A 56918-nucleotide genomic window follows, 5' to 3' on the forward strand; every position below is an offset into this window, starting at 1 on the left:
CGTGAAATTTTGTTCACGAGAACGTTTGCTTCGCGCTACCATGGAAACAGGCCCGCCGTGGGGCAGGCCACAAATGCAATCAGGGAGAATGCGCAATTGGGGACTGAAACTGCCACCGCCGAAGGCAGCGCCTTGAGCCGGTTTCCGGTGGAAACGCTGTATCAGGCTGCCCGCATGTACTACCTGGAAGACGTGAACCAGGCCCGGATTGCTGAAGTCATGAAGGTTTCACGCCCCACCGTCAGCAGGCTCCTGCAGGAGGCGCGGCGCGTAGGCATGGTCAAAATTGAGGTGATTCACCCCTCCATGGCGGTGACGGACTCGCTGGCCGCGGAGCTGGCCGAAGCCCTCGGCTTGGAAAAGGTTTATCTTGCGGATGCCGACCAGTCAGGCCGCCTGGGTGCGGGTCTTGCACCGTTGGTGGGCGAGGCCATGCGGGACATGGAGCTGGCCCCCGGTGACATTTTGCTGGCTTCCTCCGGCCGCACCATCTATGAGCTGGCAGGGGCGCCGCTGCCCGCACTGCCCGGCGTGATAGTTGTCCCCACCGTGGGCGGACAAACTGAACCGGAGCCGTGGTACCAGACGAACGAGATTGCACGCTCCATCGCGGAACAGACAGGTGCCCGACCGGCCTTCCTGTGGACCCAGGCGCTGCCGTCACCGGAAATGTTTGCGCTGCTCCAGCATGACCCCGACTTCCAGCGGATCCAGCGGCTGTGGGAAACGGCGAAGGGTGCCTTGCTGGGCATCGGCGCCCCTCCGACCACCCGAAGCTCCATCTCCCGCTTCATCCCCAAGGACAACGATTCGCTATCACGGGCAGCGGGGGACATCTGCCTGAACTTCTTTGACGCCGACGGGGCGGAAATACACTTCCCGGGCAGCGAAAACATGATTGCCACACCGCCGGCCCTGCTGCGTTCCATTCCCTGCTCCGTGGGGATTGCGGTGGGTACGGACAAGGCTCGAAGCATTATCGGAGGGGCAAAATCGAAGTACTTCCGGCGCCTGGTGACGGATGTCCGGACGGCAAAGGCCATTCTGGAAGTCGTGCAAGTGGCAGCAGTCTAGAAAGAGTGCCGTCCGGTACCGAAATCAACCAGGAGTCAGGCGCCTTCGCGCTGGATGTGCGCCAGTGCATGCATATGCCCGCTTGTCGCGGGATACAGTCGGCAGTAGTTCTCGAACAGGGTGTTGTACAGGCCTGCTGTTGTCAGGTCCGGTTCCACCGCGCGGCCCATGCGCGTCCAATCGGTGTCCGGCGGGACCGCTCCGGTGGCGATGGCAGCCATCAGCGCGTCCCCGTAACTTGCGCCGATGGTCTGTTCCGGAATGATTTGGGGCAGTCCAAGGATATCGCTGACGAGTTGCGTCCACAGCGTTCCCTGTGTCCCTCCGCCTACGGCCAGGATCCGGTGAATCGGCTGGCCAGAACTTTTGAAAAGGTCCAGGCTCTGGCGCAGGCCGAAGGCGATGCCTTCCAGCGCAGCCCGGACCAGATGGCCGCGGCCGTGCCGCAGGGTCAGCCCAATGATGGTTCCACGGGCGTCGCGGTCAAGGATCGGCGAACGTTCGCCGGCAAAGTAGGGCAGCATCAGCAGCCCGGCGGCGCCGGGCCCGGCCGCCCGGGCCTCTTCCATTAGCGTTTCCATCGGGACGTCGCCAAAGAGGTGCGCCAGCCAGGTGATGAGGCTTCCGGAGGTTGCCATGCCGCCGGCCAGGGTGAGTGTGCCCTGCTCCACACCGGCCGTGGTCCACAGCTGGGGGTGCGCGTGGAAGTCGCCCAGCACTTGCATGAAGAACATGGTGGAGCCATACATCAGCATGAGGTCGCCGGGTTGGCGGACCCCGGCGCTGAAGCCCTCGGCCCACGCATCGACTGTCCCGGCGCACACCGGAGTGCCTTCCGGGAGTCCCGTCAATGTGGCAGCGCCGGCGGTGACCGTGCCAACGATGTCGGTGGACCATGCGAGCCGCGGCACGGGAATATGGCGGCTGATTGATGCCGCACGCTCCGGAATCCAGTCCTGCCGGTGGATGTCATACAGGGGATCGAACTGGCTTGCCGTGTGATGGTCCAGGACGTATTCGCCCGTGAGCTTGGCCGTCAGGAAGGAACTGGCGCTGAACCAGTGGCGGGTGGCCGCGAAGATTTCCGGCTCTTCATCGGCAACCCAGCGAAGCTTCGGCCCTACTGCCTGGGATGAGAGGGCTTTGCCGCCGATGGAGTAGATCGCTTCTTTGCCGATTTCCCTGTTCAGGTCATGGATCTGCTGTTCGGCGCGTGTATCGACGCCATAGAGGATGGCCGGGCGAAGCGGGGTGAAGTCAGCGTCGGTGACAATCAGGCACGGGCCCATTCCGCTGACGGAGACTCCGGCAACCGCGGCTGGATCCTGCCTGGTGAACAGTTGACTGCACAGTTCAATGACCTCGGCCCACCACGTACTTTCCGCATCGAATTCCGCCCAGCCCGGCCGGGGGAGGGACACTTGGTGAGCGATGGTGGCCGTGTCCACAATCGAGCCGTCCGCGTTTGCCAGGATGGCCTTGCTGCTTCCGGTGCCTACATCGATGCCGAGGAACATGGAGTGACCGCCTAAATAGTGGGGGCATGGGCTGGCTCCCCCACGGGCCGCCATCAATGCCGAATGTCTCCATTATGTGTTGCATCGGCGCCGGTGGCACCCCCGGGCCATGGTCAGTGTCCGCGGTGGTCCTGGATTGTCATTCTCGGCCCAAATGACGGTTTGCGGAAACCGCTCAATTGCAGCATCCGCACCACACGCTGCCGGTGCCCGCGCCATGGCTCAAGCAACTCCAGCATGCCGGTGTCGTCCACAGCCTTTCCGGCCAGCGCCCACCCGACATAGGCGGCCAGGTGGTAGTCGCCCACGGCCACCTGGTCGGCGTCGCCATGCGTGCGCTGGGTGACTTCCGCGGCAGTCCAGGCGCCCACTCCGGGGATGCCCTGCATTTTCGCTGCGGCTTGCACTGCCGTGAGCCGGCCCAAACGTTCCAGGCCCGACGCCGAACGCAGCACCCGCATGACGGTTGCCGAACGCTGCGGCCCGACCCCTGCCTTGTGCCACTCCCAGGAGGGGATGGCCGCCCATTGCTGCGGGGTTGGGGCCACCACCAGGTCTCCCGGGACCTCCGCATCGGTCCCCGCTCCGGGCGCCGTGCTGCCAAATTTTCGAAGCAGCGTGGCGTACCCCCGCTGGGCCTCAATTGCGGTGACCTTTTGTTCCAAAATGGCGGGCACCAGCGCGTCAACCACACGCCCGGTGGCGGGCAGGCGCAGCGCCGGGTGCCGCCGTCGTGCTTCCCTGACGCGCCCGGGAAGGGTTGCGGTGAACTCCGGCGTATCGAAGTGGGACCAGTCGTCGTGGGCTCCCAGCAACGCAGGCGAGGCGGCCAGTGCGTGCTCGGCGCCGGGCCCCCACGTGCGGATGTGCAGTTCGGTGCCGTGCTGGGTGATGCGCAGGGTGGCCGGGCCGGAGGGTGTGTTGAATGCCAGCCAGGCCGTGCCGGGAGCCAGCCGGATCGTGGCGTCGCCGGGTCCGCGGCCGAGGATGCCCAGCGTCCGGTGCAGGTCGTAGGGCCCGCCGGCGTTCCAGACCATCGCTGGTTCGGTGGCTGCTGCGGTCGTCATGGTTCCATGGTCGCACGGTGCGTGCCGCGTCGGAGCATGCCGGTGGGCACCTCTCCCCATGGAACTGTGCAGCGGCGGCGCGTACGCTCTAAAAAAGGGTATTTCAACGCGGCGGGGGCAACAGTGTCAGGATTCATCGGGTCGGACCCGGAAGAGCTTCGCAGTCTTGCCAAGCACATGGACGGCGGTGCCGATCAGCTGGACGGGCTGCGCGAGCAGTTGGGCGGCCGCTTTCAAAGCGTCCGATGGGACGGTGCGGACGCGCAGCGGGCGAAGGGGGAATTTCGCACGGTCCACGCACGGAAAATCGCGCAGGCTGCCGTCATGCTGCGGGACACGGCCAAGCTCGTGCGCAAGGACGCTCAGGAGCAAACGAGCATAAGTTCCGAGGGCGGTTCAGGGACGGGCCACTCCGGCTTGGAGATTGCGCATGCGCTCCCGTTGTTTATTGACGCCGACGATCTGCCGGGAGCTCCGGGGCCGGAGGGCGGGCCCGGGGCCAAGCCGTTTGACTTCGAGATCGCGAAGGCGCTCCCGTTGATTATTGACGCCGACGGGCTGCCCGAATTGCCGGACGAGACGGGTGGGCGCTTTACGCCTCCGATAGCGCGGGCCATTCCATTGGAGATACCCTTCCCGGGACCCGTGGCGGAGGCCCTGCCGGACCGGATCAACGTCGAGGACGCACCGGATTTCCGGGAGCCTGCCCACACATTGCCGGACCGGGTGAACATTGACGACGTTCCGGGACTCCGGGAAAAGCTCGAGGATCTGGGCCAGCCCCCCGTGTACGAGGCTTATTCCGGGCCGGAGTCCAAATAGCCGGGATCGGTACCCTGCCCGCCTGAGATGTCCAGCGCCGTCTGCGCCAGGATTTCCCGGCAGGCCAGGATGGCAGGACGACGGCGGCTGGCCCGCCGGGCTGCCGTGAACACCGTCCGCCGGGGGAGCCCGGGCAGCTCGGTCAGTGTGAGCGCCGGTTCCCGCCCGGTCCACATCAAGTCAGGCAGCAGTGCCACGGCGTTGCCGGATTCGATGAGGCGGACCTGGGCCTGAAGGTCGGCAGTCTCAAAGCGGACGTCAGGTTCAAAGCCGGCCTGCCTGCACGCCTGCTCGGCCCAATGCCGGGAGGCTGCGCCGCGCGGCTCCATGACCCACGGCAGCCCGGCTGTGTCCTCGATGTGGGTGATGGGTTCGGTGCGCATCCTGGCCACTGTCCCGGCGGAGCCTGGAAAAGGTGCGGCCAGCCGTATTGCATCGGTTGTCAGCACCACCTTGTCCAGCTCCGGATGCCGGGGTGCGGCGTGGCCGGGATATTGCTCGGCCACCACCATGTCGAAATCACGTGCCCACGTCTCATACAGTGCCGTCTCCGGTTCGCGCTGTGTCATTTCAATGCGCACCTCGGGATAGCGCTGCGACATCGCCGTGAGCAGTTCCGGCAGCAGGGCCAGGGCAGCCGACTGGAACACGGCCAGCTTCACCGTGCCGGCAACTGTTGTCAGCGAGGCTGCCATGTCGGCCTCGGCGCGCTCGAGCGACTCCACGATGTCCGCCGTGTGCGCCACCAGGATCTCCGCCTGGGCCGTCAACTGGACCCGCCGCCCCACCTTGCGGAGCAGTTTCACCCCCGCTTCCTTCTCCAGCAGGGCCAGCTGCTGGGACACCGCCGACGGGCTGTATTGCAGGGCCAGTGCCACATCCGCCAGGGTTCCGCGGATGTGCAATTCACGCAGCAGCCGCAGCCGTTTTACGTCCAACACGGGACACTCCAGATAGTTAAGAAGAATTGACGGATATTCGTCAAAAAACACCACTTTTACTTATTTGATATTAGTCGCATACTGGAGCTAATGGGAACCCCTGCAGCGTCAAGGACGACGCCCCGGAAGGTTCCACCACAGCTGAGGCACCAGTAGAAACGAGCCCACAGAAGCCATGACAAGCACAGCACCTGCGGCCACCGCCGCGAACATCCCGGTCCCCGGCAATGATCTTGCCAACGAGACCATCGACTTGGTCAGGCATTGGCTGACTGAAGCCGCCAAGTTCCCTGTTGACGTGTCGGCCCAGCGGCTGGCCGGAGTGCTGAAGGACCCCCAGGGACTGGAATTCACCGTCGGTTTTGTGGATGGCGTCATCCGCCCCGAAGACCTCGCTGTTGCGGGGCGGAATTTGGCCGCGCTGGCCCCGAAGGTGCCCGGGTTCCTGCCCTGGTACATGCGCGGCGCCGTGCGCCTGGGCGGGGTCATGGCCCCCGTCCTGCCGCAACTTGTCATCCCGATTGCCCGCAAGGTGCTCCGCGAGATGGTGGGCCACTTGATAGTCGACGCCACCGACGCCAAGCTGGGCCCCGCCATCGCCAAGATCCGGGCGGGCGGAACCGAGCTGAACATCAACCTGCTCGGCGAGGCGGTCCTGGGCGAAAACGAAGCCAACCGCCGCCTGCAGGGGACCTTGAAGCTGTTGGCGCGGGACGACGTCGACTATGTCTCCATCAAGGAATCCTCCACCGTGGCCCCGCACTCCGCCTGGGCCTTTGACGACGCCGTCAACCACGTGGTGGACAAGCTCACCCCGCTGTACTCCCTGGCCAATTCCTTCGCGACACCGAAGTTCATCAACCTGGACATGGAGGAATACAAGGACCTGGGCATGACGATCGCCGTGTTCAAGCGGATCCTGGACAAGCCGGAATTCCTGAAGCTCGAGGCCGGGATCGTGCTGCAGGCCTACCTGCCGGACACGCTCGCCGCCATGATCGACCTCCAGGAATGGGCCGCAGCCAGAAGGGCCGACGGCGGCGCTCCCGTCAAGGTGCGCATCGTCAAGGGTGCGAACCTCCCCATGGAACAGGTGCAGGCGTCCGTGTTTGGCTGGCCGCTGGCCACCTGGGGCACCAAGCAGGATTCCGACACCAACTACAAGCGCATCGTGAACTACGCATTGACTCCCGAACACATCAACAATGTGCACATCGGCGTTGCGGGCCACAACCTCTTCGATGTGGCCCACGCCTGGCTGCTCGCCAAGGCGCGCGGCATCAACACCGACACCGGGCAGCTGGAATTTGAGATGCTGCTGGGCATGGCCACCGGCCAGGCCGAGGCTGTCCGGCGCGACGTCGGCTCCCTGCTGCTGTACACGCCCGTGGTCCACCCGGGCGAGTTCGATGTGGCCATCGCGTACCTGATCCGCCGGCTGGAGGAGGGCGCCAGCCAGGACAACTTCATGTCCGCAGTGTTTGAGCTCTCCGACAATGAAGCCTTGTTTGAGCGCGAAAAGAACCGCTTCCTGGCCTCCCTCGCCGCGCTGGACACCTCGGTGCCGACCTCCAACCGGGTGCAGGACCGCAACGGGCCCGCACCGGCACTTGAGGCTGGCGCCGGCGGCTTTGCCAACACCCCCGACACCGACCCGGCCCTGGCAGCCAACCGGGCATGGGGCAAGGAGATCCTGGCCCGCATCCCGTCCTCCGTGCTCGGCAATGACCTCGTCGCGGCGACCACCATCACCGACGTCGCTGAGCTGAACCGCATCGTGGACACCGCCGTCGACGGTGGAAAGGCATGGGGCGCCATGGGCGGTGCCGCGCGCGCCGCCATCCTGCACCGCGCCGGCGAGGTCCTTGCCGAGCGCCGCGCGGAGCTGCTGGAGGTCATGGCCGCCGAGACCGGCAAGACGCTTGACCAGGGCGACCCGGAGGTCAGCGAGGCGATCGACTTTGCCCACTTTTATGCCGAGCGCGCCAAGGACCTGGAAACGGTCGACGGCGCAACGTTTGTCCCGGCGAAGCTCACCGTCGTGACCCCGCCGTGGAATTTCCCGGTGGCCATCCCCGCCGGGTCGACGCTGTCGGCGCTGGCCGCGGGTTCCGCTGTCGTGATCAAGCCGGCCCGCCAGGCCCAGCGCAGCGGTTCCGTCATGGTCCAGGCGCTGTGGGACGCTGGCGTCCCCCGCGACGTGCTGGCCCTGGTCCAGCTGGCCGAGTACGAACTTGGCCAGGCCCTCGTGGCCCACCCGGCCGTCGACCGGCTCATCCTGACCGGCGGCTATGAGACGGCCGAGCTGTTCCGCAGCTTCCGCACCGACCTGCCGCTGCTCGCCGAGACCTCCGGCAAGAACGCCGTCATCGTCACGCCCAGCGCCGACTTTGACTTGGCCGCCAGGGACGTCGTCCAGTCCGCGTTTGGGCACGCCGGGCAGAAGTGCTCCGCCGCCTCACTCGTGATTATGGTGGGCTCCGTGGCGCAGTCGCCCCGGTTCCGGAACCAGCTTCTGGACGCGGCAGCCAGCCTCAATGTCGGCTATCCGGAAACCGCCACCAGCCAGATGGGGCCCATCATCGAGCCGGCTGCGGGCAAGCTTCTGGGCGCCCTGACGTCCCTTGACGCCGGCGAAGCCTGGGCCATCGAGCCCCGCCAGCTGGACTCCACCGGGCGGCTCTGGTCCCCGGGCGTGCGCACGGGCGTCGCGGCGGGCTCGCACTTCCATCTGACGGAATTTTTCGGCCCCGTCCTTGGCGTCATGACGGCGGAGACGCTGGAAGAAGCCATCGCGCTGGTCAACCGGACCGAGTACGGCCTGACCAGCGGCCTGCATTCACTGGATTCGGCGGAGATCGGGCTCTGGCTGGACACGATCGAGGCCGGAAACCTGTACGTCAACCGTGGCATCACCGGCGCCATTGTGCAGCGCCAGCCGTTTGGCGGCTGGAAGAAGTCTGCGGTGGGTGCCGGCACGAAGGCGGGCGGACCCAACTACCTGGCCGGCCTTGGCAGCTGGCTGCCCGCCGAGTCCACAGCCACGGCGCCGCTGGGCGACAATGCCCGCAAGCTGCTCACGGCCGCCGCGCCGGTGTCCGATGCTGCCGGACTGTCCGATGCGGAGCGCGGCTTTCTCACGCGTTCGCTGCACAGCGACGCGGCAGCCTGGGCAGCGGAGTTCGGCGCGGCCAGGGACGTCTCCGGGCTGTCAGCCGAACGCAATGTGTTCCGCTACCTGCCGCTGAACCCGCTGGTCCGCCTCGCCGACGGCGGTTCCCTGGCGAAGCTGCTGCGCGTGCTCGCGGCAGGAATCCTGGCCGGGGCGACACCTGAAGTCTCCTCCGGCGTCGAACTTCCCAGCGCAGTCAAGGCACTGTTGGTGAGCCTGCGCATCCACGTCACAGTGGAAGACGACGACGCCTGGCTCACCACCGTACGCCGCTTTGGGGCCGGGCGGATCCGCTTGATTGGCGGGGATGCCGCGGCAGTGTACGAGGCAAGCGGCGGGCGCCCGGACCTGGCCATTTACCACGGGGAGGTCACCGAGGCCGGACGCATCGAGATGCTGCCGTTCCTGCACGAGCAGGCCGTCAGCATCACGGCGCACCGCTTTGGCACCCCCGACCACCTCTCGGACGGCCTGATCTAGGCCCCCTTCCCCATGCGCCTACGGATGCGCATGGGGGAGGGATCAGGACTGGGAGACGCGGACCATGTTCCCTGACGGGTCGCGGAAGGCGCAGTCGCGCGGGCCCCACGGCTGGTCGACGGGTTCCTGGAGGACCTCCGCGCCGGCCGTGACGGCCTTCTCAAACGTGGCGTCGAGGTCGGTGGCGCTGAAGTTGATCATCGGCAGGACGCCCTTGGCGAGCAGCTGGGCCATGGCGTCGCCGTCCTCCTGGGAGCGGCCGGCGTGCGGTTCGGAGAGCACAATGCCCAGGCCGGGCTGTGTGCTGGTGCCCATGGTGACCCAGCGGAAGTCGCCGTTGCTGACGTCGTTGGAGACTTCCAGGCCCAGGGCGTCACGGTAAAACGCGATGGCTTCGTCGGGATTGTTGACTGTCAAGTGGGTGTATTGCAATGAAATGGTCATGACAGCCACGTTAGTGCTGTGACGCTGCCGGCGCTTCTTCGATCCTGCTCGACTTGGCGTTGCGGGCCGGCCTGGTCGTGGACCTGACGAAGCACGGGGGCATGGACTCGACGGCGCTGTGGTCCCGGGCCTTGTAGCTGCTGGGCGTCTCGCCCATGATTTCCGTAAAGCGCGTGCTGAAGGAGCCCAGCGAGGTGGCGCCAACGGCCATGCACGCATCGGTGACGTTCATGCCCGCCCGCAGCATGGCCGAGGCGCGTTCGATCCGCCGCGTCATGAGGTAGCTGTACGGCGTTTCACCGTAGGCTGCCCGGAATTTGCGGGAGAAGTGGGCGGCGGACATGAACGCCTTGGCCGCGATGGTGGGCACGTCCAGCGGTTGGGCGTAGTCCCTGTCGATCATGTCCCTGGCCCGCCGCAGCAGCGTGAGCGTGGCCAGCTCCTCCGACGCCGCATCCTGTGTGCCGCTCACGACCGGCCCCCGCGGGCCGGCTCGGCAAGCATCGCCGCCAACCGTTCCCGCCACATCTCAACTTCGGCGGGCGATGTCAGCCGGACCACGTGCAACTGCGGAAATTTCGACTCCAGCGACGGCACCAGCGCCTTGAGCGTGTGTCGCGTGCGCCAGCCCCAACGGATGATGTGGTCGCTGTCGGTGAAAAACGTCCACAGCGGACCCTCGAAGTTGTTGTTCCAGAGCTCCTCGCCCCGCAGCCGCCGCCGCACCGTGCGCCGGATCAGTCGCGCCATGGAAACGCGCACCGGAAAATCGAGCCATACCAGCGTGTCCGCCCGCCCGGCCAGCAGCCGGCGCATCTGCCGGTACTGCCATTCGGTGACCCAGCCCGGCGCCTTGGTGAGCCGGTCGACGTCGTCCGCAAAGCCTGCGCGCGGCGTCCAGTTCGGCCCGTGGTACAGGCTGTCGAGCTCCGTGCAGGGGAGGTCCAGCATCCGGGCAAGCTGGCCGGCGAGCGTTGTTTTGCCCGAGCCGGAAACCCCTGCCACCAAGACGCGGCGCGGCCGTGCGGGCAGGGGATCGGCAGCCGTATGCATGCCTCAAGTTTATTGCCGTCGGAGCCGTAAACGGTAACCAGTCTTGGCTTGCCTCCGGAGGGCGGATACGTTTAGGGGTATGAAGTATGCGAACTCCGTCCTGGACCTCATTGGCAACACGCCGCTGGTGAAACTGCACAAGGTTGCCGAGGGCATCCAGGCGACGATCCTGGTGAAACTTGAATACATGAATCCCGGTGGTTCCGCCAAGGACCGCATTGCCGTGAAGATGCTTGACGAGGCCGCCAGGGAGGGAAAAATCAAGCCCGGCGGCACAGTGGTTGAGCCCACGAGCGGCAACACCGGCGTGGCCATGGCCATGGTGGCCCAGGCCCGCGGCTACAACTGCGTGTTTGTGGTCCCCGACAAGGTCGGTGAGGACAAGCGCGCCGTCCTGCAGGCCTACGGCGCCGAGGTGGTGGTGACGCCGACGGCGGTCGCGGCCGACAGCCCGCAGTCCTACTACGGCGTCTCCGACCGGCTGGTGCGGGAGATTCCCGGCGCATACAAGCCCGACCAGTTCTCCAACCAAAACGGGCCGCTGAGCCACTATGAGACCACCGGCCCGGAAATCTGGCGCGACACCGACGGCAGGGTCACCCACTTTGTGGCCGGTGTGGGCACCGGCGGCACGATCTCCGGCACCGGCCGTTTCCTGCGCGAAGCCTCGGCGGAGCGTCCCGAGTCCGACGGCGGCGAAGTCCAGATCATCGGCGCCGACCCGGAAGGCTCGGTCTACTCCGGCGGCACCGGGCGGCCCTACCTGGTGGAAGGGGTGGGCGAGGACATTTGGCCCGCCTCCTACGACCCCAAGGTCCCGCACAAGATCATCGCCGTCACCGACAACGACAGCTTCGCCATGACCCGCCGCCTGGCGCGTGAGGAAGGCCTGCTTGTGGGCGGTTCCTCCGGCATGGCGGTGGTGGCCGCGCTGGAAGCCGCCAAGGATCTGGGGCCCGAAGCCGTCGTCGTCGTGCTTCTGCCTGACAGCGGGCGCGGCTACCTGGCCAAGATCTTTGACGACAAGTGGATGCAGTCGTACGGCTTCCTGAAGGTCACGGATGAGCCCGCCATCGGCGACCTCCTCAAGACCAAGAACGGGCAGCTGCCGGAACTGGTGCACATCCATCCCAACGAGACGGTGCGCGATGTCATCAACCTGATGGCCGAATACGGGGTCTCCCAGATTCCCGTGCTCTCCGCCGAACCGCCCGTGGTGATGGGCGAGGTCCTTGGCTCCGTCGATGAGCGCACGCTCACAGGCAAGCTGTTCCGGCACGAGGCCAAGCTCACCGACAAGATCACCGAACACATGCAGCCGCAGCTGCCCATCATCGGTTCGCTGGAACCGATCTCCGCCGCGCGCACCAAGCTGCAGGACGTGGACGCGCTCATGGTGACGTTTGTGGGCGCCCCGGTGGGTGTGCTGACCCGCCACGACCTGCTCAACTACCTCAACGACTGAACTTTAGGAGCACAACATGACCCAAGGCTTCAACACCCGCGCCGTCCATGCCGGCCAGACACCCGACCCCACCACCGGCTCGGTCATCCCGCCGCTGTACCAAACCACCACCTTTGCCCAAGACGGGATCGGCAAACTCCGCAACGGCTACGAATACGGCCGCGGCACCAACCCCACCCGCGACGGACTCCAGGAACAGCTGGCGGCGCTCGAGGGCGGGGAATTCGCGTTCAGCTTCGCCTCCGGCCTGGCCGCCGAGGACGCCTTGATCCGCGCCCTCCTGGTCCCGGGCGACCACATCATCATGGGCAACGACGTCTACGGCGGCACCTACCGGCTCATCAACCGGGTGCTTTCCGTATGGGGCATCAGCAACGCTGCCGTTGACATGAACGACGTCGATGCGCTGGCTGCCGCCGTTGCCGCCGGCGGTCCCGAGGGCGACACAAAGATGGTGTGGGTGGAGACCCCGTCGAACCCGATGATGAAGATCACCGACATTGCCGCGCTCGCCGACGTGGCGCACGCCGCCGGCGCGCTCCTGGTGGTGGACAACACCTTCGCCTCCCCATACCTGCAAAACCCGCTGGCATTGGGCGCCGACATCGTGGTGCACTCCACGACGAAGTACATTGGCGGGCACTCTGATGCTTCCGGCGGAGCCATCATCCTCTCCGACGCCGAAGCTGCCGAGAAGATCGGCTTCGTGCAGTTTGCCGTCGGCGCCGTGTCAGCACCGATGGAAGCCTGGCTGACGACGCGCGGGCTGAAGACCCTGGGCGTGCGCATGGACAGGCACTGCTCCAACGCGCAGGCCATTTCCGAATGGCTGCTGACCCGCCCCGAGGTTGAGCGTGTGCTGTACCCCGGACTGCCCGACCACCCGGGCCACGAATTGGCGGCCCGCCAGATGCGCGGCTTTGGCGGCATGATCTCCGTCCAGTTCAAGGGCGGCGAGGCTGCCGCCCGCCAAGTGGCGGAGTCCACGGAGGTGTTCACGCTGGCGGAGTCGCTGGGCGGGATTGAATCGCTTATGAACTACCCGTCGGAAATGACCCACGCCTCGGTGAAGGGCACCGAGCTGCAGGTGCCGGTGAACCTGATCCGCCTGTCGGTGGGCATCGAGGACATCGCGGACCTGATTGCCGACCTGGAGAAGGCGTTCAACACGCTCAACTGACCCTCCCGCCCCGCTCTCCACAACGCCCCGCCCTCCACAACGCTCTCGCAGATATGGGGCACTTTTCACAAACGCTCTCGCAGTTCACAGTGAACTGCTCCCCGAAAGTAAGGTACTGAATTATTCAGTCCAACTTTCGGGGCCCAGTTCACAGTTCACTGCGGGAGCGCTCTTGTTGTGGGTCAGCGTGGACCGCCGAGGTGCCCGGCCCACAGCATGGGCAGGCATTCATGGGGGCGGAGTCCTGCGGGCTGTGCCTGGATCCCGCGGGCAGTCCGGGCCTGCCGCCGCAGCGTTTTGAGGCGTGCCAGTCGTTGCCGGCGGGTGCTTCCGGCCGCCGGGGCGGCGTCTGCGGCAGGGGGTGCCGGCCTGCCGGTTTCAGGGACGGACGGCGGCCGGCGCGTGTGCGCGGGTGTGCCAGCGGGGATTGACGGTGCAGTCACGAGGTCCTCCAATGGACGCGATGGGATGGCAAGACACCAGCCAACTAGCTCAAGCTAACTTGAGGTCAAATCCGAGTCGTGGCAGCATTCACTCCATGGCCCACATTGCACCCAATGAACTGCTCCCCATCGGCGAACTGGCCCGGCGCGCCGGCATTACAGTGCCCACTGTGCGCTACTACGAGGAGCGGGGGTTGATCCACGCTGTGCGAACGTCGGGCAACAAGCGGCAGTTCCCCCGGCACACCCTGCGCCGGCTGGCTGTTGTGGCGGCCGGCCAGCGTGTGGGCCTGACGCTGCAGGAAATCACCGACGCGCTGGGTGAACTTCCCGCCGACAGGGCTCCGACGCAACGGGAATGGACCCGCATGAGTACACACTGGGCGGCCATGGTGGCGCAGCGGATCCGCCAACTGGAAGTGTTGCAGCAGTCGCTCGACGGCTGCATTGGCTGCGGGTGCCTGTCCCTCGGGAAATGCACCTTGTTCAATCCGGACGACGCTGCCGCAGCGGAGGGGCCAGGCTCACGGTGGGTCAGAAAGGCCGTAATTGCAGGCGGCCGCACAGGCCAGGGGGTCCATGTGGGGCCGGCAGCAGGGCTCCCGGACGAAGTGAATCCGCAGTGAAAAGACAAAATACACCATGAAGCTGGTAAAAGATATGGCAATTAGGTAACAGTTAGCTGATTTGCATATCGATTTGATATCGTTTTAGGCTAAGTCATGCCCTTCGGGGCGGGCGGCGCCTTTTCGCCGCCCAAGAATGCCCGGGCCTCCCAACACCGAACACCGTCATGCGGGAGGCCACGGAAGCAACCTCCATATCTACAGGTTGGACGGTGGCGCGCAGATGTCCGGGGACGGATGGAGCGAAGGTGGCCTTTGGGAGAACGCATTGATGAAGAATATGAAACTTACTCGTAATGTCGGCCGATTCCTGGCCGTTGGCGCCCTCGTCGGCGGCGGATTGGCAGTTGCCGGAACTGGAGCCAACGCGGCTGACGGCGGCACCTGGGACGCGCTGGCGGAATGTGAAAGCAGCGGCAACTGGGCCACGAACACGGGCAACGGATTCTCCGGCGGGCTCCAGTTCACCCCGAGCACCTGGGCAGCCTTTGGCGGCACCGGGGCTCCGGAGAGCGCCACCCGTGAGCAGCAGATCGCAGTTGCCGAGAACGTCCAGGCCACTCAGGGCTGGGGTGCATGGCCTTCCTGTGCCGCACAGCTCGGCTTGAGCGGCGGAGGCGGCGAGGCTTACTCGCCCGCCGCAGTTCCGGCAGCACCTGCCCCCGCTGCAGTTCCGGAGGCACCTGCCCCCGTGGCCGCACAGGCAGGCGAGATCGTGCCCGAGCAGGCACCGGTGGAGCAGGCACCGGTGGCACAGGCTCCTGTGGCGCAGGCACCCGTCGAGCAGGCTCCTGTCGAGCAGGCCCCGGCACCGGTCGAGATTGCCCTTAGCGGTGAGACCTACACCATCGAGTCCGGCGACACGCTGGCCACGATTGCCGACAAGCTGGGCATCGAAGGCGGGTGGCAGGCGCTGTTCCAGGCCAACGCCGACACCGTCATCCACGCCGACCTCATCTTCACCGGAGCGGTACTGCAGCTCCCGGCCTAATCTCCACCGGCGCCCTCCCATAGCAGCAGATCTGACCCGCAGTTGTGGTCGCACTATCAATCAAAATTGATTGTTGTAGCGACCACAACTGCGGGTCAGTTCTGTTGGCGGGCTGCGTTACACCCGCGAGGCGGCAACACCAACCCGGGTGCCGACGTCGTAGTTGTAAACCGGCTTGCCACCAATGAACACCTGCATGGCCCGCTGCATCACGTCCAGGGGATCACCGCTCCAGAGCACCAGATCGGCGTCCTTGCCAACCTTCAGCGAGCCGATCCGGTCCGCCAGGCCCAGCACCTTGGCCGGGTTGATCGTGATCGCCTGCAGTGCAACATCGCGGTCCAGGCCATCCTTCACGGCGAAGGTGGCCTGGTGGACGAGGAAGTTGATGGGCACCACCGGGTGGTCGGTGATGATGGAAATTTCGACGCCGGCCGCGGCCAGCTTCCCCGGGTTGGCGAGTGACCGGGCACGCAGCTCAGGCTTGGATTTGGTGGTGAACAGCGGGCCGATCAATACGGGGGTGCCGCGCGCTGCCAGCACATCACCCAAAACATGGGCCTCGGTGCCGTGGTCGATGACGAGCTCGTAGCCAAACTCGTCGGCCAGGCGGATCGCGGTGGCGACGTCGTCGGCGCGGTGGCAGTGCTGGCGCCACGGGATCTCGCGGCGCAGGACCATGGCCAGTGCCTCCATGTGGGCGTCCCGGGGCCGCGGTTCGGGCAGTGCCAGCCAGTTTTGCGCGGCCATGAAGGCCTGCCGGATGACCAGGGCGGTGCCCAGCCGGGTGGAGGGTGTTTGCTTCTTTTCGCCGTAAACAGTCTTTGGATTCTCCCCGAGCGCCGATTTCAGGCCGCTGGGGGAGCGCAACACCATTTCCTCGATGTACCGGCCATGGGTGTGCAGCGCCACTGCCAGGCCGCCGATCGGGTTGCCCGAACCGGGGTTGACGTTGACGGCCGTGATGCCGCCGGCCAGGGCGTCGTTGAATCCCGGGTCAAAGGGGTCGACGGCGTCAATGGCCCGCACCGCTGCCATGACGGGGTCGGTCATCTCGTTGACATCGTTCGTGGAACCCAGTTCACCCTCGGGGTCCATGCCCAGGTGGACGTGCGCGTCGATGAAGCCGGGCAGCAGCCACTGGCCCTTGGCATCGAGCACGTCCGCGCCGTCGGGGACTTGGATCGAGGCGCCCAAGGCAAGGATCTTGCCGCCTTCAACGAGCACGGTGCCGTCAAACGGTTCGCCCTCAACCGGCACCACATGGGCGTTGGTGATGGCCAGAACACGCTTCTTCGCGGCGGCGGCAGCCTCGCGGATGGCGGCGCTGATGCTCGCCGTGTCTTGTCGCTTGGCAGGAGCCGCAGCCGGTTTCTGCCCCGCCCTGCCTGTTGGCTTCACGGGGACCGAGCCCGGCTTTCCCGCGGGAGCAGCGGCCCTGCGTGTTACCCGTCCTGGCACAAATCCGGGGGTGGGTGTGGGCTGTGAGCTGCTCATGACTGCCTTTCGCTTGCCGTCTGTGGACCCCTCCAAGCTACAACGTTTGATGACACAAAGTGTGCCGTCGCGGGCATAGGCTGGGGCGATGCACAAGAAAACTGCGTTGATTACGGGTGTGGGCCGGACAGTCGGGATCGGTGCCGGCATTGCCCGGGCGCTGGCGGCTGACGGGTGGGACCTGGTCCTGAACTATTGGCAGGCCTACGACGCGCGCATGCCCTGGGGCGTCCAACCCGACGACGTCGCCACGCTGACTGCGGAGCTTGAGGCAGCGGGTGCCCGGGTGTGGGCGCTGCCGGCCGACCTGGGCGACCCGGCCGCCGTCGACCGCCTCATGGCGGGGATTGCCCAGCAGGCCGGGCCGCTGGCAGGCATGGTGCTCTCGCACAGCGAGTCCGTTGACTCGGGGATTCTGGACACCCCGGTGGAGAGCTTTGAGCGGCACTTTGCCGTCAACACCCGCGCCAGCTGGCAGCTGATCGCCGCGTTTGCCCGGCAAGTGCCGGACGACGGCGGCGCCATCGTCGCGCTGACAAGTGACCACACGGTGTTCAACCTTCCGTACGGGGCCTCCAAGGGTGCCCTGGACCGGATAGTCATGGCCGCCGCGCGGGAGCTGGGCGGGCAGGGCATCAGCGCCAATGTGCTCAATCCCGGCCCCGTGGACACCGGCTGGATGGATGCCGGCACCCGGTCGGCCCTGACGGCGCTGCAACCGGGCGGCCGGCTGGGCACCCCGGCCGACGTGGCGCCGACGGTGGCGTTCCTGCTGTCCCCGGGCGGACGCTGGGTGAGCGGCCAGTTGATCAAGGCCGACGGCGGATTCTCCTCCTAACGCGGTTGGTGGCACCTCCGGGCACGCCTGGGCAACGCTCGTGGCACGGTTGCGCGCCACCACCTGGTTCGAAACTGCAGCTGATGCGATGAAACAGCTGGCAAAACAGCATCAGCTGCAGTTTCGATTCCGGGTGGGCAACCGAAACAGCATCAGCTGCAGTTTCGATTCCGGGTGGGCAACCGAAACAGCATCAGCTGCAGTTTCGATTCCGGGTGGGCAGGTCAGGAAGCCGTCAAGAACGCCCGCCGGCGCGTAAGGAATACGTAAAAACACGCGTCAGGCCCGCCTCACGGGTGTGCGATGGAGTCAAGACATCAACGCACATTGTGAAAGCAGGTTTGTCGTGGCATTAGTGACGTGGCTGGTTTTGGGGCTGGTGGGACTGGCTTTGCTGGTCTATCTGTTGACGGCTCTCATCCGCCCCGAGAAATGGTGAGGGGCCACCATGGAGCTTGACGTTTTCTCCCTCGCAACGCAGCTGGCGGTGCTCGTGGTGGTGCTGGCCGCCGTGCATCAGCCGCTCGGCAAGTACCTGGCCGCAAGCTTCACCAGCCACAAACACCTGGCCGTTGAGCGCGGCCTCTACAAACTCTCCGGCGTGGACCCGCAGGCAGACCAGCACTGGAAGGTGTACCTGCGCTCGCTGATCGCGTTCAGCCTGGTCTCACTCGTGGCGGTGTTTGGTGGGCAGCTGCTCCAGCAATACCTGCCGTTCAGCCAGGGCATTGGGGCGGTGGACCCTTGGGTTGCCATGAATACGGCAGTCTCCTTCGTCACCAACACCAACTGGCAAACATATGTCCCGGAAACCACTCTTGGCTTCGGGATCCAGATGATGCTGCTTGCTGTGCAGAACTTCCTCAGTGCAGCTGTGGGGCTGGCGGTTGTGGTGGCCCTGATTCGCGGACTCACAAGGGCCCAAACCAGCAATCTGGGCAACTTTTGGGTTGACCTGACGCGCGGCACCCTTCGCGTCCTGCTCCCGATGGCAATTGTTGGCGCGGTTGTCCTGATCATCACCGGTGTCATCCAAAACTGGGGCGGCACCAACATCCACACTCTCGTCACGGGTGCCCAGCAGACGGTTCCGGGTGGTCCGGTGGCTTCGCAGGAGGCCATCAAGCTTCTGGGAACCAATGGTGGCGGCTACTTCAACGCCAACTCCGCCCACCCGTTCGAAAACCCCACGGCTTTAAGTAGCTTGTTCCAGGTATTCCTGATCCTGGTTATTCCGTTCTCCCTGCCGGCCATGTATGGATGCATGGTGGGTGACAAACGCCAGGGCTACACAGTACTGACAGTGATGGTGGCATTCTGGCTGGCGTCCACAATATTCATGGCGTGGGCCATCGGCGCCTTCAACGGCAGCGGCACCAGCGTGGGTGAAGGATTTGAGCAGCGTCTGGGCGTTGCACCCAGCGCCCTGTTCGCCACCGCCACCACCCTGACCTCAACGGGGGCCGTGAATGTGGCCCACGATTCCCTGCCGCCCCTGGCCGGCGGTTTGGCCATGCTGAACATGATGCTGGGCGAGATTGCTCCCGGTGGGGTGGGATCCGGCCTGTACGGGATGCTGATCCTGGCCGTGGTGGCTGTCTTCATTGGTGGCCTCATGGTGGGGCGCACCCCGGAGTTCCTGGGCAAGAAGATTGGCGCACCCCAGATGAAGCTGGTGGCCCTGTACATCCTGGTCACCCCCACATTGGTACTGCTGGGCACCGCCATCACCGTCTCCGTACCGGCGCTCGCCGCCAACGCTCCGGCCGACGGACCGCACGGCTTCAGCGAAATCCTCTACGCCTTCACCTCCGCCGCCAACAACAACGGCTCAGCATTTGGCGGCATCACCAGTTCCGGTCCACCGCTGGCCACGATGCTGGCGCTGGCCATGCTGATTGGCCGGTTCCTGCCCATTGCATTGGTTCTGGCACTGGCCGGCTCCCTCGCCACACAACGCAGGATCCCTGCGACACCGGGCACACTTGCCACCCACGGGCCACTCTTCGCCGTGCTGCTTGGCGGCATCTCCCTGATCCTGACCGCACTCACCTACTTCCCCGCGCTCGCCCTGGGCCCGGCCGCTGAAGGGCTGTTGAAATGAACCTGAGCAAGACTGCCGCGGCACTGCCCCTGGCCTTCCGCAAGCTCAATCCCCGCCAAATGATCCACTCCCCAGTCATGTTTACGGTGCTGATCGGCTCCATTGTCTGCACCGCCGTGAGTATCCAGCAGCTGGCCATTGGCTCCGACTCGGCAGTATTTTCCATCATTGTCACGGTGTGGCTCTGGCTGACGGTGCTGTTTGGCAATCTCTCCGAGGCCATAGCCGAAGGGCGTGGCAAGGCGCAGGCCGACAGTCTCCGTGCCGCCCGCACCTCAGTCATGGCACGACGCCGGATCCGGGCCTTGGTGCCCGCCGGCCAGGCAGGTGCGGGCCGGGACAGTGACGGAAACACAGTGTTTGAAGAGGAACTGGTGCCCGGCACCGACCTCGAGGTGGGTGACATCGTCATCTGCGAGGCAGGCGACATGATCCCCGGCGACGGCGACGTCATCGAAGGCCTGGCCAGCGTCGACGAATCGGCCATCACCGGCGAATCCGCCCCCGTCATCCGTGAATCCGGCGGCGACAGGAGCTCCGTCACGGGCGGCACCATGGTGCTCTCGGACAGGATCGCCGTCCGCATCACGGCCGCCAGCGGCAAGACGTTCCTGGACAGGATGATCTCCCTGGTGGAAGGCGCCACCCGGCAAAAGACGCCCAACGAAATCGCGTTGAACGTGCTGCTCGCCTCCCTGACCATCGTGTTTGTGGTTGCCGTCATGGCGCTGGCCCCGATGGCCAATTTCGCCAACGCCCTGCCCACCCCCGTGGTCCTGGTGGCGCTGCTGGTCTGCCTGATCCCCACCACCATTGGCGCGCTGGTGCCGGCCATCGGCATTGCCGGCATGGACAGGCTCATCCAGCGCAATGTGCTGGCCACCTCCGGCCGCGCCGTGGAAACGGCCGGCGACATCACCACCCTCCTGCTGGACAAGACCGGCACCATCACCTACGGCAACCGCCGCGCCGTTGCCTTCCTGGCGGCCGACGGCGTGGGGCAGCATGACCTGGCAGGCATCGCACGCCTGTCCTCCCTGGCGGATGAGACGCCCGAGGGCCGGTCCATCGTGGAACTGGCCGACGGCATTTTCGCGGCCGGCACCGTGCCGGGTGCCACCGCTGCGCCGCTGGGGGCCGCAGCGGGGCCCGCCGGCGATGTGGAGGTCATTGAGTTCAGCGCCGCCACCCGCATGAGCGGACTCAACCTGCCTCCGGGGCACCCCGCCAACCCGCACCAGGCCGGCAACCCAGCCCCCGCGGTGCTGGAGGTGCGCAAGGGGGCCGCATCCGCCGTCGAACGCTATGTGAAGGAACGCGGCGGATTCCTGCCCCAGGAACTCGACGAAGCGGTGCTGACAATCTCCGGGACAGGGGGCACGCCGCTGTTGGTGGCCACGTACGACGGCGAGCGCGCACAGATGCTGGGTGTGGTGCACCTGGCGGATGTGGTCAAGCCCGGCATGAAGGAACGGTTCGCGGAGCTGCGGGCCATGGGCATCAAGACCATCATGATCACGGGGGACAACAAGATTACGGCCGCCGCCATTGCCGCCGAGGCCGGGGTGGATGATTTTGTTGCCGAGGCCACCCCGGAGGACAAATTGGCTGTCATCAAGGCTGAGCAGGCCGCTGGGCGGTTGGTGGCCATGACGGGCGACGGCACCAATGATGCCCCGGCCCTGGCGGCGGCGGATGTGGGAGTGGCCATGAATTCGGGCACCAGCGCGGCCAAGGAAGCGGCCAACATGGTTGATCTGGATTCGGATCCCACCAAGCTCATCGACATTGTGGGGATCGGCAAGCAGCTGTTGATCACGCGGGGTTCGTTGACCACGTTCTCGGTGGCGAACGACGTGGCCAAGTACTTTGCCATTGTGCCGGCGCTGTTTGCCGCCACGTTCCCCGGACTGGGATTGCTGAACATCATGGGGCTCGCGTCACCCGAGAGTGCCATCCTCTCGGCTGTCATCTTCAACGCCCTTGTCATTGTGGCGCTCGTGCCGTTGGCGCTGCGCGGTGTGAAGTACCGGGCGGTCTCTGCGGCCCGTGCCCTGTCGCGGAACCTGCTCATTTACGGGTTGGGCGGCGTCATCGCCCCGTTCATCGGCATCAAGCTGATCGACCTTCTGGTCTCCCTCATCCCCACGATTGCCCAGCGCTGAATTAAGGAAACCACCATGAACGCCTATGGACGCCAACTCTTCACCGCCATCAGGTTCCTGCTGTGCGCCACGCTCTTGCTGGGACTGGCTTATCCGGTACTGGTCTTTGGGGCCGGACAGCTCATGGCGCCAGCCCAGGCCAACGGCTCCATCATCACTGTGGATGGGCGGGCCGCCGGATCGTCGCGGCTGGCCCAGCCGGTCACCGGCACGGCGTACTTCTTCCCGCGGCCCTCGGCTGTGGGCTGGGACCCGGCGACGTCGTCGGCCAGCAATCTGGGACCAAACCAGGCTGCGCTGGTGGAAGCGATTGCCGGGCAGCGGGCAGAGGTGGCAGACCGGGAGGACGTTGCCCCGGACACCGTGCCGATCGATGCCGTGACAGCCAGCGGCTCCGGGCTCGATCCTGACATATCCCCTGCGTATGCCGCCCTGCAGGTTCCCCGCGTGGCGGCTGCCCACGGGATCAGCGAGGCGGCCGTGCGGGAGCTGGTGGCGAAACACACCAGCTCCGGGCTGAACGCGTTCCTGGGCCAGCCCTCCGTCAACACCACCACCTTGAACGCCGCCCTGCACGCGGTGCCGAAAACTGCCGCAGGCCTGCGAGAATAAACCATGACGCGTGGCATATTGCGGATCTTCCTGGGAGCTGCACCCGGTGTGGGAAAAACCTACTCCATGCTGGAGGAAGGCCATGTCCAAGCGGCTGCGGGTGTTGATGTGGTGGCAGGAATCGTCCTTGACCACGGCCGGGAACAAACCAGGGCCCAACTTGCCGGACTGGAAACCCTGCCCACACGGCACCTTCGCTACCGGGGTGCCGATTTCCAGGAACTGGACGTTGCAGCCCTGCTGGTCCGCAAACCGGCGCTGGCCCTGGTTGATGAATATGCCCACTCCAACATTCCCGGGGCCGGCAACGACAAGCGCTGGCAGGATGTGGAAGAGCTCCTGGCGGCCGGGATAAATGTGTACTCCACCGTCAACGTCCAGCACCTGGCCTCCCTCGGTGACGTGGTGGAAACCATCACCGGCGTCCGCCAGCAGGAGACGGTGCCAGATGATGTTGTTCGACGGGCAGACCAAATAGAGCTGGTGGACCTCCCGCCTGAACTGCTGCGCCAGCGACTGAGCACCGGCCACATCTACGCTGCAGACAAGGTCGATGCCGCGCTGGCGAACTATTTCAGGCTCGGCAACCTTACTGCCCTGCGCGAACTGGCCCTGCTGTGGCTCGCCGACAGGGTGGAAGAGGGTGTGGCCGCCTATCGGGAAAGCCACGGCATTGCCGCCAGCTGGCCCACCCGCGAACGCGTTGTGGTGGGGCTGCCGGGTGGGCCGGAAGGGGAGGTGCTGCTGCGCCGGGCAGCCAGAATCCTCAGCCGGGTCAGCGGCGGAGAGCTGCTCGCCGTGCACGTACCGCGAGCCGACGGCGTTGCCGGGGACGCGCCGTCGGCCCTTGAGGGGCAACGGCAGCTGCTCACCGACCTGGGCGGCACCTACCATTCGGTGGGCGGTGAAGACACCGCACGTGCACTGCTGGACTTTGCCCGCAACGTCGGCGCCACCCAGATCGTCATCGGTTCCTCACTGCGGAAACCGCGACTGGGATTCCTTTTTAGCCCCGGTGTGGGGGCGCGCGTTGTGCGCGGGGCCGGTGATATCGACGTGCACATGGTGCCGCACCCCCTGAGCGCCTCCGGCGGTGCACCGCGCAGCCGCGGGCAGCTCAACCGGAAACGTGTTTGGGCCGGTTTTGTGATGGCCGTGGCGCTGCCCGTGCTGGTACAGCTGGGAACGGGGCCGTTGAGCCTGCAAACCACGATGGTCATCCAGCTGGCGGCAGCCATCGCCGTCGCACTGGTGGGCGGTCTGTGGCCGGCCGTGCTCGCCGCCGTCTGGGGCAGCCTGCTGCTGAACTTTTACTCGGCGCCACCGGTGGGCAACCTGACCATCAACGATCCCGAAAACCTGCTCGTCCTGTCGGTTTTCCTGCTGGTGACGGTGGCCGTCGCGCTCGCAGTGGACCAGTCCGCACGGCGCTCGCGGGACGCCGTGCAGGCAGGGGCCGAAGCGGCCACGCTGAGTGAACTTGCCCGCGGCATCCTTGCCTCCCAGGACACCGTGCAGGTGTTTCTTGAACAGCTCAGGGACCACTTCGGCATGCGCTCCGTGGTCTTGTTTGGCAGCACCGGCACCGGCACCGGCAGCCAGCCCGGGAGCCCGCCCGGCTGGCGTGTTGAGGCATCGGTGGGGGAGGACCCGCCCGAAAACCCCGAGCTGGCGGACACCGTGGAAGAGGTGTCGGGGCACTGGATGCTGGGACTGTCGGGCCGGATCCTGCCGGCACGCGACAGGCGGCTGCTCAGCGCCTTCGGCGCACACCTGATGGCGCTGGAACAACGCGAGACCTTGAGCGAGACGCAGCGTGAAAATCAACAACTGAGCCAGGATAACAACATCAGGACCTCTGTTCTGCGCGCTGTGTCCCATGACCTGCGCACACCCCTGGCCGGCATTAAGCTCGCGGTCAGCAGCCTGCGCCAAACCGAGGTCACCTTCAGCCCCGAAGACGAGGCCGAGCTGCTGGCAACCATTGAACACTATTCGGACAGAATGGAGGCCCTGGTGGGCAATCTGCTGGACATGTCGCGGCTGAGCGCCCAAATGGTCAGTCCCGTCGTGGGCCCTGTGGCGTGGCAGGAAGTCCTGCCGGCCGCCCTGCATGGAGTGCCCACCGGGCGGATACGCCGGGAACTGCCGCCCAACATGCCCGCCATCGAGGCTGATCCCGGCCTGCTGGAACGGGTCATCGCCAACATTGTGGAGAATGCCGTCAAGTATGCCCCCGACTCGGAAATCGTTGTCGTGGGCTCCACCGGCGGCAGCGGCAGCGCCACCGTCAACGGCCGGCCGGCCAGCGAATTGCGGGTGGTCGACCACGGCAAGGGAGTCCCGGCAGCGGAGGTCATGGCCATGTTCAAGCCCTTTCAGCGGCTCGACGACGTGTCCTACGGTCCGCAGGGCGGCACCGGCGTTGGTCTGGGCCTGGCCGTTGCCAAGGGATTCACCGAGATCATGGGCGGCGTGCTTGAAGCAGCGGAAACTCCCGGCGGCGGGCTGACAATGATCATCCGCCTGCCGCTCTCCACCGGAATTTCAAGAACACTGTGAGGATCACGCCATGACAACCGTCTTGATAGTCGACGACGAACCCCAGATCCTGCGTGCACTGCAAATCAACCTGCATGCCCACGGGTACACGGTCGTGCCGGCACACAACGGCACCACGGCGCTGGCCGCCGCCCAAACCCAGGCGGTCGACGTCGTCGTGCTTGACCTGGGGCTGCCCGACATGGACGGGCTGGACGTTATTGCGGGGCTGCGCGGCTGGAGCGAGGTCCCCATCATCGTGCTCTCGGCGCGGCACGGCTCGCACGACAAGGTCGAGGCGCTCGACGCCGGCGCCGACGACTATGTGACCAAGCCGTTCGGGCTGGACGAGCTGCTGGCCAGGCTGCGGGCGGCAACGCGCCGGGCCGGCCCGCAGAGTGCGGAGCCGCTGGTGGAAACGGCCGAATTCTCGGTTGACCTGGCCAACAAGGTGGTGCTGCGCGGCGGGCAAACCGTGCGGATGACGCCCACCGAGTGGAGTCTTTTGGAGTTGCTGGTGCGCAATCCCGGCCGTTTGGTCAGCCAGCAACAGCTTCTGTCCGAGGTGTGGGGCCCCGCCTACGCGAAGGAGACCCACTATCTGCGGGTTTACATGGCCCAGTTGCGCAGGAAACTTGAGCGTGATCCCGCCGCGCCCGTGCACCTGCTCACGGAGGCCGGGATGGGGTACCGCTTCGCGCCGTAGCCGCCGTAGCCGCCGTAGCCGCCGTAGCCGCTGTAGCCGGAACGAACACCACAATTAAGGTGGCAGAATAACAAGGCGCCACCGGCTGCCATTCGCCGTGCAGGCCATTTCATTTCAAATAACTTTCCAAGGAAATTCATGACATCCGCTCCGCCCATTGGCAAGGCGCGCACCATCGCCCTGGTCTCACTGTTCATGGCCTCGTTCATGGAACTGCTCGACGCCACGATCGTCAACGTGGCCCTGCCCGACATTGAGCGCGCCCTTGGCGCCCAAAACGCCGAGCTGCAGTGGATGGTGGCCTCCTATACGCTGGCCCTGGCCGTCGGCCTGATCACCGGTTCGCGCCTGGGCGACATTTACGGACGCAAGAAGGTCTTCATCATCGGCCTGGCGTTGTTCACCGTGGCCTCCGTGCTGTGCGGTGCGGCCATGAATCCGGAGATGCTGATTGCCTCCCGCGCACTGCAGGGCTTCGCCTCCGCCGCCATGATCCCGCAGGTGCTTTCCAGCCTCCAGGTCATGTACAAGCCGAGCGAACGTGCCGGCGCCATGGCCGGATTCTCAGCCCTGGCCGGTGTTGCCGCCGTGTCCGGACCCATTGTCGGGGCCATCCTGACCGACGCCGACCTCTTCGGCTGGGGCTGGCGCACCATCTTCTTCGTCAACATCCCGGTGGGCATCTTCGCCGTCATCTGCGCCGTCAAATACGTGCCCGAATCGAAGGCACCGGTGCGGCACAGGCTTGACCTGTCCGGCGTCGTCATTCTTGCTGTGGGCATGCTCGCCATCCTCTACCCGCTGACCATGGGCCGTGAGGAAGGTTGGCCGCTGTGGACGTACCTGTCCATGGTGTTCGGTGTGCTGGTCCTGGTGGGCTTTGTGCTGCTGCAGCGCCGCGAGGAAAAGCGCGGGGGCGAGCCGCTGGTGGCCGTGTCCTTGTTCAAGAGCCGCCCCTTTGCCGCCGGCATCGCCATGATGTTCCTGTTTTTCATCCCCATGAACGGCTTCTTCCTGATCCAGACACTGTTCCTGCAGCTGGGCCTGGAATATCCCATCCTGAAGGCCGGGCTCACCATGATTCCGTTCTCCATCATGGTCCCGGTGCTGGCGGGCCTTTCCGCGGCGATCCTGGCGCGCAAGATCGGCCGCGTGGTGCTGCAGCTGGGCCCGCTCGTCATCGCCGTCGGGTTTGTGGTGCTGATCTTCACCGTCCAGGCCGTGGGCGGCACCGTGACGCCGTGGCATCTCATCGCCGGATTGGCGCTGAGCGGGGCGGGCTTCGGCATGGTGGTGGCACCGGTGGGCATCTTCGTCCTGTCGGAGGTCCCCACACGGTTCGCCGGCAGCGCCTCGGGCTTGTTCAACACCACCAGCCAGCTCGCCGGGGCACTGGGTGTTGCCATCATCGGCACCATCTTCTTCGACGCGTTGGAAGGCAGCACGGGAACCAGCCAGTCGGCCGTGTTCATCGATGGCTTCACGTCCACCATGTGGATCATGGCCGGCGGCATGGTCCTGGCCGCCATCGCCGCGTCGTTCCTGCCGCGTTGGGCTTCCGAGTCTGACGTCGCCGGGGACACCGCTGTGGAACTCATCGACGCCTGAGACCGACGACGCCGGGTCCTGGCCCCCGCGGGTCCGCCCGCGTCCGGCCTGCCTCGCGGTTCCGCCTCGCCCGCCGTTTGTCCTAATCTGCGCAGGACTGGCCGTCGGCGTGCCGCATGACACTGTTATGCGGCACCCGAGCCGCCAGCTATGCGCAGATTAGGACAAATGCCGGGATGGGACGGCCGGGTTGCACCGGATGGGGCGACGGCGGACGCGGTGACGGGGCGCCCCGCCATGGTGTCCTGCCTTAGTGTTGGAACATGACTGACGCGACCCCACCTGCCGGCAAGGTCCTGGCCATTTGCCGGGTTTATCAGCTGATCACCACCAAGACGGGCTTTGGCGTCACGGCCATCGACAAGCGTGCCGTGGACGGGCCCGTCAGCTTCCGCAAGTTCGGCGTGTTTGGCGACGTACAGGGCGACACCGAACACCATGGCGGCCCGGACCAGGCGGTCTACGCCTACTCGCAGGAGGACGCCGACCACTGGAGTGCCGCCCTCGGGCGCCCGATCCCCGCAGGCCTGTTTGGTGAGAATCTGCGCACCAGCGGTGTGGACACCACCCACGCCGTGATTGGCACGCGGTGGCGGGTCGGCAAGGCGTTGCTGGAAGTGACCTCACCGCGGGTGCCCTGCGCCACCTTTGCCGAACGCATGGGTGAACCGCAGTGGGTCAAGCGGTTCACCCGGGCCGGCCGCGTCGGCACGTACCTGAGGGTCTTGGAACCCGGCAGGGCGCAGGCGGGGGACGACGTCGTCGTTGAGCATGTGCCCGGCCACGGCATCACCGTGGGGAAGTTCTTCAGCGCCCCCACGGTGCAGGATGTGGACATGCTGCAGGAATTGCACGACGCCGGTGAACTCACCTTGGGTGCCCACTACCGGAAATACTTTGATCGGATTCTGGCACAGGGAAACTGACGCCACGAAATATGGTCCCCGGGCGTGGAAATACGGGGGCCTGGCCCAGTTGTCACGCCGGCCTGCGGATGTATGTGCCGGAACTCACGGCCCGGCATCGACTTTAGGGGTGTCCCGGCGGTAGGGTATGCCCTACAATTTAAATATCCCCCACTCCGGTATCTCCTTTTATTTTCTGCCCAATTTTTGAGGCAGGAGCCTGAAGTGTATGGGGCCCGCAAGTTCTTGCGCGGGCAAGTAGCGTTCATAGGGGATTGCCGGCAAAGAAACGCCATGCGGTGTTGAGTACCTTCAGCACTGGCGGCCGTACCCACGGCGCGCATATGGCGCGAGATCCTGCCCGGGATGCCCTGTAGCGGCTGGATTTCTGTAATGCGGCAACCTCGCCGCCCGGCCCTATGAATGAGGACATTCACCATCATGCCCGAAAACTTGACAGAAACTTCCGCCGTTGTGGAAGAAGAGAACGAACTTACTTTCGCTGATATGGGTATCGACGGCCGCGTGCTGGCTGCCCTGAGCGACGTCGGCTACGAGAAGCCCTCACCCATCCAGGCCGCAACCATCCCGTTGCTGCTCGAAGGCCGCGACGTTGTCGGCCTGGCGCAGACCGGTACCGGCAAGACGGCAGCATTCGCCGTTCCGGCCCTGTCCCGCATGGCCGAGCTGATGGACCTCAACGGCCCCACCAAGGACACCCAGATCCTCGTCCTGGCTCCCACCCGTGAATTGGCACTCCAGGTTGCTGAAGCGTTCACGTCCTACGCCAAGCACATGGCGAACTTCTCCGTGCTCCCTGTCTACGGCGGCTCGGCATACGGCCCGCAGCTGGCAGGCTTGCGCCGCGGCGCACAGGTTGTTGTCGGCACCCCCGGCCGTGTCATCGACCACCTCTCCAAGGGTTCCCTGGACCTGTCCAACCTGCAGTACCTGGTCCTGGACGAGGCCGATGAGATGCTGCGCATGGGCTTTGCCGAAGACGTTGAGCAGATCCTGTCCAAGACCCCGGCCGAGAAGCAGGTTGCCCTGTTCTCCGCCACGATGCCCAGCCAGATCCGCCGCATCTCCAAGCAGTACCTGAACAACCCGGCCGAGGTCACGGTCAAGTCCAAGACCACCACCGGCGCCAACACCCGCCAGCGCTACCTGCAGGTCATGGGCCCGCACAAGCTTGACGCGCTGACCCGCGTGCTGGAAGTTGAAGAGTTCGAAGGTGTCATCGCGTTTGTGCGCACCAAGATGGCCACCGAGGACCTCGCCGACAAGCTGAAGTCACGCGGCTTCCAGGCTGCCGCCATCAACGGCGACATCCCGCAGCAGCAGCGCGAGCGCACCATCGAGGCGCTGCGCAGCGGCAAGATCGACATCCTCGTTGCCACCGACGTTGCGGCCCGTGGCCTTGACGTCGAGCGCATCACGCACGTCATCAACTACGACATCCCGCACGACACCGAGTCCTATGTGCACCGCATCGGCCGTACGGGCCGTGCCGGCCGTTCAGGTGACGCGATCTTGTTCATGACCCCTCGGGAAAAGTACTTGCTGCGCGCCATTGAGAAGGCCACCCGCCAGCCCGTGGACCAGATGCACCTGCCGTCCGCAGAGACCATCAACACGCTGCGCCTGGGCAAGTTCGCTGAGAAGATCACCGAAACCCTGGCCAGCCAGGACGTTGCCAAGTTCCGCGACCTGATCGCCTCCTACGAGCAGGAGCACGACGTTCCGGCGTCGGAAATTGCTGCCGCCTTGGCCGTCATGGCCCAGGGCAAGCAGCCGTTGCTTGTGAACGACCTGCCTGCTGCGCCTGAGTACCAGAAGAAGGAACGCTCCAAGGACGGCTTCGGCTCCCGCGGCCCGACCCGCACACTGACCGAAGGCAACGCCACCTACCGCATCTCGGTGGGACGCCGCCAGCGGGTCATGCCCGGCTCCATCGTTGGCGCCATTGCCAACGAAGGCGGCCTGTCGTCGGCCCAGATCGGCGGCATTGACATCCGCGCAGACCACACCCTGGTTGAACTGCCGGCAGAGCTGAGCAAGGACCAGTGGCGTGCACTGAGCAAGACCCGCATCAGCGGCGAGCTCATCAACCTCGAGCTGGACAAGGGCCGTCGCCCCTCCGGCGGCGGCGCCGGAGCCCCTTACAAGGCCCGCGAAGAGCGCACTGACCGCGGCCAGGGCGGCTTCAAGAAGAAGTTCGACGGCGACCGCAGCGGCGGCTACCGCGGCGGCGACAAGGACCGTGACGACCACAGCTTCGGTGCAGACCGCGGCGGCCAGAGCCACACGGGCCACGGTGGCGGAGACCGCCGCCCCCGCCACGAAGGCGGACAGAGCTACAACAGCAAGGGCAAGTGGTAACAACCACGCCCTGAGGCGCTGAAAAGGGCCGGTTGCCAGCAATGGCAGCCGGCCCTTTTCCTGCCCGAAAGGGGCTGTGACGCAATTCATCCGAATTTCTCCACAGCAGGAAAATGTCTTGATTTTTGGCGGATTTTTCGCTCTTCCGTCGGCTGTTTTGGAGGGAATTTGCGCTCTTCGATGCCCTGTCGGAGCCGCACTGAATCCCCGATTTCGCATCCGGCAAATCCGCTGGTAAAGTATTCTCTCGTTGCCCCCCTAGCTCAGTGGTAGAGCGCGTTCTTGGTAAGAACGAGGTCACCGGATCGATTCCGGTGGGGGGCTCGTAAATGAGAAGGCTCGTGTCAAGACGGTTTTGGCCGACAAGCACGGGCCAGACTCATTTATGGCGGCGTAGCTCAGTTGGTTAGAGCGCACGACTCATAATCGTGAGGTCGGGAGATCGAGTCTCCCCGCCGCTACAGCAGCAAAACCCGCAGTTCCCGGCCGGTTGGCCGGGGGTTGCGGGTTTTTTGTTCCCCCGGCCGTCCCGAAGCTGCCTGCTTCCGGACGGCCGCGGCGTTTGTCCTATAAGCCCAGCGTTTAACGGGCACAGGTGGCCCATTTGGCCAAAACGGTATGTACTGGGAAGCAGGCGGTGCTGCGGGCACCGCCGCCGGGTCCGGACAACACCGGACCCAGACATCTCCGGTCCCGGGCAGCGCAGCAACACCGGACCAATGGATTCATCCGGCAGAACCCACCCAGGAGGAGCAGCAATGAACAAAGTCTTGATAATTGGCGGCCACGGAAAAATTGCCCTGCTGTTGGCACCGCTGCTGACAGCGGCGGGCATGGAGGTCACGTCAGTGATCCGCAACGCAGCCCACATCGACGATGTGGCACACACAGGCGCCACACCCGTGGTGCACGACGTCGCCTCATCGTCAGCTGCCGAACTCACCGAACTTTTTGCCGGCCAGGACGCGATCATCTGGTCGGCCGGGGCGGGCGGTGGGAGCCCGGAGGGCACGTACGCCGTTGACCGCGACGCGGCCATTGCCTCGATGGATGCGGCAGCGGCAGCTGGTGTGCAGCGGTACATCATGGTCTCCTACCTGGGCGCCGGCCCGGACCACGGCGTCCCGCCGGAGAACAGCTTCTTTGCCTACGCCGAGGCCAAGGCGGCCGCGGACGCACACCTGCGCTCCGCCGGCGCCCTGGCCTGGACCATCCTGGCTCCCGGAGCCCTGACCTTGGACGCGCCCACCGCCTTGATTGATCCCACGCCGGCAGCCCAACGCGCCGGGGCGGATGCAGGCAACACCTCACGGGCAAACGTGGCACTGGTGGCCGCCGCTGTCCTGCAGCGCCCCGACACACTCATGCGCACCATCGAATTTTCAGATGGCGACGTGGCAATTGACCAGGCACTAAACCCGTAAAATAAGTTGTGTGGAACAGCTAATACTGATTGTCGGTCTCCTTTTCGCCACCGTGGTTGCCGTGGGGTTGGGGGACAAGCTCAGGCTGCCCTATCCGGTGCTCATGCTCATCACGGCAGGCGCACTGACCTTCATCCCGGGGTTCCCCGACCTGCGGATTGATCCCGAGCTGATCCTCCCGATCTTCCTACCGCCGCTGCTGTTTGCCACGGCACAAAAAAGTTCCTGGGCGGTGTTTCGTGTCAGGTGGCGGACAATCCTGCTGTTGGCTGTGGCCCTGGTCGTCGTCTCGACGGCCATGGTGGCCGGGGCCGCATGGCTGTTGATCCCCAGCATTGGCATCCCCGCAGCGCTCGCCCTCGGCGCCATGTGCGCCCCGCCGGACCCGGTGGCGGTCGAGTCGGTTGCCGGACGCGTCCACATGCCGCGCCGGCTCATCACCGTGCTGCAAAGCGAAGGCCTGTTCAACGACGCCGCAGCCATCGTGATCTTCCAGACCGCCGTGGCCAGCGCCATGGACGGGGAACCATTCGGGCTCGGAGTGGTCGGCAAATTCCTGCTGGGAGCCGCCGTCGCCGTCCTGGTTGGCATGGTCATGGGCTGGGTGACGGGCCTGATCACCAAGCTCATCTCATCCTCCGTGGCCCGCAGCGCCGTGACCCTGGTGGTGCCCTTCGCCGCCTACATCCTGGCCGAGGAGGTGCACGCCTCGGGCGTCATCGCCGTCGTTGTCACAGCCCTTGAGATCAAGCGCCATGCCCGGGCGGAGGACGCTGCCGAACGCATCACCCGCGCAGCGTTTTGGGACGTGGTGGAACTGCTTGTCACGGGACTCGCCTTTGGCCTGGTGGGCCTTGAAGTTCGCGAGGTGATCAAGGTTGAGGGATCGGCCATTTGGGGCATGCTGCCGATGGCGTTGGCCGTGAGCATCCTTGTCATTGTGGTCAGGTTCCTGTGGTTTGGCCTGCTGGCATTCCTGTCCAGGAAGACCGACGGCGAACTGCCGCCAACCAGCCTCAAGGACGTCGTGATCCTCACCTGGTGCGGCATGCGCGGGCTGGCCACCCTGGCCCTGGCACTCGCCCTGCCGGCGGTGCTGCCCACCGGGGAAGCGTTCCCGGCCCGGCACGAAATCATCGTCGTGGCCTGCGCCGTGCTGCTGACAACCCTGGTCCTGCCGGGGCTGACGCTGCCGTGGCTCATGCGGGTGCTCAAGGCCACCGACGACGGCGCCGAGGAACGCGAAGCGGCCAAGGTCCTGGCCCTGCGCGCCCAGGAGGCTGCCGTCGCCGCCCTGCACAGCAACGACCTGATCAAGAACCTGCCACCGGAAAAGCTGGCCCTGGTCAAGGCCAGGATGCAGCGCCTGCAGGTCGAGCTGCTCGATGGCAGCCTGAAAAATGAGAGTCCGGATGAGCGCCGCCGCCGCGGCCGGGAACTGGCCATCGCGGTCCAAACCATCGCCCTGGACGCGGCCCGCGCCGAGGTGCTGGACGCCCGCAATGAGCCCGACGCCGACCCCGAAGTCGTTGACAGGGTGCTGCGCCAGCTGGACCTGCGCACCATGATCATGCCTGAGAGCTAGGATATTTCCCGTGCCAACCACCACGCAGCACCTCATTTTGTCCCGCCCGGCTCCTGGCGATGCCGCCGGCATGCATGCCATCTGCAGCGACCCGCGCGTCTGGACGCATTTCCCCAGCCTGCGGCACAGCGATCCCGCACAGACGGCTGCCATGTTGGCTGCGTTCACGGCCAAGTGGGAGCAGGACGGGCTGGGTCCGTGGGTTGTCAGGGGTCTGGGGGCGCAGGAGGTCATCGGCCAGGGCGGCTGCTCCATCAAGGCTGGCGTGTACTGGAATCTGGGCTACCGTTTTGCTGCCGATGTTCACGGCAAGGGGTACGCCACGGAGGTCTCACGGGAGGCCGTCCGGCAGGCCAAGGCGCTCCGCCCGGAGCTGCCCATCGTGGCGTACCTGCTTGAACACAATGCCGCTTCGGCGCGGGTTGCCGAGAAGATCGGCCTCACGCTGGTTCACAAGGCGCCCGATGCCGGCAATCCAGACCCCGACGCCGTTCGCCTCGTCTACGCGGACAGGCCGCTGACGCCGGAGGAGCTCGCCGCAACTCTGGCCTAGACCCTGCCGCACCCCAAACCCTCACGCCGTCGTGCTGTAATCCCTCTCGGCTGGGCCGTTCCGCGGGTCAGGCGGACAGCGCCGCGGGGGTTCGTGCAGCCGACACCTCCGGGCGCTTCAGCCCGTAATGCTCGCGCAGGGTCTTGCCCGCGTACTCGGTGCGGAACAGGCCGCGCCCCTGCAGCAGCGGGACCACCTTGTCGACGAAGTCGTCCAGGCCCGCCGGGAAGGTTGGCGGCATAATGTTGAAGCCGTCAGCGGCACCCGTGGTGAACCACAGCTCAATCTCGTCGGCCACCTGGGCAGCCGTGCCGATGAACGTGTAATGTCCGCGGGCACCGGCCAGCCTTTCGGTCAGGGCCCGGATGGTCAGGGATTCCTTCCTGGCCACGTCAACAATCAGCTTCTTGCGGCTCTGTGCCCCGTCCGTTTCGGCCGGCAGCTCCGGCAAGGGGGAGTCCAACGGGTAGCCGGACAGGTCAAAGTCCAGTTGCGCTGACAGCTGTTGAACGCCGTATTCGGGGTTGGCCAGGGAGTTCAGGTAATCGTATTTCTCCCGGGCTTCCGCCACCGTGTCCCCGATGTAGGCGCTGATGCCGGGCAGGATCAGCAACTCGTCGGTGGCGCGTCCGAACTTGCCCAGGCGTCCCTTCAGGTCCGCATAGAACTCCCGGGCCGATTCCACGCTCAAATGGGCCGTGAACACCGCCTCGGCGTGCCGGGCAGCGAACTCCTTGCCGGCCTCGCTGGACCCGGCCTGGACCAGCAGCGGGTGCCCCTGGACCGGGCGGGGGAGATTCAGCGGGCCCCTGACCTGGAAGTGCCTGCCGTCGTGGTCGATGGCGTGGATCTTGTCGGCCACCACGGCATCGTCGGCCCAACTGTCCCAGAGGGCTTTGGCCGTGTCGAGGAATTCATCGGCGCGTTCATACCGCAACGCGTGGGCGGGGCGGTCGGTGAGGTTGAAGTTCTTGGCTTCCCCCTGCCCGGCGGAGGTGACAATGTTCCACCCCGCGCGCCCGCCGCTGATCCTGTCCACCGAAGCCAGTGCCCGCGCCAGCGAATACGGCTGGTTGTAGGTGGTGGATGCCGTGGCGATCAGCCCGATCCGCTCGGTTGCCGTGGCCAGGGCGGAGAGCAGGGTCAGCGGTTCAAAGGAATGGTGGAGGTTGTAGGTGATGTTGCTGGAGATGGCCAGGCCGTCGGCAAGAAACAGCGAATCGAGCTTGCCGCGCTCGGCTGTCCTGGCGATGCTGACGTAGTGCTCAATGCCTTGTTCCGCCCACGGATCGACCTCCGGATGCCGCCAGGCCGCCTCGTGGTGGCCGGTGCCGTGAAGGAATGCGTTCAGATGCAGTTCTCGCTTTTGCTTTGTCACGATTACTTCACCTGCGCGATCACGGAGTAGGCTGCGGAATCGCCCTGAATGGACTGACTGGGCAGGCCGCCGATATTGACGGGGATGTCTCCTGCAATCGTGACCCGGTTCAGTGTGCGCGGCGCCCCGTCATAGTTGTCGGGTGCGTAATGCTGCGTGATGCGGTTGTCGAAGAGCACCACCTGATTGGGTTCCCAATTGACCCGCACAATATTCTCCGGACGGATCACATAGGCCTGGAGCAGCCGAATAATGTCCTTGGACTCGGTGTTGGACAGTCCCACGATCCGCAACCGTTGAGCGAAGCCGCCAATGAACAGTCCCCGCTCACCCGTCAGAGGGTGGACCCGGACCACCGGATGCACCGATTCGAAGATCTGCCGGGTGAATTCTTCCCGGCGTTCGGAGGCGTTTGCGTGCTCCAGGTTCTTGGGCACGGAGTAATCGTAATCGTTGGTGTGTACAGCCCACAGCGTGTCGGCAAACGCCCGGAGCTCTGCAGGCAGGTCCTGGTAGGCGGCGGCCGAGGACGCAATCAGCGTCTCACCGCCGTAGGGCGGCAGCGTGATGCTGCGCAAGGTGGAGGCCTGCGGGGGATTGTGCACGAACGTAACGTCGGTGTGCCAGGTGTTGGCGGAGCCGTTTTCGCTGTCCACCGGCAGTACGTTCTCGGCGCCGTCCACCGAGGCCACCGTCGGGTGGGCCGCGGTCAGGGGACCAAAGCGGCCGGCAAAGCGGACCTGGTCCTCATCGGTGTGGATGTTGGCTTCGCGGAAGACCAGGGCCTTGTGTTCGTTCAGTGCTGCGCGGATCTCCGCAATGCGTGCCGGACTGAGCGGGCCGCCCAGGTCCAGGCCGCGAATTTCGGCGCCGATGCGGCTGCCCAATTTCGTGAACGTCAGGGCTTCAGTGGGAAGGGGAGTCTCTGTGATGACGGACATTGTGGGTTCCTTAGTGATGAGTGGGGTGGTCAGGTGCGGGGGTTGTCAGGCGTTGATGGAGGTGCGCCACCGGGAAAAGTGCTTTTCGGCGGCGACCAGCAGGATGTTCACGAGCAGTCCCAGCAAGGAGACGGTCAGGATGCCCGCATACATTTGCGGAATCAGGAAGCTGCTCTGGGCATTCGTGATGAGGTAGCCCAGGCCGGCCTTGGCACCGACCATTTCCGCGGCGATCAGGACCAGGATGGCCGAGGTGCCGGCCATGCGGATGCCGGTGAAGATGGTGGGCACGGCCGATGGCAGGATCACCTTCCAGAACAGCGGGAGGCTGCCCATGCCCAGCGACCGTGCAGCCCGGACCAGCAGGGGATCCACTGTGCGCACCCCGGCGATCGTGTTCAGCAGGACGGGAAAGAATGCCGCAAAGGCGATGATGGTGATTTTGGATTCCTCCCCGATGCCCAACAAGAGCGTGAAGACGGGAAGCAGGGCCAGGGCCGCGGTGTTGCGGAAAAGCTCCAGCAGCGGATTCAGGAAGGAATGCAGCGGCCGGTACCAGGCAATGACCAGTCCCAGCGAGATGCCAAGGACGACGGCGATGCTGAAGCCGGCGCCCGACCGCGTCAGGCTGGCCGCAATGTGGGTCTGCAACTGTCCGGTGGCGATGAGGTCGGTCCCGGCGACCAGGACTTCATGCAGTGGCGGCAGGAAGACGCGGGTGGACTCGCTGGCGAGATGCGTCGGTCCCAGTTCCCAGAGTGCGAGGAACAAGATGATTGCCGCTGATTTCCAAAGCCAGGAACCGGCTGTGGCAACTGTCCTGCGCAAGGCGGGTGTCGCCGTCGAACGTGTCCTTGCCGCGGCAGGGGGAGTGGGGGATTCCTGTCCGGGCGGCGGGGAAGGGCTGGGCGCCGCTGCCTGATTCGGGCGTGGGGTGGTCAGTGTGCTCATCAGGCTGCGCTCCTTTGGGTTGCGGTTGGCTGTAGCGCGGGCGTTTCATCCGGGGCCGTGCCGTCCGGGAGCACCTTGCGGTGTCCGGCTGCTTGGGCAGCCTGGACCTCATCACGGAGCAGGGTCCAGACCTTGTGCCGGTGTTCAGCGAATTGGGTGGTGGAGCGAATGTCCTCCACGTTCTCCCGTTCGCCCAGATCGACGTCGACGATTGCCTTGAGCCGCCCGGGCCGGGAGCTTAGAACGGCGACGCGTTGGCCCAGGTAGACGGCCTCATCGATGCCGTGCGTGATGAAGACGATGGTCTTGCCTGTCTCCTTCCAGATGCGCAGGAGTTCGTCCTGGAGCTGTTCGCGGGTTTGGGCGTCGAGGGCGGCAAAGGGTTCATCCATCAGGAGGATGTCCGGCTCGTAGGCCAGGCTCCGGGCAATGGCGACGCGCTGCTTCATGCCGCCGGAGAGTTCGTGCGGGTACCTGTCGGCAAAGCCGGCCAAGCCGACCAGGTCCAAATATTCTTGTGCCTTCCCTGCACGCTGGCGCCGGTTCAGGCCGGAGCCTTCCAGCCCGATGGAAACATTCGTCGACGCCGTCCGCCAGGGAAACAGCGCATATTGCTGGAACACCACGGCCCGGTCATGCCCGGGACCTGTCACTTCCTTCCCGTCCACCAGAACCTGGCCGGAGATTGGCCGGGTCAGTCCGGCCAGCAGGTCAAGGAGCGTGGTTTTGCCGGAGCCGCTGGGGCCCACGATGGTCAGGAATTCGCCCTGGCGGACGTCGAGATTGAAGTCATCCAGGACCACCAGCGGGCCGGAATCGATTGGCTGGCAGCCCTTGGCGGGGCGCACCACGAATTCCTGGCGGACGTGGCGGAGACTGATTTTCGCATTCATGCTCATCCCTTCGGGGCAGTGGTCGAAGCGGCCGCGGCGGGGCTGGCCAGCTCGTTGAATTCATTCGTGTAGTACTTGGCCGGCTGCAGCTCGCCCTTGATCAGCCCGGCGTCCTTGAGGTAGTCCGCCCAGAGGGTGAAGTGCTTGTCCTCGATGATTCCGGCATTGGGCACGCCAACGCTCTTCCAGTACTGCAGGGCCTCGGTGCTCTCACTGCGCCCGCGCTCCTGGATGATTTTCGTGAATCGGGCAATGACTTCCTCGCGGGGGGTGTCCGTTTCCCACTTGATGGCTTTGGCCACGCCCGTGGTGAACGTCCGCACAGTGGTGGGGTTTTCCTTGATGAAGTCGTTGCGGAACACGTACTGGCCGCCCGGGAACGTGCCGAAGAATTCCGCATCGGTGAAGAGGGCGCGGAGGCCGCCGGTGGCCAGCGCCCGGTCCTGCAGGACGGAGCCCAGCGACCCGGCGTCGACCTGTCCCCGGCGGATGGCTTGTTCGGTGTCATTGGGCGGCAGCACCACAAGTTGCACCTGCTTGATTTCGGCCTCGCTGAGTCCGTTGTTCAACAAATACGTGTGGATGACAGCTTCGGACTGGCCGCCCAGTGTGTTGACTCCGATCTTCTTGCCAATCAGGTCACGGGCAGTGTGGAGGGGGCTGTCTTCGAGGACGTAGTACCCGTTGAACGTCTCGGCATCTGATCCGTAGTAGTTCACAACCCCTGTGATCTGGGCGCCGGCGTCGGCCAGCTTGACCACGGCGCCGGTGAAGGCACCGCCAAAGTCCGTCTGGTCGGTCGCAGCCGACTGGATGTCCTGCGGCCCGCTGATGGTGTTGCCCACCCACTCCAGCGTGATGCCGTCCAGATAACCAAGGTCCGCGGCGAGTTCCGGCAGGGTGACCGAATTGGCACTCCCCTGGTACCGCAGCGTGGTGACCTCCCCGCCAGCCCCACCTCCGGCCGTGGCCGGCCCTCCGCAGGCGGAAACAGTCATCGAGACGATGACGGCTGCCGCTACGGTGAAAAGAGATAGAAAGCGTTTCATGGTGGCCTGTCCTGTTGGTGGTCCCGATGTCAGGGAACTGAAGTGGTTTTTACATGTGGTTTGAACGATGTAAGCCCACTAAATGGACAGGTGCAATCCTGTGCGACGCGGCGGGAAACCATGGGAAACCGTGCGCAACCAAGAGCAACGCAACGACACATTTCGCTTGTGGCGGGGAGTTTCCCGTTGTGACGGAAGGGTTGACCCGCGTCTGCGCGTCATGATTGTCTCGAGGGCTCGGGCCGGTGCTGCAGGAAGGCTCCGACCTGACAGGGGATGCGGGCGTTCCCAACCGGTCGGTGGTCTAGACCGCTGACATGAAAACTGGTGCAGTTCGCCAGTGATTGGGCCGGTGCTTTGTAGAAAGGCACATCGAATCCGGCGGATTTGCCGTATACGGTAGAGGTATGTCTAGCACCGTTGGCAACGAAGCCCCCTCAGCACCTGTCCGCACCCGCAACATCCCGGCGGAAATCGCCCGCTCGTGGCTCCTTGTGCCTGCCACCCGCCCCGAGATCTTCGACGACGCCGCGAACTCGCGCGCCGACGCCGTCGTGCTTGACATCGAAGACGCCGTGGATCCCAAGAAGAAGGACGCGGCCCGCGCCGACGTCATCGACTGGCTGCGCAACGGAGGCCGGGCCTGGGTCCGCATCAACGACGTCCACTCCGATTTCTGGGCTGACGACGTCGCCAGCCTGCGCAACGTCCCCGGACTCCTCGGTGTCATGCTGGCCAAGACCGAAAAAGCCGAACAGGTGAAGGAAACCTACCACCGCCTCGACGGCAAAACACGGGTCCTGGCCCTCGTGGAATCCGCCCTCGGCATCGAGGAAGCCAACAACATCGCCCGCGCCGAAGGTGCCTTCCGCCTCGCCTTTGGTTCCGGTGACTTCCGCCGCGACACCGGCATGTCCGCGGACCGCGAGGCCATGGCCTACCCGCGCGCCAAGCTCGTCGTCGCCAGCCGCGTCGGCAACCTGCCCGGCCCCATCGACGGCCCCACTGTGGGCACGAACCACCCGATCCTGCGCGAACAGTCAGCGATCACCGTCTCCATGGGCATGACCGGCAAGCTGTGCCTGGCCGCCGACCAGACCACCATCATCAACGAGGTCATCAGCCCCACGCCCACCGACGTCGCCTGGGCAACCGACTTCATGGACGACTTCAAGGCCCGCGGCGGCGTCATCCGCGACGGCTCGGACCTGCCGCGCCTGGGCCGGGCCGAGAAGATCATGAAGCTGGCCGTGGCCTACGGCGTCCAACCCTCGCTCTAGCCGGCGTGGCGCACCTGGGCGGGCTGGTCCGCAGCGTTTCCTGGCATGGTGAGGGGCCGGCCCTGTCCCTGACCACGGACGACGGCGGTGCGCGGCTGCCCCTGGTGCCGGGGCAGTGGCTGAGGTTTGAGGTGCTTTCCGGCGACGGCGTCCCGGCCAGATTCTGCCTGGGGTTCACCCGGGTGGAGGAGTCGGGCCAGGCGGAGCACTTCCCGTGCCCGACGGGGCAGCCGGCCGAACGCGGGTTCCAGTGCGGTGCCTGCTTCGCCAAGGACCAAATGCGCCCCATGCACGACTTCCACCGCAGCGGCCAGGGATCACCCGGCCTGAAGGCGTACCTGTCGCAGCAGCACTGGCTGTACATCGCCACATTTGCCGACGGCACCACCAAGGTGGGCACGGCGTCCGAACGCAGCAAGTGGAGCCGCCTGGCCGAACAGGGCGCGCTCGTGGCCCGTTACGTGGCCCGGGCCCGGGACGGCGCCGTGGTGCGCCACCTCGAGGATGCCGTGTCCACGAACCTGCCACCCACCCAATTTGTGCGCGGCGCGGCGAAGTTCGCCGCGCTTTTGCATCCCCGGCCGCCGCTTCACCTGGAGCAGACGAACAAGGCGATGGCCGACGTCGTCCGTGACTATGTGGCGGGACTGGCGCTGGAAGGTTTTGAGACGGCGCAGGAACAGTGGCAGCGGAGCGGTTTTTCGGAGGCTGCTGCGGTTCCCAGCCGGCGCACTGCCTATCCGCAGCCGCTGGATTCCGGACGCCACGGCATCCGGATCGACTCGTTGCTTGGTGGCACTGCCCTGGCCGGGCTGGACGGTGTGGAGGGGGCGTTTCTCGTGGATCTCGGCGCGCTCAAGGGCCATAGGATCACTTTTGGGGACTACGAGACCGAGGTCCCGGCGCTGCAGGAGTCGCTCTTTTAGTTCCCATCAAGCCCCACCCACCGACGCTCTCGCAGCAATGGTTGGTTTTTCCCGAACCCTCTCGCAGCCATGGCGGGTCCCGCGGCCGGTAGTGTCTTCCGGCCGCACAAATCTCGCTGCGCTCGCTTCGGGGCCCTCGGCCGGTAGACTTAGCCCGTGCTTAACGACTTCTGGGAAACCGCTCCGCCCGCCTACAAATACGCTGTTTTTGGCGGCATGGGCCTGACCTTTATCGGCATCGTCATCATCATCGTCGGCGCCATCAGTTCCACGGCGTCCATGACGTTCATCGCGCTGCCGTTCATCGGCGTCGGGCTGCTGGCGCACATGGCGTCGCTGGGCCTGCGCGGCCACAACATTCGCAAGGAAATGAAGGCCGCGGAGAAGCGCGAAGGCGAGCGCAACAGCAGAAAGTAGCACGTTCGGCAACAAAGGCGGGGGATTCGATGTCTGAACCGATGCCCACGGCGCCACAGAGGCTGTTCCTGTGGCATTCCACAGTCTGGTTGGCCGCAATTTCAGCGCAGCTTGCCTTGCTGTTTCCCCTGGCAACCCTGGCGGCGGCAGCGTGCATGGCGCTGGCGCTGGGGCACCCAAGCTGCCGACGGCTGCTGCAACGGGCAGAGTCTCGACGCATTACTCGCTGGTGGCTCGGACTGTCCTGGCTGTCGACACTGGGCCTCGCAGGCAATATGTTGCTGCTGGCGATGCCCGTCCCTCGATACACCGACTATTTTCCCGCTGAACAGGTCTCCCCCTTGAGACAGGCAATTCTGGAGAACACCTGGACCCTGCACTGGGCTGCCAGCGGGACAGCGGCCCTTGCGGCCTTCTCAGGGCTGCTGGTCCTTGCCCGGTGATGCAAAAACTGCGCGCGGTCCTGGACGAGCCGGCACTGCACGCCACACGCTAACGCCGATCCGGGAAATCGCCTTCATAGTCATTCCACATGCCGGCCAGAGTCGGCGCCGTGAGGGCAGGCATGACAGCAACGGTTGCCGTGTGATGTGGCTTCATGCTTCCAGACTTTTGACGGGCCATGGCTCCGTCATCCGTCCGGGGCATGGCTGTCCGGGGCGTGGCGCTTAGTGGTCCACCGGCTCCGGGTTGGCCACCGCATTGCGCAGGGCCCGCAGGCACATCAGTGCCGCCCCGAGCATGAGGGCCATGCTGACCAGGGCAACCGTGGATGAGCCGGAGTCGAAGGCGTGCTTGGCCGACTCCAGCAGCGCCGCACCTTGCGGTGCAGGCAGCGTGCCGGCAACGTCAATCGCGCCGCCAAGGGTCTGGCTCGCCGTATCTGCAGCGTCTTCCGGCACGCCGGCCGGAACCACAATGTTCATCCTGTACGACGCGGTCAGGATGCTGCCCAGCACGGCGGTTCCCAGCACTGAGCCCACCTCGTAGGCGGTCTCCGAGATTGCCGACGCCGCACCTGCCTTGGCCGGAGGAGCCGCGGAGAGGATGAGGTCGTTGGAAATGGTCTCGGCCGTTCCCACGCCGGCGCCCAGAACCAGGAATGCCACCATAATGCCGATGACGGAACCATCGGTGTTCAACGCAACGATCAGGAAGGCTGCCGCGTTCAGGAACAGTCCGCCGGCCACCAGCCAGGACTGGCGGAACTTGTTGGCCAGGGACGCGGCCACGAGCCCGGAGACGATGGTCAGGGCAAGGCCGGGCACCAGGACATAGGCGGCGTTGGTGGGGGACAGGCCCACCACCAGCTGCAGGTGTTGGGTGATGAAGTACAGGAACCCAACGAGTGAAAAGATGCTCAGGAGGTTGGCGCTGACACTTCCGCTGAAGACGGGGTTCCTGAACAAGGTCACGTCCATCATGGGATTCACGCGGCGCAGCTGGCGGCGCACAAACAGGGCGCCGAGGCCCAGGCCCGCCACGATGAGAACCACGTTCAGGACCGAGAGCCCGGACTGGGCAATTTCCTTGATGCCAAAAATGGTCGGGACCATGGCTCCGAAGGAAAGCAGGATGCTCAGGGCATCAATCTTTCCCGGGGTGGGGTCCTTGGATTCGGGCACAAAGATCGGTGCCAGGATCAGCAGCGGGATCAGCACGGGAACACTCATGAGGAACACGGCTCCCCACCAAAAGTGTTCCAGGATGAAGCCTCCAACGATGGGGCCCAGGGCGGCGCCGCCGGAGAAGCCGGCGGCCCAGATGGCGATGGCCTTGCGGCGCTGGCCGGGGTGGAGGAACAGGTTGCGGATCAAGGACAGGGTTGAGGGCATCAGCATGGCGCCGAACAGGCCCAGCAGCGCACGGTAGCCAATGAGCGCCCCGGCGTTGGGGGCAAACGCCGCAAACACGGAGACCACGGCAAAACCGGTGCTGCCGATCAGCAGCAGCTTGCGCCGGCCGAACCTGTCAGCCATGCTGCCCATGGGCACCAGCAGTGCGGCCAGCACCAGGGGATAGACGTCGATGGTCCACAGCAGCTCCGAGGCTGAGGGAGTCAACGCCAGTGAGATGGCGGGGATGGCGAAGCTGAGCACCGTGTTGTCCACGGACACCAGCAAAACGGGCAGCATGAGGACGGCCAGGGCTATCCAGGTGCGGGCGCCGGCGCGTGGTGTGGTTTCGGACAAACCAGTTTTGGGAGTGACTGCAGAAATCGCCATGTTCAAATTCTATACCGTCCAGACGGTTTAGTGTACCGTCTGGTTGGTGCACTCCATCACTTCTTGTAGGGTGGACTAATGACTACACAACCCCCAGCACGCGAACGGGTGCTCTCCGCCTACGAGGACCTGCTCATCAGCGACGGGCCCAGGGCGGCAACATTGGACGCTGTCGCCGCCTCGGCCGGCGTCTCCAAGGGCGGGTTGCTATACCACTTCAAGGGCAAGGAAGCGCTGACCGAGGGCCTGTTGGCCAAGTTGCATGACTATGCGGCACTGGATTTCGCGGCGATGGCCGCGGACCCGGAAGGCTGTGCCAGCTATTACATTCGCACCAGCGTCTTCGGCAGCACACCCTTTGACCGCGTGATCGTCGCCGCCATGCGCCTGAGCCAAAGCGAGGACGACACCGTGCGGCAGGCTTTTTCCGAGATCCATGCCCGCTGGTATGAACTGATTCTCAGCGACATTGGCGATCCCGCGGTGTCCCACGCCGTGATGCTCCTGGGTGACGGCATGTACTACAACGCCGCCTTGTTTGGCTTTCCCACGGGAGTGAGGAGGCAGGATGACACGCAGCAAAACATGGATGTGGCATCGCTGCTGGCGATCGTTGACAACATGCGGTCCAACGCGCGGCCCTAGTGTGCGCCCGCCTGCTTCCGGGCTATAGGCTTAAGCCATGAGCATCAATCCCGAGCTGCAGGGGCGCAGCTATCCTTCAGCCGAAATATACAGTGTTGGCAGGGAGTCTGTCAGGGACTTCGCCAGGGCCGTCAAGGCCACCAATGCAGCCCATTTTGAGGTTGCCGCAGCGCAGGCCCTGGGCCATGCAGACTTGGTGGCACCGCCCACCTACGCCATCATCGTGGCCCAGCGTGCGGATGCGTTGTTGATCAACGACCCCGACTCCGGCATAGACTTCTCGCGCGTCGTGCACGCGGAGCAAAAATTCACCCACCACCGGGCCATCGTCGCGGGCGATGAGCTGCGCGCGGAGCTGCACGTGGACACCGTCCGCGGCATGGGCGGCGGCGCCATGATCACCACGCGCGCCGAAATTTCAACTGTCGACGGCGAGGCAGTTGCCACCACCGTGTCAGCCATCCTGGTCCGCGGGGAGGGACAGTAATGAGCATCAACATTGCAGATTTGGCCGTGGGCACCGAGATCGGCTCACGCACCCTTGAGATCTCCCGCGCAGACCTGGTGAAGTATGCCGGAGCCTCCGGGGACTTCAACCCGATCCACTGGAACGACCGCTTTGCCCGCGAGGTGGAGCTGCCCGGCGTCATCGCCCACGGCATGTTCACCATGGGTGCGGCAGTGCAGCTGGTGACCGACTGGATCGGTGACCCTGCCGCCGTCGTGTCCTATGGCACCCGCTTCACCAAGCCTGTCCCGGTGGCCGACGTGGACGCCGGTCCGGGCGCCGTCGTCGAGGTCCTCGGGGTGGTTGGCGCCGTCAACAACGACGCCGGGACCGCACGGATTGACTTGACAGTCACCTTGGGCGGCCAGAAAGTTTTGGTCAAGGCGCAGGCCACGGTCCGCGTGGCGTGAACCGGGCCCTGCCCGCAGACCGGATCAGCGCCTGGCGCAACGGTGTAGTCACAGCATATGCAGGTTCCGGACTGGTCTTTGCCACCTGGGTTTCCCGCATCCCGGCCATCCGCGACGACCTGGGCCTGACCCCCGGCCAGGTCGGGTTGATGCTGCTGTGCATGTCGCTGGGCTCGTTTGTCTCGGTGGCCGCCTCGGGGCTGATCGTGCTGCGCCTGGGCTCAAAACTGACGTCCCGGTTCGGCGCCATCATTCAAACCGTTGGCGTCATCGTCGTCGGACTCGGGGCCACCGTGTTCTCCCAAACCGCGGTGGTGGGTGTCGGGCTTGTCATTGTGGGCCTGGGCACCGCCAGCTGGAATACGGCTTCGAACATTGAGGGCGCCGCCGTTGAACGGGCGCTGGGGCGGCAAATCATGCCCCGGCTGCACGGCGCCTTCAGCATCGGCACCGTGGTGGGTGCCGGCGTGGGCGCCCTGGCCGCTTCCGTCCACGTGCCTGTTGCGCTGCACCTGTCCGTTGTCGCCCTCGTTGCGTGCACTGCCGTGGTCATCGGAACAAGCCATTACCAGGCGGACAGGCCCAGCTCGACGGCCGCTATGGTGGACGTGGCGGAAGCCAGCGCAGTGCCCGGCACCGGCCCCATCCCGATCATCACCGCCGGCACGGCTGACATCACCGCCGCCGCCACGGCCGACACCCTCAGCACCGAGCAGGCGGCGAAGCTTGCGGGCAAGGCTAAAATCGCTGCCGCCTGGCGTGATCCACGCACCTTGATGCTGGGCGCCCTGGTGCTTGGCCTGGGCCTGGCTGAGGGAGCTGCAGGGGACTGGGTGGCCCTTGCCATGGTTGACGGCCACGACTCCACGGCCGCCCTGGGTGCTGTCGGGTATGGCATTTTTGTGTCGGCCATGACGATTGGACGTTTCGCCGGAACTGTGGTGCTGGACAGGTACGGCAGGGTGGTGGTGCTGCGCGTTGGTGCGGCCCTGGCCGTCCTTGGCCTGGGCTTGTTTGTCTTCGCACCCACAGCCGAAGTGGCCCTTGCGGCACTTGTGTTCTGGGGTCTGGGTTCGGCGCTTGGCTTCCCCGTGGCCATGTCTGCGGCCTCCGACGATCCCGAGCATGCGGCCGCCCGCGTGTCAGTTGTGTCCACGGTCGGCTACGGCGCCTTCCTGGGCGGGCCGCCGCTGCTGGGCCTCCTGGCCGAGCATGTTGGTGTGCTGCATTCCCTGCTGGCGGTGCTGGTCATGCTTGTCGTGGCATTCTTCCTCACCCCCGTGGTGCGCAAGCCCAAATACCTGGATCTCCAGCAGGATGCCGGCACAAGATAGTCTGGAAACGTGAAAGAGCAAAAGTTTCTAAGTTCCCTGACAACCCTCGAAGTGGGCGGCCCCGCCCGAAAATATGTGGTGGCCGGCACCGAGGCGGAAATCATTGCCGCCGTCAGGGCAGCCGACGACGCCGGCGAGCCGCTGCTGGTGCTCGGCGGTGGTTCCAACCTCGTGGTCTCGGACGAGGGTTTTGCCGGCACGGTGCTGAAGATCGCCAGCCAGGGCTATGCGGCCAACTCACAGGACTCCTGCGGAGGGGCCTCCGTGGTGGTCCAGGCCGGCCATGACTGGGACGACTTTGTGCACCAGAGCGTCCTGCACGCATGGAGCGGGGTTGAGGCACTGTCCGGGATTCCCGGCAGCACCGGTGCCACGCCCGTGCAAAATGTGGGTGCCTACGGCTGCGAGGTCGCCCAAACCATCGCCGCCGTGCGCACCTGGGACCGGGAGAAGAGCGCTGTCCACACGTTCACCAGCCACGAGCTCAAGTTCGGCTACCGCGACTCGCTGCTGAAGGCCACCACCGTCAACGGTTCGCCGCGCTACGTGGTCCTGACAGTTGAATTCCAGCTCCTGCTGGGCCGGATGAGCGCCCCCATCAAATACTCGGAGCTGGCCCGCCGCCTCGACGTCGAGATCGGCAAGCGCGCCAACTCCCTCGAGGTTCGCCGCACGGTCCTGGCCCTGCGCGCATCCAAGGGCATGGTCCTGGACCCGGCCGACCGCGACACCTTCTCCACCGGCTCCTTCTTCACCAACCCCCTCGTCACGGCCGAGGTCGCCAACTCGCTGCCGGCCGACGCGCCCCGCTGGCCGGCAGGGGACCTCACCAAGCTCAGCGCCGCCTGGCTTATCGAGCACGCGGGTTTTTCCAAGGGCTTCGGCCTTGCCGGGGAGCTTGCCGGCGTTTCTTCCGACGGGAAGTCCGACGCCGGGACCCCGCCGCGCGCTTCCCTGTCCACCAAGCACACCCTCGCCATCACGAACCGTGGCGGTGCCCGCACCGAGGACATCCTCGCTGTTGCGCGGGAGGTGCGTGACGGCGTCGTCCGTGAATTCGGCATCGCGCTGGTGCCGGAACCGGTCCTGGCGGGCTGCTCCCTCTAAGCACACCCGGCACCGAGTGGCGGGCCCGGGACCCCGCACGCCCGGGTGCCCCATACCCGGGTACGGGGTCAAGACGGCTCCCGGGTGTGATGTGCGCGGCGCCTCCGCCTACGTAACCTAGAAGGTAGATTCAGACTTTTTCGTTTACGTGATGATTTGGGCATCCGTGAGGCACCAAGAGGAGCACAATGACATCCGCAACGCTTGATTCCACCGAACTATTGGACGGTGGTCCGGCCGCCAAGCCCGCCCGCAAACGTCCGGCCCGGGACCGCCACGTCACGGACTTCATCGCGCTGTGCGAGCAGGTTCGCGCCGCCGGATACATGGAACGCGACGTCAAATGGTACGTGTTGCGCATCGTGCGCCAAAGCATTGGCTACCTGGCCGTGCTGGCGCTGTTCCTGACGCTCGGGCAGAGCTGGTGGCAGATGATTACCGCCGTGCTGTTCGCCTTCATGTGCACGCAGACGGCGTTCATCTCCCACGACGCCGCGCACCGCCAGGTGTTCGCCTCCGCGAAGAAGAACGCGTGGCTGGCCCGCATCGCCGGCAACCTGTTCGTGGGCCTGAGCTACGGCTGGTGGATGAACAAGCACGGCAAGCACCACCTGAACCCGAACAAGATTGGCGTGGACGGCGACATTGATCCCGGCGCCCTCGTGTTTGACCCGGAGAACGCTGCCAAGCGCACCGGCTTTGCCAAGTGGTTTGCCCGCCGACAGGGCGCGTTCTTCTTCCCGCTGTTGACCCTTGCCGCACTTGACCTGCACATTGCCGCCGTGAAGCGCGTGCTGGACCGCAGGCAGGTTGTGCCCGAACGCACGGCAGAGATCGCCTTGCTGGTGGTCCGCCTCGTGCTGCTGCCCGCGTTGACCGTCTGGTTCCTCGGGTGGGGCATCGGCCTGGCGTTCGTCGCCGTGCAGATCATGGGCCTTGGCCTGTACATGGGCTGCGCCTTCGCCCCGAACCACAAGGGCATGCCGCTGGTGCCCAAGGATGTCAAGATCGACTTCATGCGCCGCCAGACCCTCATGAGCCGCAACATTTCCGGCGGCTGGTGGGTCGACGTCGGCATGGGCGGCCTGAACTACCAGATCGAACACCACCTGTTCCCCACCATGTCCTCCAAGAACCTCAAGGCCGTCCAGCCCATGGTCCGGGAGTACTGCGCCGAGCGGAACATCACGTACACCGAGACCACCCTCGGCCAGTCGTACATGATCGTCATGCGCTACCTGAACCGGGTTGGCCTGGGCCAGCGGGATCCCTTCGAGTGCCCGATCACCGCCAGCATGCGCTCCGCCCGGTAACGCTCCCCACCCGCTCCCCAGCCTCGTTCCTCGGCCGGGGCCCCTCGCGGTCGTGGGCCCACCCGGCCGCGTAGACGCTAGATTGGGTGCATGACACCTAGCGTCACCCCCGCCGTTCTTGCCAGGCTCCGCCTCGCCGCCCAAATGATTCTCCCGACGTCCACCAGTCCCAGCCCGGGGCCGGTGGACGTTGTGCGTTCCCTGACGGCGCTGCAGGGCCAGGACTTCCCCGGCGCACTGTGGTCGATCGGACTGCGTTCACCCGGGAGCACCCGCGCGGACGTGGAAGCTGCCTTCAACCGCGGCGAACTCGTCCGCTCCTCGCCCATGCGTGGAACTTTGCACGTCACCGCCGCCGAGGACCTTGGCTGGATCCTCTCCCTCACCCGCGAGCGCATGATCACATCCCTGGCAACCCGCCACCGCCAACTGGGGATTACGACGCCGGACCTCGAGCAGGTGCGCGGCCTAGCCCTGGCGCTGCTGGAACAGTCAGGCGGCCGCGTCACGCGTGAGGAACTGCTTGCCGCATTCGAGCAGGCCGGGCAGGGGACCAAAGTCCAGCGCGGCTACCACTTCCTGTTCCTGCTTTGCCTTGGGGGAACCCTCGTCCAGGGACCCGTCAACACGGGAAACGGCAACGGGCAGTTTTACGTCAGCTCACAAGAATGGATCAAGCACCCGCGGATATTGGACCGGGACGAAGCACTGGCCGAATTGGCGCTGCGCTACTTCCGCAGCCACGGGCCGGCCACCGTCAAGGATTTTCAGTGGTGGTCGAAGCTGACACTGAAGGACATCAAGACAGGGCTCACCCAGATAGCGAATCAGCTGGAAACGCTCGAGTGCAATGGCACGGAGTACCATTTGTCACCGGAAACGGCCGAGCTGCTGGGCGGCGCAGGGACGAAACGCGCTGTCAATGGCGCCCGTTCGGTCCTGCTGCTGCCGGGCTTTGACGAATACCTGCTGGGCTACACGGACCGCACCGCGGCCCTGGCCCCGGAACATGCGCAACTGACGGTGCCGGGCAACAATGGCATGTTCAAGGCGACAGTCGTGGCCGGCGGGAAGGTCGCCGGGACCTGGCGGAAAGCGCAGGGTGCTGCTGAGCGGGAAAGGCAACTGTCCGGCGTCGTGCTTCCGGAATTCTTCACGGAGCTCAGCCCAACCCAGGACAAGGCCCTGGACATGGCGGCGAGGAAATACGCCAAGTTCCTGGCCCCTTAACGGCCCATAAAAAAGCTGTGTGGCAGTTGTTGGACGAAAGCCAACAACTGCCACACAGCTGTGAAGGGTTAAAGCTACAGCGTGCCGACGGCGATCTTCAGCATGCGGCGCAGCGGCTCGGCGGCGCCCCAGAGGAGCTGGTCGCCCACCGTGAACGCGCTGATGTACTCGGGGCCCATCTCCATCTTGCGGATGCGGCCCACGGGGACCTCGAGGGTGCCGGATGCGGCGACGGGGGTGAGGTCAGCCATGGAGGCTTCCTTCGTGTTTGGCACCACCTTGGCCCACTCGTTGTCGTTGGCCAGCAGCGACTCGATCTCGGCCACCGACAGGTCCTCGCGGAGCTTCAGGGTCAGTGCCTGGGAGTGCGAACGCATGGCGCCGATGCGCACGCACAGGCCATCCATGATGACCTGGTTGGACGCAGTTGTGCCCAGGATCTTGTTGGTCTCCACCCCGGCCTTCCACTCTTCCTTCGACTGGCCGTTGCCCAAATCGGCGTCGATCCAGGGGATCAGCGAACCGGCCAGCGGCACGCCGAACTGCGCGGAGTCGATGCCCTCGCGCTGGTGGGCCAGGACCTTGCGGTCGATTTCCAGGATGGCCGACGCCGGGTTGTCCAGTTCGGAAGAAACCTCGGAGTTCAGCGTGCCGAACTGGTTCAGGAGCTCGCGCATGTGGCGCGCGCCGCCGCCGGAAGCAGCCTGGTAGGTCATGGCGGTGCCCCACTCGACAAGATTGTTCTTGAACAATCCGCCCAGGCCCATGAGCATGCAGGAGACGGTGCAGTTGCCGCCGATGAAGTCCTTGGTGCCGTTCGCCAGGCCGGCGTCGATGACGTCGCGGTTGATGGGATCCAGCACGATGATCGAGTCGTCGTTCATGCGCAGCGTGGAGGCGGCGTCCATCCAGAGCCCGTCCCAGCCGCGGTTGCGCAGCTCGGTGTGCACGCGGGTGGTGTAGTCCCCGCCCTGGGCGGTCACAATAATCGGAAGTTTCGCCAACGTGTCAATGTCAAAGGCGTCTTCGAGCTTGCCGGAGTCGCCGCCGGTAATCGCCGGGGCGTTGCCGCCGGCGTTCGAGGTGGAGAAGAAGACGGGGTTGACATCGCCGAAGTCGCCTTCGTCCTGCATGCGCTGCAGCAGAACGGAACCGACCATGCCGCGCCAGCCGACAAGGCCGACGGAGGGAACACTGTTATTGGTCATGCTTCCAGTTTAGGGGGGAGGGGCAAATCGGCTGAAGTTCGTTTCACCCAATGAACACGTGCGACGGCGTTTCGCACCACCGTGCGCCCCTGCAGTTGGGTGCGGGGCCGGCCGGGTGGGTGCTGCCGGGGCAAGCTACCAGTACTTGCGCGGCACGCCTTTGGCGGTGAGCCATTGTTGCCGCCTGCGGGCGATGGTGAAGCCCCAGGTTCCTGCTGCTGCGGCGCCTGCCGATGTCAGGCCGGCGTAGAGGACGCCCGGCCTGGCAAAACCGGCATTGGACACCGGGTAAAGAGGAATGCAGGCAATGAACAACAGGACAATGCTCAGTGCCCGGATGGCGTTGGGTTTTTGACGCGGAGCCTTGGCATGGAATGTGTAGTCTGGCGGCACCCCTCCAGGCCCGTATTCTTGTGCATATTGATTCACATTGAAGGGGTTGGGATCGTTATTTCGGGCAGGTTATTCCCTCGGCGTGGGAAGGCCCCGCTGGCGCCGCAGGCGTGTGGCTTTGGCTTCCTTGACGAGGTTGGAGGTGGTGTAGACGATGGTTAGGCCAAAGAATCCAAAGGCAATCCACAGTCCGGCGGGGATGTCCGTGTGCCCCCCGCGAACACCCACGCTCAAAGCCCACAGGAATAGGCACAGTATCGCTATTTGACCGGCGACCAGGATTCCATGTCCCCAGACGGTGTAGATTTTGGGACCAAGCCCGGTGCGCCCCACGCCATATTCCTCCGGGAGGTAGCTGACGAGTTCGCCGTTGAAGGCGCGCCGCAGGTAGCGAGTCTGGCCGCTGGCGACCGCCTGCTCGTGCCAGGCAGTTGCCTGTTGGTCCCGCCACTGGCGTTGTGGGTCTGCTGCCATCCCCTACTCCTGGCGGATCGCGCGGATGCGCTGGAGCACGTCTGCATCTGTAAGGCCGGTGATGGGTTCAATGTCTGCAGGACCGGTGGAGTTGTAACCCACCGTCCAGGAGGATCCTTCGCGCTTGAGCAGGAGTTCCTGCCCTGTGGCGTCTTCACGGCGCTTGATGGTGGCGCCGCCCGACGGGTTCTCCTCCAGGTGCTTGCGCATAATCCAGAAGTTTCCCTCAGCCGCGGAGATCTCCGGCTTCTGGGCCATGGCGAACCACGTCAGGTAGGCGCGGGGCTGAAGAATGATGCCGTAGTTCGGGGCATCCACACTAATAACGCTGTCGCCACCCTCCGCCGTGAGGAGCGAAATTTCCATGCGTCGCGTGGCCGTGGTCAAGGCGTGGGTTACTGCGGCCACCGGGCCGCTGATGCTCAGCTCACCTCCGGCTTCAACAGTGGCGAACCCTCTCGCCACCAGCGAGGAAGCCCCAGCAAACAGGACCTTGTCATCGTCCAGTTCCTGTTCAAGGCGCAGGGCAGCAGCACTGGCTGTGGTGGCGTCGCCACGGACCAGATTCAGCAGTGCAACGAGTTCGGCGAAACCGAAGCCGATGGCGTCCGGGAATCCCTGGGCAGCGGACGTAGTTGCCTGAGTCAAGATCATTTCTCCTCATTGTTGGAAAACAAATTCCTAGAAGCCAAAGAATTTGGCAACTTTCTTGCCAGTGTCGGCGACAGCATCAACAGTGGCTCCGACGCCCTCGCCAATCTTTTCACCGACAAAGTTTACCGAGTCGTGGATGATGGGGACGTTGTCGTACAGGAACAGACCACCGCTGGCCACTGCCGCAATTGTTCCGACAGGTGGCGGCGCAAATGATATGACGCCGAGGGCGGCCTTTGCCGCCGAGTAGCCGGCTTCCTCATACTCTCCGTTGGCCAGATGATTGACACCATCTATGACATCCAAACCGACGCCCGCCACGCCGAGTGCGTGACCGCCGGCTTCCAGGAATTTGAACGCCTTGCCGGTTTCCGGCAGTTGGGCCACGTCCTTGAATGCGGAACCCCATTTGCCGTCGAAGAGGTTCGAGGACATGTTTGAGAACTGGCTAAAGGCATTGCTTCGTTGGAAGGCCGTCCAAGCATTCTTGTCCCAGAAACCTGCCCGGTTGGCCTTGCTCGCCATGGCTGCGATGTCAAAGACGCCCGCACGCATGTTGGGGATCAGCTTGGCCCAGTTGTAGGCGTCCCAACCGTTTCGGAATGGTGAGTCTTCATCCGCCAGCCAGTCCGGGCCAAATTGGGGGATGGGACTCTTGCCATCGCCATCGCCGCCGCTGCCGGCGGGTCCGGTCAAACTCGAAGCGGAGCTGGCCTGCTCCTGCTCGACGGCGTGCTTGTTCAGTTCGCGGGCAGACTCGTCGAGCATGGTGGCAGTCCGCGAAATGATGCCGCGGTGCTGGCCGCGCCATTGCGAGGCAAAACGCTGTGCATCCGGCCCCTGCCAATAGCGCGGAAGCTGGTTCACGGCACCGTCGATCAGTTTCTGCGCCTGGGCAAGTTTTTGTGAGTTGCCGGAGAAGTCCCGGGCCAGTGCCCGAAGTTCTTCAACGTCGGCACCCAGCATTTCAGACATGGTCGCTCCGGGAGGTAGGGGGACAGGAAAGTTGTTGCAAGTCTAGAACGAGCATAGCCACGGCAGCGATTGCCCGCGATGGGGTGGACTCCCCATCAACTCCTACTCGGCCGAAAATTCAGTCTCGCCCTTGGCCCACAGGGTGATCCGGTATTCGGTGCCGTTCTTGGCGGTGTGCCAACCCTCAACGGGCGACCCCCCGCGGAACGACCATTCCGGGCCAAGTGCAGGCGCCTGCGTATCGCCTGGCACATCAGTGTTGATAACGGTTACGACCGCGACATTGCAGTGTTCCTTGGCCTGGGCATAGACTTGGCCGCCGCCAATGACCCACACCTCGTGGCCACCCGGGGAAAGTTGAGCCTCGACGAGGGCCTCCTCCAGCGAGTCAAGCACGACGGCGCCACTCGCCTCTGGCGTTGCGCCCCACCCCTCCTGCCGGGTCACCACAACGTTGGTGCGGTCCGGCAGCGGGCGGAACTTGTCCGGGAAGGATTCCCAGGTGCGTCGTCCCATGACCACGGGGTGGCCAGTGGTGACGCGCTTGAAGTGGGCCATGTCCTCGGGCAGGTGCCAGGGCATGCCGCCGTCGGCCCCGATCACACCCTGGCTGGTCTGGGCCCAGATCATGCCCACGACGGGTTGGCTGAAGCGGTACGTGGGGGTGCTCATACAGCGATCGGCGCCTTAATCGAGGGGTGGTGCTGGTAGTCGACCAGCTCAAAGTCTGCAAAGTCGTAGTCAAAGATGGAGTCCGGCTTGCGGGTGAAGCGCAGCTTCGGGTACGGGTACGGTTCCCGTGTTAGCTGCTCGGCAACCTGCTCCACATGGTCGTCGTAAATGTGCACGTCGCCGCCGGTCCAGATGAATTCGCCCGGTTCCATGTCCAGCTGCTGCGCCACCATCATGGTCAGCAGCGCGTAGGACGCAATGTTGAAAGGCACGCCCAGGAACGTGTCCGCGGAGCGCTGGTACAGCTGGCAGCTGAGCTTACCGCGGCCGTCCTCGGTGGGGGCAACGTAGAACTGGAAGAAGGCGTGGCACGGCGGCAGTGCCATGTTCTTCAGCTCGCCAACATTCCAGGCCGAAACAATGTGCCGGCGCGAGTCGGGGTTCTCCCGCAGCGACTCCATGACCTGGGCAATCTGGTCGATGTGCTCGCCGTCGGGCGTGGGCCACGAGCGCCACTGGACGCCATAAACGGGCCCCAGCTCGCCGTCGTCGTCCGCCCATTCATTCCAAATCTTGACGCCGTTCTCCTGCAGCCAGCGCACATTCGAATCGCCGCGCAGGAACCACAGCAGCTCCATCGCGACCGACTTGAAATGCACCCGCTTGGTGGTGATCAGCGGGAAGCTCTCGCTCAGGTCAAAGCGCAGCTGGCGGCCGAAAACGCTTCGCGTGCCGGTGCCGGTGCGGTCCGATTTCGCGGTGCCGTTGGCCTGCACATCGCGCAGCATGTCCTCATATGGGGTCAAAATAGTCACGCCAACAGTCTACTTGCCGCGCTGGTTCAGGCGACCTTGCACCAGTGTGACAAGCATCTTCCCATCCAGCCCGGCCCGGTCCCCAGCCTCAATGAGATGTTCGACGGCGGCCATCACCTCCCCAGCCGTGCCCTCTGCTCGCAAGTTCGCAGCGGCTCTCACGCGGTGGGCCCCGGCAGCGGTGATCTCGCGGTTGGGGCCCCATTCGGGGCCTTCCGCGCCGGCTGGGGAGACCGACACGGACGCCATTGCCGCCACGACGGTTCCCTGCCTTCGGTTGGTGGTGACGAGTCCCGCGGCTTCGAGTTCCTTGTAGGCGCGCGCCACCGTGCCGGCTGCGACCCCGAGGTCGGCGGCGAGGCTGCGCACGGTGGGCAGCCGAGTGCCCGGTGGAAGCTCACCGACGGCAATCAGCGATGAGATTTGTCTCTGGACCTGTTCGTACGGAGGCGTGGCTGTTTCCAGGTCGATGACAATCTGGGCTTCCATGGCGCGCTACTTGCTCAGGCTCGTGTGGTTTTTTGTTGCCGGCATGAAGTCGGCAGGGGTGAAGGCGCGCATGGGGTAGAAGACAACAAGTACGGCAATGACATTGCACAGGAGGCCGAAAATGCCTGATTCAAATCGAGGAACGAGCGCATTGGGATCTGGGGCCACGGGAACCATGATCAAGAGGATCCCCAGAATGGCGAACCAGCTGCCGGTGACGGTGCGGGCAATTCGGAACAACGAGCGGCGGCGCAGGGTCCTGTCCAGGGCTGCAGGGGCATTGCCCAGTCGCGGCCGGGTCAGGACAAACCACATGACTGCCAGGCCAAGGGCCAGAACGGCCAGCGCAGCAACGCCGGGCACGAAATACATGGCAGCCGGAGCGTCCAGCCCATCCCATGAATTCGGGGTGCCGGATGTGGCAACCCTGTGGGCA

Annotated in this window: 54 protein-coding genes and 2 tRNA genes (1 of these 56 running past the window's edge); 33 read left to right on the plus strand and 23 right to left on the minus strand. The window is 65.2% G+C overall.

Annotation, left to right across the window (positions count from 1 at the left end; all coding sequences use genetic code 11):
* Positions 1 to 96: 96 nt before the first annotated feature.
* Positions 97 to 1074: a sugar-binding transcriptional regulator gene (locus tag AC1L6K_RS04845; RefSeq protein WP_480951595.1), complete on the plus strand. Its 978-nt coding sequence runs from the start codon at positions 97 to 99 to the stop codon at positions 1072 to 1074.
* A 35-nt stretch (positions 1075 to 1109) separates the two neighbouring features.
* Here the strand turns inward: AC1L6K_RS04845 and AC1L6K_RS04850 are convergent, their stop codons facing one another.
* The gene (locus AC1L6K_RS04850) at positions 1110 to 2591 is read right to left on the minus strand and encodes an FGGY-family carbohydrate kinase (RefSeq protein WP_480951596.1); all 1482 of its coding nucleotides are present in this window, start codon (positions 2589 to 2591) and stop codon (positions 1110 to 1112) included.
* A gap of 113 nt (positions 2592 to 2704) precedes the next feature.
* Positions 2705 to 3658, minus strand: coding sequence for a DNA-3-methyladenine glycosylase family protein (locus AC1L6K_RS04855; RefSeq protein ID WP_480951597.1), 954 nt, complete (start codon positions 3656 to 3658; stop codon positions 2705 to 2707).
* A 123-nt stretch (positions 3659 to 3781) separates the two neighbouring features.
* Between AC1L6K_RS04855 and AC1L6K_RS04860 the strand changes: the two genes are divergently transcribed.
* The gene (locus AC1L6K_RS04860; protein ID WP_480951598.1) at positions 3782 to 4480 is read left to right on the plus strand and encodes a WXG100 family type VII secretion target; all 699 of its coding nucleotides are present in this window, start codon (positions 3782 to 3784) and stop codon (positions 4478 to 4480) included.
* Here AC1L6K_RS04860 and AC1L6K_RS04865 read toward each other — a convergent pair.
* A complete protein-coding gene (locus AC1L6K_RS04865; protein ID WP_480951599.1) occupies positions 4456 to 5421 on the minus strand; it encodes a LysR family transcriptional regulator in 966 nt (321 codons plus the stop codon). The two genes, AC1L6K_RS04860 and AC1L6K_RS04865, sit on opposite strands and share 25 nt — an antisense overlap.
* A 175-nt stretch (positions 5422 to 5596) precedes the next feature.
* On the opposite strand from AC1L6K_RS04865, the gene AC1L6K_RS04870 reads away from it, so the two are divergent.
* Positions 5597 to 9073 (plus strand): bifunctional proline dehydrogenase/L-glutamate gamma-semialdehyde dehydrogenase, encoded by a 3477-nt coding sequence (locus AC1L6K_RS04870; protein WP_480951600.1) that lies wholly within the window; start codon positions 5597 to 5599, stop codon positions 9071 to 9073.
* A gap of 42 nt (positions 9074 to 9115) precedes the next feature.
* On the opposite strand, the gene AC1L6K_RS04875 is transcribed toward AC1L6K_RS04870, so the two are convergent.
* From AC1L6K_RS04875 to AC1L6K_RS04885, 3 genes are all read right to left on the minus strand, one after another.
* Positions 9116 to 9517 (minus strand): VOC family protein, encoded by a 402-nt coding sequence (locus AC1L6K_RS04875; RefSeq protein WP_480951601.1) that lies wholly within the window; start codon positions 9515 to 9517, stop codon positions 9116 to 9118.
* A gap of 10 nt (positions 9518 to 9527) precedes the next feature.
* Positions 9528 to 9920: a helix-turn-helix transcriptional regulator gene (locus tag AC1L6K_RS04880; protein ID WP_480952698.1), complete on the minus strand. Its 393-nt coding sequence runs from the start codon at positions 9918 to 9920 to the stop codon at positions 9528 to 9530.
* A gap of 65 nt (positions 9921 to 9985) precedes the next feature.
* The gene (locus tag AC1L6K_RS04885) at positions 9986 to 10570 is read right to left on the minus strand and encodes a P-loop NTPase family protein (RefSeq protein ID WP_480951602.1); all 585 of its coding nucleotides are present in this window, start codon (positions 10568 to 10570) and stop codon (positions 9986 to 9988) included.
* 79 nt (positions 10571 to 10649) lie between these two features.
* On the opposite strand from AC1L6K_RS04885, the gene AC1L6K_RS04890 reads away from it, so the two are divergent.
* Positions 10650 to 12035 (plus strand): cystathionine beta-synthase, encoded by a 1386-nt coding sequence (locus AC1L6K_RS04890; RefSeq protein WP_480951603.1) that lies wholly within the window; start codon positions 10650 to 10652, stop codon positions 12033 to 12035.
* Between the two features lie 16 nt (positions 12036 to 12051).
* Positions 12052 to 13215, plus strand: coding sequence for a cystathionine gamma-synthase (locus AC1L6K_RS04895; protein ID WP_480951604.1), 1164 nt, complete (start codon positions 12052 to 12054; stop codon positions 13213 to 13215).
* A 182-nt stretch (positions 13216 to 13397) separates the two neighbouring features.
* On the opposite strand, the gene AC1L6K_RS04900 is transcribed toward AC1L6K_RS04895, so the two are convergent.
* On the minus strand, positions 13398 to 13658 hold the full coding sequence (locus AC1L6K_RS04900) for a hypothetical protein (RefSeq protein ID WP_480951605.1): 261 nt from the start codon (positions 13656 to 13658) through the stop codon (positions 13398 to 13400).
* 95 nt (positions 13659 to 13753) lie between these two features.
* Here AC1L6K_RS04900 and soxR point away from each other — a divergent pair, with 95 nt between their 5' ends.
* Both soxR and AC1L6K_RS04910 read left to right on the plus strand, forming a co-directional pair.
* Positions 13754 to 14284 carry a redox-sensitive transcriptional activator SoxR gene (gene soxR / locus AC1L6K_RS04905; RefSeq protein WP_480951606.1) on the plus strand — a complete coding sequence of 177 codons (531 nt, stop codon included), beginning with the start codon at positions 13754 to 13756 and terminating at the stop codon, positions 14282 to 14284.
* Between the two features lie 271 nt (positions 14285 to 14555).
* Positions 14556 to 15275 (plus strand): transglycosylase family protein, encoded by a 720-nt coding sequence (locus AC1L6K_RS04910; RefSeq protein WP_480951607.1) that lies wholly within the window; start codon positions 14556 to 14558, stop codon positions 15273 to 15275.
* 117 nt (positions 15276 to 15392) lie between these two features.
* Here the strand turns inward: AC1L6K_RS04910 and AC1L6K_RS04915 are convergent, their stop codons facing one another.
* Positions 15393 to 16772, minus strand: coding sequence for an amidohydrolase (locus tag AC1L6K_RS04915; protein ID WP_480951608.1), 1380 nt, complete (start codon positions 16770 to 16772; stop codon positions 15393 to 15395).
* An 88-nt stretch (positions 16773 to 16860) separates the two neighbouring features.
* Between AC1L6K_RS04915 and AC1L6K_RS04920 the strand changes: the two genes are divergently transcribed.
* From AC1L6K_RS04920 to AC1L6K_RS04990, 15 genes are all read left to right on the plus strand, one after another.
* A complete protein-coding gene (locus AC1L6K_RS04920; protein WP_480951609.1) occupies positions 16861 to 17610 on the plus strand; it encodes an SDR family oxidoreductase in 750 nt (249 codons plus the stop codon).
* Positions 17611 to 17956: 346 nt separating this feature from the next.
* Positions 17957 to 18049, plus strand: coding sequence for a K(+)-transporting ATPase subunit F (gene kdpF / locus AC1L6K_RS04925; protein ID WP_480951610.1), 93 nt, complete (start codon positions 17957 to 17959; stop codon positions 18047 to 18049).
* A 9-nt stretch (positions 18050 to 18058) separates the two neighbouring features.
* Positions 18059 to 19714, plus strand: coding sequence for a potassium-transporting ATPase subunit KdpA (kdpA, locus tag AC1L6K_RS04930; protein ID WP_480951611.1), 1656 nt, complete (start codon positions 18059 to 18061; stop codon positions 19712 to 19714).
* Complete coding sequence (kdpB, locus tag AC1L6K_RS04935) at positions 19711 to 21879, plus strand: potassium-transporting ATPase subunit KdpB (protein WP_480951612.1); 2169 nt, start codon at positions 19711 to 19713, stop codon at positions 21877 to 21879. Before kdpA ends, kdpB begins: the two co-directional genes overlap by 4 nt.
* 15 nt (positions 21880 to 21894) lie before the next feature.
* Entirely contained in the window at positions 21895 to 22491 is a 597-nt protein-coding gene (kdpC, locus tag AC1L6K_RS04940; RefSeq protein ID WP_480951613.1) for a potassium-transporting ATPase subunit KdpC, read from the plus strand.
* 3 nt (positions 22492 to 22494) lie between these two features.
* Positions 22495 to 25053 (plus strand): DUF4118 domain-containing protein, encoded by a 2559-nt coding sequence (locus AC1L6K_RS04945; protein ID WP_480951614.1) that lies wholly within the window; start codon positions 22495 to 22497, stop codon positions 25051 to 25053.
* 10 nt (positions 25054 to 25063) lie between these two features.
* Positions 25064 to 25738, plus strand: coding sequence for a response regulator (locus AC1L6K_RS04950; RefSeq protein WP_480951615.1), 675 nt, complete (start codon positions 25064 to 25066; stop codon positions 25736 to 25738).
* 138 nt (positions 25739 to 25876) lie between these two features.
* On the plus strand, positions 25877 to 27346 hold the full coding sequence (locus AC1L6K_RS04955) for an MFS transporter (protein WP_480951616.1): 1470 nt from the start codon (positions 25877 to 25879) through the stop codon (positions 27344 to 27346).
* A gap of 263 nt (positions 27347 to 27609) precedes the next feature.
* Positions 27610 to 28272: an MOSC domain-containing protein gene (locus AC1L6K_RS04960; RefSeq protein ID WP_480951617.1), complete on the plus strand. Its 663-nt coding sequence runs from the start codon at positions 27610 to 27612 to the stop codon at positions 28270 to 28272.
* Between the two features lie 420 nt (positions 28273 to 28692).
* A complete protein-coding gene (locus tag AC1L6K_RS04965; protein ID WP_480951618.1) occupies positions 28693 to 30633 on the plus strand; it encodes a DEAD/DEAH box helicase in 1941 nt (646 codons plus the stop codon).
* Between the two features lie 252 nt (positions 30634 to 30885).
* Positions 30886 to 30957: transfer RNA gene (locus AC1L6K_RS04970), tRNA-Thr, on the plus strand.
* Positions 30958 to 31020: 63 nt separating this feature from the next.
* A tRNA-Met gene (locus tag AC1L6K_RS04975) sits at positions 31021 to 31094 on the plus strand.
* A 297-nt stretch (positions 31095 to 31391) separates the two neighbouring features.
* Entirely contained in the window at positions 31392 to 32057 is a 666-nt protein-coding gene (locus AC1L6K_RS04980; protein WP_480951619.1) for an NAD(P)H-binding protein, read from the plus strand.
* Between the two features lie 10 nt (positions 32058 to 32067).
* A complete protein-coding gene (locus tag AC1L6K_RS04985; RefSeq protein WP_480951620.1) occupies positions 32068 to 33642 on the plus strand; it encodes a Na+/H+ antiporter in 1575 nt (524 codons plus the stop codon).
* A 10-nt stretch (positions 33643 to 33652) separates the two neighbouring features.
* The gene (locus AC1L6K_RS04990; protein ID WP_480951621.1) at positions 33653 to 34195 is read left to right on the plus strand and encodes a GNAT family N-acetyltransferase; all 543 of its coding nucleotides are present in this window, start codon (positions 33653 to 33655) and stop codon (positions 34193 to 34195) included.
* 67 nt (positions 34196 to 34262) lie between these two features.
* On the opposite strand, the gene AC1L6K_RS04995 is transcribed toward AC1L6K_RS04990, so the two are convergent.
* Genes AC1L6K_RS04995 through AC1L6K_RS05015 form a run of 5 tightly spaced genes read right to left on the minus strand, consistent with a single transcriptional unit; the run spans position 34263 to position 39407 of the window.
* The gene (locus AC1L6K_RS04995) at positions 34263 to 35573 is read right to left on the minus strand and encodes an LLM class flavin-dependent oxidoreductase (protein WP_480951622.1); all 1311 of its coding nucleotides are present in this window, start codon (positions 35571 to 35573) and stop codon (positions 34263 to 34265) included.
* 2 nt (positions 35574 to 35575) lie between these two features.
* Entirely contained in the window at positions 35576 to 36514 is a 939-nt protein-coding gene (locus tag AC1L6K_RS05000) for a TauD/TfdA dioxygenase family protein (protein WP_480951623.1), read from the minus strand.
* A 45-nt stretch (positions 36515 to 36559) separates the two neighbouring features.
* A complete protein-coding gene (locus AC1L6K_RS05005) occupies positions 36560 to 37465 on the minus strand; it encodes an ABC transporter permease (protein ID WP_480951624.1) in 906 nt (301 codons plus the stop codon).
* Positions 37465 to 38358, minus strand: a complete 894-nt coding sequence (locus AC1L6K_RS05010) for an ABC transporter ATP-binding protein (protein ID WP_480951625.1) — start codon at positions 38356 to 38358, stop codon at positions 37465 to 37467. Before AC1L6K_RS05010 ends, AC1L6K_RS05005 begins: the two co-directional genes overlap by 1 nt.
* 2 nt (positions 38359 to 38360) lie before the next feature.
* Positions 38361 to 39407: an ABC transporter substrate-binding protein gene (locus AC1L6K_RS05015; protein ID WP_480951626.1), complete on the minus strand. Its 1047-nt coding sequence runs from the start codon at positions 39405 to 39407 to the stop codon at positions 38361 to 38363.
* A gap of 407 nt (positions 39408 to 39814) precedes the next feature.
* On the opposite strand from AC1L6K_RS05015, the gene AC1L6K_RS05020 reads away from it, so the two are divergent.
* From AC1L6K_RS05020 to AC1L6K_RS05035, 4 genes are all read left to right on the plus strand, one after another.
* Positions 39815 to 40687, plus strand: a complete 873-nt coding sequence (locus AC1L6K_RS05020) for an HpcH/HpaI aldolase/citrate lyase family protein (protein WP_480951627.1) — start codon at positions 39815 to 39817, stop codon at positions 40685 to 40687.
* A 5-nt stretch (positions 40688 to 40692) separates the two neighbouring features.
* The gene (locus AC1L6K_RS05025) at positions 40693 to 41613 is read left to right on the plus strand and encodes a DUF2797 domain-containing protein (protein WP_480951628.1); all 921 of its coding nucleotides are present in this window, start codon (positions 40693 to 40695) and stop codon (positions 41611 to 41613) included.
* Positions 41614 to 41769: 156 nt separating this feature from the next.
* Positions 41770 to 42030, plus strand: coding sequence for a DUF3188 domain-containing protein (locus AC1L6K_RS05030; RefSeq protein ID WP_480951629.1), 261 nt, complete (start codon positions 41770 to 41772; stop codon positions 42028 to 42030).
* 29 nt (positions 42031 to 42059) lie between these two features.
* Positions 42060 to 42473 (plus strand): hypothetical protein, encoded by a 414-nt coding sequence (locus AC1L6K_RS05035; protein WP_480951630.1) that lies wholly within the window; start codon positions 42060 to 42062, stop codon positions 42471 to 42473.
* A gap of 225 nt (positions 42474 to 42698) precedes the next feature.
* Here AC1L6K_RS05035 and AC1L6K_RS05040 read toward each other — a convergent pair whose 3' ends face one another.
* On the minus strand, positions 42699 to 44255 hold the full coding sequence (locus AC1L6K_RS05040) for an MFS transporter (protein ID WP_480951631.1): 1557 nt from the start codon (positions 44253 to 44255) through the stop codon (positions 42699 to 42701).
* 78 nt (positions 44256 to 44333) lie between these two features.
* On the opposite strand from AC1L6K_RS05040, the gene AC1L6K_RS05045 reads away from it, so the two are divergent.
* The 7 genes from AC1L6K_RS05045 to AC1L6K_RS05075 all read left to right on the plus strand — a co-directional run bounded on the left by AC1L6K_RS05045 (position 44334) and on the right by AC1L6K_RS05075 (position 50802).
* Positions 44334 to 44900, plus strand: a complete 567-nt coding sequence (locus AC1L6K_RS05045; protein WP_480951632.1) for a TetR/AcrR family transcriptional regulator — start codon at positions 44334 to 44336, stop codon at positions 44898 to 44900.
* 37 nt (positions 44901 to 44937) lie between these two features.
* Positions 44938 to 45387, plus strand: coding sequence for an FAS1-like dehydratase domain-containing protein (locus AC1L6K_RS05050; RefSeq protein ID WP_480951633.1), 450 nt, complete (start codon positions 44938 to 44940; stop codon positions 45385 to 45387).
* Positions 45387 to 45818, plus strand: coding sequence for a MaoC family dehydratase (locus tag AC1L6K_RS05055; protein ID WP_444529677.1), 432 nt, complete (start codon positions 45387 to 45389; stop codon positions 45816 to 45818). The genes AC1L6K_RS05050 and AC1L6K_RS05055 overlap by 1 nt, the downstream gene beginning before the upstream one ends.
* Entirely contained in the window at positions 45815 to 47152 is a 1338-nt protein-coding gene (locus AC1L6K_RS05060; RefSeq protein ID WP_480951634.1) for an MFS transporter, read from the plus strand. The genes AC1L6K_RS05055 and AC1L6K_RS05060 overlap by 4 nt, the downstream gene beginning before the upstream one ends.
* A gap of 9 nt (positions 47153 to 47161) precedes the next feature.
* A complete protein-coding gene (locus AC1L6K_RS05065; protein ID WP_480951635.1) occupies positions 47162 to 48259 on the plus strand; it encodes a UDP-N-acetylmuramate dehydrogenase in 1098 nt (365 codons plus the stop codon).
* A gap of 188 nt (positions 48260 to 48447) precedes the next feature.
* Positions 48448 to 49572: a fatty acid desaturase family protein gene (locus AC1L6K_RS05070; RefSeq protein ID WP_480951636.1), complete on the plus strand. Its 1125-nt coding sequence runs from the start codon at positions 48448 to 48450 to the stop codon at positions 49570 to 49572.
* A gap of 90 nt (positions 49573 to 49662) precedes the next feature.
* Complete coding sequence (locus tag AC1L6K_RS05075; RefSeq protein ID WP_480951637.1) at positions 49663 to 50802, plus strand: winged helix DNA-binding domain-containing protein; 1140 nt, start codon at positions 49663 to 49665, stop codon at positions 50800 to 50802.
* Positions 50803 to 50876: 74 nt separating this feature from the next.
* Here the strand turns inward: AC1L6K_RS05075 and asd are convergent, their stop codons facing one another.
* From asd to AC1L6K_RS05120, 9 genes are all read right to left on the minus strand, one after another.
* Entirely contained in the window at positions 50877 to 52010 is a 1134-nt protein-coding gene (gene asd, locus AC1L6K_RS05080) for an aspartate-semialdehyde dehydrogenase (protein ID WP_480951638.1), read from the minus strand.
* A 135-nt stretch (positions 52011 to 52145) separates the two neighbouring features.
* Complete coding sequence (locus AC1L6K_RS05085) at positions 52146 to 52403, minus strand: hypothetical protein (RefSeq protein WP_480951639.1); 258 nt, start codon at positions 52401 to 52403, stop codon at positions 52146 to 52148.
* A gap of 69 nt (positions 52404 to 52472) precedes the next feature.
* Positions 52473 to 52877 carry a hypothetical protein gene (locus AC1L6K_RS05090; protein ID WP_480951640.1) on the minus strand — a complete coding sequence of 135 codons (405 nt, stop codon included), beginning with the start codon at positions 52875 to 52877 and terminating at the stop codon, positions 52473 to 52475.
* A 3-nt stretch (positions 52878 to 52880) separates the two neighbouring features.
* Positions 52881 to 53525, minus strand: a complete 645-nt coding sequence (locus AC1L6K_RS05095; RefSeq protein ID WP_480951641.1) for a hypothetical protein — start codon at positions 53523 to 53525, stop codon at positions 52881 to 52883.
* A gap of 33 nt (positions 53526 to 53558) precedes the next feature.
* Complete coding sequence (locus AC1L6K_RS05100) at positions 53559 to 54506, minus strand: WXG100 family type VII secretion target (RefSeq protein WP_480951642.1); 948 nt, start codon at positions 54504 to 54506, stop codon at positions 53559 to 53561.
* A 102-nt stretch (positions 54507 to 54608) separates the two neighbouring features.
* The gene (locus tag AC1L6K_RS05105) at positions 54609 to 55178 is read right to left on the minus strand and encodes a dihydrofolate reductase (protein ID WP_480951643.1); all 570 of its coding nucleotides are present in this window, start codon (positions 55176 to 55178) and stop codon (positions 54609 to 54611) included.
* Positions 55175 to 55993 carry a thymidylate synthase gene (locus AC1L6K_RS05110; protein WP_480951644.1) on the minus strand — a complete coding sequence of 273 codons (819 nt, stop codon included), beginning with the start codon at positions 55991 to 55993 and terminating at the stop codon, positions 55175 to 55177. The genes AC1L6K_RS05105 and AC1L6K_RS05110 overlap by 4 nt, the downstream gene beginning before the upstream one ends.
* Before the next feature lie 9 nt (positions 55994 to 56002).
* Complete coding sequence (locus AC1L6K_RS05115) at positions 56003 to 56482, minus strand: GntR family transcriptional regulator (RefSeq protein ID WP_480951645.1); 480 nt, start codon at positions 56480 to 56482, stop codon at positions 56003 to 56005.
* Between the two features lie 6 nt (positions 56483 to 56488).
* On the minus strand, positions 56489 to 56918 hold the 3' portion of the coding sequence (locus tag AC1L6K_RS05120; protein ID WP_480951646.1) for a hypothetical protein. The gene runs 1220 nt beyond the window's last position; only the last 430 of its 1650 coding nucleotides appear in the window; its start codon lies beyond the right edge, outside the window; its stop codon occupies positions 56489 to 56491.

The sequence above is a fragment of the Specibacter sp. BI4 genome (assembly GCF_056680095.1).

What these genes read in the sequence shown, in the direction of transcription:
- AC1L6K_RS04850 (WP_480951596.1), bottom strand. Translation starts at nt 2,591, where the DNA reads ATGTTCCTCGGCATCGATGTAGGCACCGGAAGCAGCAAGGCCATCCTG.
- AC1L6K_RS04855 (WP_480951597.1), bottom strand. Translation starts at nt 3,658, where the DNA reads ATGACGACCGCAGCAGCCACCGAACCAGCGATGGTCTGGAACGCCGGC.
- AC1L6K_RS04870 (WP_480951600.1), top strand. Translation starts at nt 5,597, where the DNA reads ATGACAAGCACAGCACCTGCGGCCACCGCCGCGAACATCCCGGTCCCC.
- AC1L6K_RS04875 (WP_480951601.1), bottom strand. Translation starts at nt 9,517, where the DNA reads ATGACCATTTCATTGCAATACACCCACTTGACAGTCAACAATCCCGAC.
- AC1L6K_RS04880 (WP_480952698.1), bottom strand. Translation starts at nt 9,920, where the DNA reads ATGATCGACAGGGACTACGCCCAACCGCTGGACGTGCCCACCATCGCG.
- AC1L6K_RS04885 (WP_480951602.1), bottom strand. Translation starts at nt 10,570, where the DNA reads ATGCATACGGCTGCCGATCCCCTGCCCGCACGGCCGCGCCGCGTCTTG.
- AC1L6K_RS04890 (WP_480951603.1), top strand. Translation starts at nt 10,650, where the DNA reads ATGAAGTATGCGAACTCCGTCCTGGACCTCATTGGCAACACGCCGCTG.
- AC1L6K_RS04895 (WP_480951604.1), top strand. Translation starts at nt 12,052, where the DNA reads ATGACCCAAGGCTTCAACACCCGCGCCGTCCATGCCGGCCAGACACCC.
- soxR (WP_480951606.1), top strand. Translation starts at nt 13,754, where the DNA reads ATGGCCCACATTGCACCCAATGAACTGCTCCCCATCGGCGAACTGGCC.
- AC1L6K_RS04910 (WP_480951607.1), top strand. Translation starts at nt 14,556, where the DNA reads ATGAAGAATATGAAACTTACTCGTAATGTCGGCCGATTCCTGGCCGTT.
- AC1L6K_RS04915 (WP_480951608.1), bottom strand. Translation starts at nt 16,772, where the DNA reads ATGAGCAGCTCACAGCCCACACCCACCCCCGGATTTGTGCCAGGACGG.
- AC1L6K_RS04920 (WP_480951609.1), top strand. Translation starts at nt 16,861, where the DNA reads ATGCACAAGAAAACTGCGTTGATTACGGGTGTGGGCCGGACAGTCGGG.
- kdpA (WP_480951611.1), top strand. Translation starts at nt 18,059, where the DNA reads ATGGAGCTTGACGTTTTCTCCCTCGCAACGCAGCTGGCGGTGCTCGTG.
- kdpB (WP_480951612.1), top strand. Translation starts at nt 19,711, where the DNA reads ATGAACCTGAGCAAGACTGCCGCGGCACTGCCCCTGGCCTTCCGCAAG.
- kdpC (WP_480951613.1), top strand. Translation starts at nt 21,895, where the DNA reads ATGAACGCCTATGGACGCCAACTCTTCACCGCCATCAGGTTCCTGCTG.
- AC1L6K_RS04945 (WP_480951614.1), top strand. Translation starts at nt 22,495, where the DNA reads ATGACGCGTGGCATATTGCGGATCTTCCTGGGAGCTGCACCCGGTGTG.
- AC1L6K_RS04950 (WP_480951615.1), top strand. Translation starts at nt 25,064, where the DNA reads ATGACAACCGTCTTGATAGTCGACGACGAACCCCAGATCCTGCGTGCA.
- AC1L6K_RS04955 (WP_480951616.1), top strand. Translation starts at nt 25,877, where the DNA reads ATGACATCCGCTCCGCCCATTGGCAAGGCGCGCACCATCGCCCTGGTC.
- AC1L6K_RS04960 (WP_480951617.1), top strand. Translation starts at nt 27,610, where the DNA reads ATGACTGACGCGACCCCACCTGCCGGCAAGGTCCTGGCCATTTGCCGG.
- AC1L6K_RS04965 (WP_480951618.1), top strand. Translation starts at nt 28,693, where the DNA reads ATGCCCGAAAACTTGACAGAAACTTCCGCCGTTGTGGAAGAAGAGAAC.
- AC1L6K_RS04980 (WP_480951619.1), top strand. Translation starts at nt 31,392, where the DNA reads ATGAACAAAGTCTTGATAATTGGCGGCCACGGAAAAATTGCCCTGCTG.
- AC1L6K_RS05000 (WP_480951623.1), bottom strand. Translation starts at nt 36,514, where the DNA reads ATGTCCGTCATCACAGAGACTCCCCTTCCCACTGAAGCCCTGACGTTC.
- AC1L6K_RS05005 (WP_480951624.1), bottom strand. Translation starts at nt 37,465, where the DNA reads ATGAGCACACTGACCACCCCACGCCCGAATCAGGCAGCGGCGCCCAGC.
- AC1L6K_RS05010 (WP_480951625.1), bottom strand. Translation starts at nt 38,358, where the DNA reads ATGAATGCGAAAATCAGTCTCCGCCACGTCCGCCAGGAATTCGTGGTG.
- AC1L6K_RS05015 (WP_480951626.1), bottom strand. Translation starts at nt 39,407, where the DNA reads ATGAAACGCTTTCTATCTCTTTTCACCGTAGCGGCAGCCGTCATCGTC.
- AC1L6K_RS05020 (WP_480951627.1), top strand. Translation starts at nt 39,815, where the DNA reads ATGTCTAGCACCGTTGGCAACGAAGCCCCCTCAGCACCTGTCCGCACC.
- AC1L6K_RS05035 (WP_480951630.1), top strand. Translation starts at nt 42,060, where the DNA reads ATGTCTGAACCGATGCCCACGGCGCCACAGAGGCTGTTCCTGTGGCAT.
- AC1L6K_RS05040 (WP_480951631.1), bottom strand. Translation starts at nt 44,255, where the DNA reads ATGGCGATTTCTGCAGTCACTCCCAAAACTGGTTTGTCCGAAACCACA.
- AC1L6K_RS05045 (WP_480951632.1), top strand. Translation starts at nt 44,334, where the DNA reads ATGACTACACAACCCCCAGCACGCGAACGGGTGCTCTCCGCCTACGAG.
- AC1L6K_RS05050 (WP_480951633.1), top strand. Translation starts at nt 44,938, where the DNA reads ATGAGCATCAATCCCGAGCTGCAGGGGCGCAGCTATCCTTCAGCCGAA.
- AC1L6K_RS05055 (WP_444529677.1), top strand. Translation starts at nt 45,387, where the DNA reads ATGAGCATCAACATTGCAGATTTGGCCGTGGGCACCGAGATCGGCTCA.
- AC1L6K_RS05070 (WP_480951636.1), top strand. Translation starts at nt 48,448, where the DNA reads ATGACATCCGCAACGCTTGATTCCACCGAACTATTGGACGGTGGTCCG.
- AC1L6K_RS05075 (WP_480951637.1), top strand. Translation starts at nt 49,663, where the DNA reads ATGACACCTAGCGTCACCCCCGCCGTTCTTGCCAGGCTCCGCCTCGCC.
- asd (WP_480951638.1), bottom strand. Translation starts at nt 52,010, where the DNA reads ATGACCAATAACAGTGTTCCCTCCGTCGGCCTTGTCGGCTGGCGCGGC.
- AC1L6K_RS05090 (WP_480951640.1), bottom strand. Translation starts at nt 52,877, where the DNA reads ATGGCAGCAGACCCACAACGCCAGTGGCGGGACCAACAGGCAACTGCC.
- AC1L6K_RS05100 (WP_480951642.1), bottom strand. Translation starts at nt 54,506, where the DNA reads ATGTCTGAAATGCTGGGTGCCGACGTTGAAGAACTTCGGGCACTGGCC.
- AC1L6K_RS05105 (WP_480951643.1), bottom strand. Translation starts at nt 55,178, where the DNA reads ATGAGCACCCCCACGTACCGCTTCAGCCAACCCGTCGTGGGCATGATC.
- AC1L6K_RS05115 (WP_480951645.1), bottom strand. Translation starts at nt 56,482, where the DNA reads ATGGAAGCCCAGATTGTCATCGACCTGGAAACAGCCACGCCTCCGTAC.